We start from the raw sequence: 53,133 nt of genomic DNA, 5'->3' as shown, positions 1-53,133 counted from the left end.
ACAAGGTCGTTATATGCCTCGTCCGCCTTTTTTTAAAATTAACCCAAAATATTGTTTACATATATTAACATTAGTGTATTTATTTTACTTACGTGCAATCGTTATGGGTCAGACCCCCCAGTTACTGTAAATTTGTTTGCGGCTTATGTAAACGGGGTACTTAATAAAGGCACGGTAAAATCCTCACAGGAGGTGTAATGTATGGATATGGATAAGCAAGTTGTGGCTATTATGAAGTCGATTGACCAGAAAGAGGCCGTTTTAAGAGAGCTTGAAATAAAAGGTGTAGAGGAAGAGGATATCCAGATTATTCATCGGGATGATGAGGACGCCAAATTCTTTACAAAGCATTTCAAACAGGGGGATTACCTGGTGATTGTTGAGTCCGAAAAGGATATCGGCCATATTCCTGTAGAGCAGGAAGAGACGCTCAGCCAGCAGCGTACCCCGAAAGGGCACCATCACCTGCCTCACCATCAAATGAAACAGGGCTTTTAAAATAGACAAATCCAGCCTCTGATGACTGCATCTCCGTAACAGTCCCTTGGAAGACTGGCCGGTCCGCAGACTCAGGGCTGGGATTTTTTTGCCGTTTACACCTGGCCGTATCAGCTTTTTCCACGCTCAACCAAGTTTTTCTGAAGAAATCTCCCCAACTACTCCTTTTTCGTACAGACAAAATAGGTTTGCGGATAATCCCCTTCATCAAGGATATTTCTATCGTACAGATGAGCCATATGCCATTCCTTAAAATCAAAATTCAGTTCACTGAACAAACCGGTCCATACCCCATACGGAAATAACCCAACGGTATGAACGTCATGGTGGATCTCAAGCCCTTTTTCATTTCGAATAAGATAGACCATGGCCGCTTCATATGCATTCTCGGACACAATATAATTATTTTCAAAAAGTGTGACATGAACGCCGTCTTTTTCGCCTGAATAAGCAAAATTATGAGGCTGAAACTCTTCTTTCGTATGGACCGTGACGAGTATTTTTCCATGCGGCTTTAAGTGGGCAGCTGCATTCTTCAAAGCCTGCCTAATGTCATCAACTGTGGTCATATACATAAGTGATTCAGGAAAAACGACAGCATCAAAAGACTTTCCGACAGTCACAGATCGCATATCCCCATAAAGGTAGGTCGCTTCCGGATTAATTTTTTTAGCGTTCTGTAACATGCCGTCACTAATATCAACACCGGTGACATTGAAAGCCTGTTTAAAATAATAATCATGGCCGCCCGCACCGCAGCCGAAATGGAGTAAATCCGGTTCAAAAGAGTCTGTTTCCGCCTCAGCATGTATGTTCAAAGACTGAATAATCGCTGACGCTTCTTCTTTGTAATCGTCGAGTGAAGAAATAATAAACTCTGTCCACGCCAAATCTTCATATGCTTTCCAATTACTCATATTACCCCTCCTGTAAAATACCTTATAAGCAGGCTATACCGCCCGCCTTGCTCCTGCAACTTTATTCCTCCTCTGCTGAAAAATTCAAGTTAAAAACTGCGAAATTTACGGGTGTTCATGATATCATAGACGCAGGTCATTCTATCAATTCAGTACTTTAAATTGTTTGAATCTTCCAAAATACTCAAGGGGGTCAATCAAGTGAGAAACAGACAGGAACCATCAGTGGTGACACATCCACTTGTTCATAGATTAATAGAAAACATTGAGAAAGTTGTCGTAGGCAAGAAGCGTGAGATTGAACTAAGTCTGATTGCTTTGTTAAGCGGAGGCCATGTACTGCTGGAAGATGTGCCGGGTGTAGGCAAGACGATGATGGTCCGTGCGTTGGCGAAATCAGTAGGCGCCGATTACAAACGGATCCAGTTCACACCTGACTTGCTGCCGTCCGATGTTACAGGTGTATCCGTGTTCAGCCAGAAAACAATGGAATTTCACTTCAGGCCTGGCCCGGTCATGTCTAATATTGTTTTAGCAGATGAAATTAACCGGACGTCGCCCAAAACACAAGCAGCCCTTCTGGAAGCGCTTGAAGAGGGCAGTGTAACGACTGATGGAGAGACGCGGGAGCTCCAGGACCCCTTTATGGTTATGGCGACACAGAATCCGATTGAATACGGCGGAACCTATCCTCTTCCCGAAGCACAGCTCGACCGGTTTCTTTTTAAATTTAAAATTGGCTACCCGTCTAAATCTGAGGAGCTGGAAGTGCTGAACAGGGTAGAGAAAAGGCATCCGATTGAAGAGGTTACTCCTGTATTAACCCTTGAAGACATCGTTGATATGAAAAAAGACGTGAGAAAGGTTTTTGTCAACGAAAAAGTCAAAGAGTATATTATTAATATTGTCAACGCGACGAGACAGCATCATGCCGTCTATCTTGGAGGAAGCCCCCGTGCTTCCATCGCCCTAATGAAGGCCGGACAAGCCTACGCTTTCATGCAGGACAGGGAATTTGTCGTTCCGGATGACATTAAATATTTGGCGCCTTATGCGTTACAGCACAGGATCCTTTTGAATTCGGATGCCAAACTGTCAGATACAACAAACGAGCGGGTGATTCACGAAGTCGTACAGCAAGTCCACATACCGGCCGGGAAAGAGAGTGTCCGATGAAATTAGGAAGCCTCTTGGCCCGGATACGTTCGAGCCGGGTCTGGTCCTGGATGAAGCTTATTTTCAAAAGCCTGTTCGTCGTCGGCCTGTTTACAGCTATTTTCAGCTACGCCATGTTTCAGGGCGGCTTCGTCAGCTGGTTTTTATTTTACACGATCACCACGCTTGTCGTACTTATGCTCTTATACGCGCTAATTCCTTTAGGTTCTTTTGAAGTGACACGTGATACGGGCGAAGGCGCGCTGGCCTCAGGTTCCGAACTTACCGTGAAAGTTACAGTCAGGCGAAAATGGCCGTTTCCGTTTTTATATTTAGCTTTAGAGGATGAGATGGAGGAGACTTTGAAAAAGGAGCTGCCAGCCCATGCCTCTAAAATAATTTTTTACCCGACTGTTAAAAAAGAATTATCATTTAACTACAGTGTGCCGGAATTAAAACGCGGTAAGTATCATTTTTTTGGGGTGCATTTGTCGACAAGTGATATGTTCGGTCTGTTTAAAAAAAGAAAGTTCATTCCTGTTGAAAATGACCTTCTTGTTTATCCGGACTACCGCGATATTGAGCGGTGGAGCGCATATGAGAAGGATGAGTCTGAATCTGCTCTTTCTTCACAGGATTTTGTTGAAGACCTTACATCTATCGCAGGTGCACGGGAATATGTACCCGGCGACAAACTGACCAGTATTGACTGGAAAGTAACCGCCAGGTCCAATAAGTTAATGACGAAAGAATTTGAAGATTATATAGGGCAAAATTTTCTGTTAGTTTTTAATAACAACATTCCCGATAACAGGTTTGCAACACTGGAAGCTTACGAAAAGGGAATTGAGTTAGTGACTTCTATAATTATGTATGCTTACAATAAACGTCTTCAAGTCGGTTTATGGACATTAGGGAAAAACAGCCGCATGTTTGATTTGGATGCAGGAGGCGACCATCAGAAAAAGATGGTGACCCACCTCTCCCAAATTCAGGCTGAACAGCATTCGAACTTTGCAGCTCATTTAAACCAGGCTGAAAGCCAGATTCCAGGCGGAGCCTCGGTAATTATTGTATCTGCAGAGCTGACGGATGATATATTAAATCGCGTCAAAATTCTTATTTCCAGACGGATCCAGGTGTATTTCGGCCTGATGGCCAAAGAGGGGCAGTCAGATGCCTGGGAACGCAAGCGTTTCGAAGAACTCCGCCGTATTGGAGCAGAAGCGTACCTTCTGTCAGAAGGCAGTCTGGATGAGGAAATGGCAGCGAACGAATGAAGGTGATTAAATGGCTAAAATTAATTCAAAGCCAGCCGGCTCTGTCACACACTTGTTTATATATATATTAACCTTTTTACTGCTGTGGGAATGGTTAAGGCCAATACCGGTTATTACACATACCGCAGATATTCATATATTCGTATGGTTTGCTTTTTTCAGCGCCATACTGATTTATTTAAGAGTCCCGTACTGGCTTATCATTCCTGCTTTATTAGCTGGAAGTATTTACGGCCTGCATATTATTTTCTATGAGGGAAGCTTTTTAAGCAGGGAAGGCGGATGGCAAACTGTCAGGCTGTTTTCCGGAGAGGCCTGGTATAACACGACTCTGATTTTTTCAGGAGAATTTGCCGGGCTCACCGATCCTTTCCGAACCTTTTTATTGTTTTTACTGCTGGCTCTGGTCTGCTATCTTCTGTACTTTTCAGTATTCCAGACAAGGAGAATTTTCTTTTTTCTTCTGTCGACAGTTGTGTACATTACAGTATTGGATACATTTACGCCGGTAGAAGCCTCTGCGGCGATTATCAGGATTGTGATTATTGGATTTTTCATTCTTACCCTTCTTCATATGCTTAAAATCCAGGATGAAGAACGGGCAATAGGAAGGCGTACAGCTTCATTCTTTTCACCTGCATGGATGTATACTTTAATTTTTATGATTTTAGCAGCAACAGGTGTCGGTATTGCTGCGCCAAAGCCGGATCCCCAGTGGAGTGATCCTGTTCCGGCAATGCGCGGAATGGTTTTAGGTGAAGGAAGCGGATCAGGTTCAGGACTGAAGCGGGTCGGTTATGGAGAAAATGATGAGCGGCTCGGAGGCGGATTCATTCAGGATGATAATCCGGTGTTTACAGCCGAAGTGGATGAAGCTTCTTATTGGAGAGGCGAGTCAAAGCATGAGTACACCGGGCACGGCTGGGTGTCTGACCCGAGGTACGAAGAAGTTAGCGGGGACAGCTTAGGTTATGCCAAATACGAAAGCTTGACCGAAACAGAAGAAAGGCAAGTCTCTATTGAAATGAAAGAGGGCGTCGGCTTTTCCCATTTCTTTTATCCCGGACAGGTGCAAAGCATAAGCCTGGATAACTTATCTTTTTATGTGGATGATAATGAAGGGGCCCGCGAGCCGCTTAGCTTTATGACCGATCCGGTCGGCGGGAGGGTGATGGCTGAGACTCCTGAGGGAAATGAAATCACTCTTACTGCTTATGATCTCGTCTATGAGGATCCTGCTTTTCCAATTGGGACGATGAGAACTGTTTCAGAAAATGACCCTCAAGAGGTCCAGGACCTATACCTCCAGCTGCCTGAGGAACTGCCTGAACGTGTGGCAGACCTGGCTGAGGAAATAGTTGAAGACGAAGAGAACCGGTATGATAAAGTGAAGGCGGTTGAACAGTATTTTTCCGAAAGCGGGTTTACGTATCAGACTCAGGACGTCCCGATGCCTGAAGAGGATGAAGACTATGTGGACCAGTTCCTGTTTGAAACCCAGGTCGGCTACTGTGATAACTACTCCACGTCTATGGCTGTGCTGCTTCGCACACTGGATATTCCTGCCCGCTGGGTTAAGGGCTTTACTTCCGGAGAAGAGATTGAAGAACTGGAAGATGGCAGATCTGTCTATGAAGTGGCTAATGGCAACGCCCACTCCTGGGTAGAAGTTTATTTTCCTGAAGTGGGCTGGGTACCGTTTGAACCAACTCAGGGATTTGACAACTATGCGGAGTTTGCAGAAGAGGAAGTCGATATTGACATTGATTTAGACGAAGAAAACGGGGAGGACACTGAGCAGCCCGACCAGGACAGGGATGATATGATTCCTGAATTGGAAGAGGGCGCAGACGATTTTGAAGCTGCCGGCAGTGACGGAAGCACCGGCGGAGGCGGCCCGGGTCTGGCGGAAATGTTTACACCGAGAACGTTGTTTATATCCATTCTGTCTCTCGTTTTTTTAATGGTTCTCTACCAGAAACAAAGCCGTTTGCAAAACTATTATTTTCTGATTCATTACAAGCTTCTTGGCCAGGATAAGCGCTTCTCTACGGCTTACCGGCGGTTATTATGGATTTTGGAAAATGAAGGACTGCCGCGCGGGGAGGGCGAGACATTAAGAGAATATGCTAAACGTGTGGATCTCGTGTTAAGCTCGCAGGCCATGATGAAACTCACTAAATTGTATGAAAAGGTATATTATGGCGGCTATGAACCTGACGGGGAGTGGGAAGCACTGCAGACAGAGTGGGAAGAGCTGGTAAAATCTCTGAACTCTTGACCCGGCTGCAACCAATTGATAAAATAAATCAGTATTTAAACAAAGTGCACCTGTAATGCCAAATCAGGGGCCGGCGACAGAAGTGCCGGTTCCGGTGTGCGGATATATAAAACTATTATATAGCTATTCAGCCTCATATATCCTTGAGAATACGGCTCAAGAGTCTCTACCGGGCTGCCTTAAACGGCCTGACTATGAAGGTGGATTTTCTTGTATGTAAACTGGAAATTCTGCCTTCGTATATTTTTATACGAGGCCGTTTATCCGGTTTTTTTTGTAGTTTGGCTCTTTTAAATTTTACAGCGCGTTAGTTTTAATAAAAGAAGAGGGGTTAAAGAAATGAATGAGATTAAGGAGAAAGTAATCGTACTTGACTTTGGTGGCCAGTATAATCAGTTAATTACCCGCCGTATCAGAGATTTAGGTGTTTTCAGCGAATTAGTATCCCATAAAATTACGGCTGAAGAAGTCAAAGAAATTAATCCAAAAGGAATCATTTTTTCAGGCGGACCGGGCAGTGTGTATGCTGAAGGCGCACCTCGCTGTGATGAAGAGATTTTTGACCTTGGAATTCCGGTTCTCGGTATTTGTTACGGGATGCAGCTGATGACCCATCATTTTGAAGGGTCTGTTGAAGCGGCTAACCACCGGGAGTACGGGAAAGCCAATATTGCCATTCAAAATGACTCAAAACTATTCGGGGATCTTCCTAAAGAGCAATCAGTATGGATGAGCCATGGTGACCTGGTTAAGGCGCCGCCTGCCGGATTTACGGTTGACGCGACGAACATTTCTTGCCCGGTGGCTTCAATGAGCGACGAGAGCCGCGGGTTGTACGGCGTGCAGTTCCATCCGGAAGTGCGTAACTCCGAGTATGGGAATGAGATGCTCAGAAACTTTATATATACGGTGTGCCAGTGTGAAGGCAACTGGTCAATGGAGAATTTCATTGACATGGAAGTAGATAAAGTCCGTCAGGCAGTAGGCGACCGGAAAGTTCTTTGTGCCTTGAGCGGCGGGGTGGACTCCTCAGTCGTAGCTGCACTCATCCATAAAGCGATCGGCGACCAGCTGATCTGCATGTTTATTGACCATGGCCTGCTCAGAAAAAATGAAGCTGACAGCGTAATGGAAACATTCACCGAAGGCTTTGATATGAACGTCGTTAAGATTGACGCTCAGGAAAGATTCCTGACTAAACTGCAGGGAGTCAAAGATCCTGAACAAAAACGTAAAATTATCGGCAACGAATTTATTTACGTGTTTGAAGAAGAGTCCGGCAAGCTGACTGATGTGGATTTTCTTGCTCAGGGAACGCTTTATACCGATATTATTGAAAGTGGAACCGATACAGCTCAGACAATTAAATCTCACCATAATGTAGGCGGACTGCCTGAAAATATGAAACTGGATTTAATTGAGCCTTTAAATACTTTGTTCAAAGACGAAGTCCGTGAAGTAGGTGCCGAACTGGGACTGCCGGACGAGATCGTGTGGCGCCAGCCGTTCCCGGGTCCAGGTCTTGGTATTCGTGTTCTTGGTGAAATTACGGATGAAAAGCTTGAAATTGTTCGTGAATCAGACGCCATTCTTCGCGATGAAATTAAAAAAGCAGGTCTCGACCGTGAAATCTGGCAGTATTTCACTGCTCTTCCTGACATGAGAAGTGTGGGTGTCATGGGAGATGAACGGACGTATGATTACACCGTCGGCATACGTGCTGTAACCTCTATTGACGGGATGACATCTGACTGGGCACGCATCCCTTATGACGTGCTTGAAGTGATTTCGACCCGTATTGTCAATGAAGTTAAACACGTTAACCGCGTAGTGTATGATATTACCTCTAAGCCGCCAAGCACAATCGAGTGGGAGTAAGAACACTCGTATTAGGAGATGGCAGGAGGCGCTTTTTGGAAAAGCCGAATAAAATTTTGTGAGTGAAAATTAATATTCGTGTTTCGCTTGACAATAGATTGATAGGTTGCTAAACTAATTCCTGTGAAAAAGATATGTCGAATGTTCGTATAATTTCGGGGATAGGGCCCGACAGTTTCTACCGAGCTGCCGTAAATAGCTCGACTACGAACGATGAAGACAGGATTAGTTTCAGCCCAGCATGAAAAGTTTCTTTTCTGCGGTTTGTCCTGCACCGTCGTCTCGTAAATGAAACGTTAAGCTCTGATTCCCACTCCGGGAATCAGAGCTTTTTTTGTTTAGGGGGTCAGACCCCCCATTTATTGGAATTCACTTTGAAAGGGAGTTAAAGAGATGGAGCGTTATTTTCGTTTTGATGAGTTAGGGACTAATTATAACCGCGAGATCATGGGGGGGGTCACAACCTTTCTTGCTATGGCGTATATTCTCTTTGTCAATCCGTCGATCCTGGCTGGGGCCGGTATGGATGAAGGGGCTGTTTATGTAGCCACCGCGTTAGCTGCTGCCCTCGGGACAATGATCATGGGAATAGTCGCACGTTACCCGATTGCGCTTGCTCCGGGAATGGGGCTGAATGCCTTTTTTACTTATTCTGTCGTATTAGGAATGGGTATTCCTTGGGAAACGGCGCTTCTTGGTGTATTTATGTCAGGTATTATTTTTATTATTATTACTGTTGTAGGAATTCGTGAGTTTATTATTAATGCTATACCGGCAGAGCTAAAGTACGCGGCAGGAGCCGGGATTGGTTTGTTTATTGCCTTCATCGGCCTGCAGAACGCGGAAATTATTGTGATGTCCGAAGCCACTCTCGTTGAAATTGGTGATTTAGGAGCGCCGGCTACACTGCTCGCTGTCTTCGGGATTATTATTACTGTTGTCTTAATGAGTCTTGGCCTTAAAGGCGGGATTTTTTACGGGATGGTCCTGACTGCTGTTGCAGGTATGCTGTTTAACGTAATTCCTGTTCCTTCCCAGGTGATCGGAGCCGTGCCAAGTCTTGCTCCAACGTTCGGTGCAGCATTTGCGCCATTTGGGGAAATGGGTCTTGGCGAGATTTTTACCCTCCAGTTAATTATTGTTATTTTAACGTTCTTGTTTGTTGATTTCTTTGATACCGCCGGAACTTTATACGCAGTTGCCAACCAGGCAGGGTTCGTAAAAGAGGATAAACTGCCTCGTGCACAGCGTGCCTTGCTTGCTGATTCATCTGCAACGTCAATCGGAGCTGTGCTCGGTACTTCTACCACTACAGCCTATATTGAGTCGACGTCAGGGATTGCAGCGGGCGCACGTACAGGTTTTGCTTCAATCGTCACAGGTGTGCTGTTCCTGATTGCGCTGCTCTTTTCGCCGCTTCTCGTCGTCGTAACAGCAGCGGTAACTGCTCCGGCTCTTGTGGTAGTCGGCGTGTTAATGGCAGGAGCATTAGCCAACATCGACTGGAAAAAATTTGAGATTGCCGTTCCTGCATTTTTCACAGTGATTGCCATGCCTTTAACTTACAGCATTGCAACAGGGATTGCACTCGGTTTCTTAATGTATCCGATCACAATGGTCTGTAAAGGCCGGGCGAAAGAAGTTCACCCGATTATGTACGTCCTGTTTATCGTTTTCATATTATACTTTGTTTATTTAGGAGAATAATTAAAGTGCCGCGTCTTCTTTTCAAAGAAGCGCGGCATTTCGTTTATTTAAAAGGTGATGTTTATTCCCCCGGACTAAAAAGGGAAAGAATAATATATTGAACAGGCAGCGTCGAAGGAGTGTAAAAGATGTCATGGAAAAAGATTAAACCTGAGTTTTTCGATCAGCCAACATTGGAGCTGGCCAGAAATCTGCTCGGAAAAATACTTGTAAAAGAAACAGAAGAAGGAACAGCTGCGGGGAAAATTGTAGAAACAGAAGCTTATAAAGGACCAGGTGACAGGGCGGCGCACAGTTTCGGGAACCGGAGAACAGCAAGAACAGAAGTCATGTTCGGGCCGTCCGGTTTTACTTATACTTACGTGATGCATACGCATTGTCTTGTGAATGTGGTAAGCGGAGGCGACTTAAACCCGGAAGCTGTTTTAATCAGAGCGGTAGAACCAGTAGAAGGACTTGAACTCATGCGCCGGCGGCGGCCAAAAGCCCGGAAAACTGTAGATTTGACTAACGGACCGGGAAAACTGACGAAAGCGTTAGGGATTGTCAAAGCGGATTACGGACGTCCGCTCCATGAGCCGCCTTTGTACATTGCAGAAGGCAGGGCGGCCGAGGAAATTAAAACAGGCCCGCGGATCGGCATAGATAACAGCGGGGAAGCAAGAGAGTACCTCTGGAGGTTCTGGGAAGCAGGGAACCCGTTCGTATCCCGTTTCCGAAAAGGGATCGACTGACTGAAAATCCAATTCCACGAAACTGCAGGCTGAGTTGAATTTAGCTGAAGACAAGCCCCTGGGCAAGCGTCCACCTGGCGGACTGAAATCCATACTTTTAACAAAAAGAACATCCGGACAATTTCAAAGATATTGTTCGGATTTCTTTAAGGCCACTGCTCTTGTAGTGTGAGAGGGGAGCCGGGAAAGGAAGCGTATGGCCGTTCATCAGCCGGCGCCTGTCCCGGAATCCCCCTTAAAGAAATTACTCAGCACCGGCCTCTTCAGGAATAAAGACCACCCTGTTCATATCATTTCTTTCTGCTTTATCATAAATCATCGGGTAATACCCGCCTTCTACCCATGTATCAATCTGATCATCGTAATGGGGCGACCGCCACTGGCCTGACTGGCCGGGAACCATCACATCGAAGAAACCATTTACTGAAGAAAGGTCGCCTATGAACCGCCATCCGGCAGCATGGTTGGTGATGCCGGTTTCCGTGTCATAGCCCATCGCCCCAGGCGTAGCACCGCTTCCGCCTGTCTCCCATGAGCCGAGGTTAAAAAACAATTGAAGCGGCCAGACAGACCCTAAAGGATGATCAAATTCGAGCTGATGCCGCTCCCCCCATGCCCAGCTGCCAGGCTGGTTCCCCTGCAGTTCTTTAGCCATCTCTACAGCTTCGTAAAAAGTTTCCCGCGCAGCTTTAGGAAACGGGACGTGCCAGTCCTCTTCTAAAAAGCCAAATATAAGACTGTCTTCATGCTGTGCTGCTTCCGTAATCACCCGGTGGATTGTCAGGCTGTTAGACAGCTCTATATCCAGATAACGGTGAAAGAGATGTTGGGGCAAGGAAGAGTACCACAATTGCCAGACAAGAGCTTCCGGGCTGTCTGTACTTTCAATGAAATCCCAGTCTTTTAATAGTTCCAGCGTTTCAAGTTCGGTCTCGCTGAGCGGACCCAGTTCTTTCCCTTCCAGATTTTCTGCAGAATGTGAGGAGGGATCCCAGGTTTCTACGGCTTCCACAAGCAATGGAAGAAGGTCACGTGCCTGCGTATTTTTAAAATCCGACTGCATTTTTCCCATATCCTCAAGGGTGAATGGTTTTCCGGAAGCCAGCTGTTCCTCAATTATTTCGGTCAGTCTTACTGCTCTGTAGGGATAGAAGCTCCGCCCAATATCATACTCGTAATCTTCTCCTGCCGGCTTGTTGTTTGCGGTAACTATATAACCGCTGTCGGGGTTCATGATTTCCGGAAGGTCTTCAGCTGGAATAAAGCCGTCCCACTGATAGTCAGGATCCCAGCCCGGGACTGGAAAACGGCCGTCGGACTGTGGCCTGACAGGTATGAGCGCCTGTCCGCGGAAACCGATATTCCCATCCGTGTCTGCAAATACCCAGCTTAAGCCGGGAGTGACAAACCCGTCCAGGCCATCCATAAATTCATTGGCGTCCGTTGACCGGTTCAGCCGGAGAATGCCGTTAAGTTCCCCGCCTGGCTCCATTCCGCTCCATCGCAAAGAAAATGCCTGATACGGGCCATCTTCAGTGACTTTATTCATAATCGGCCCATTCCGGGTAACTTCGACCCTGTGAATATAAGGGCGGTCCTTACCGTCAATATAAATTTCTTCCTCAATCAGTTCAGCTTCCTCCCATTCGCTGTCAAACAAGTACTCATTTGGATTTTCAGGATTGACCTGTTCAAGAAAGATATCCTCATAATCTGCTGCCAGCGAGGTCACACCCCAGCTGACATGGCCGTTATGTCCAAGGACAACTCCCGGGATGCCCGGAACCGTTACGCCAATGGAATGAAAGTCATCTTCCAGTTCCAGGTGTGTCTGATACCAGACACTTGGAATGGCAAGTCCTAAATGAGGGTCATCAGCGATAAGAGGATAACCCGAGTCTGTATACTCTCCGCTGATTGCCCAGTTGTTGCTCCCGTTCCACTCATCAGGAGCAAACGCTGTGATTTTATTAAAGTCTTCAGGCTTAAACACCGGTTCATTAGCCAGAGGAGCATAAGCCGAGAGGGCAGCGTCTATTCGATTTTTCCGGGCTGAACCTCCGCTTTCTCCGTCAATAACAGGGAAATCATCGCTGATATGGTATTCGGGAAAAAGATGTACGGCCTCTTCACCAAACATTTTAACGAGCTGATAGTTCTCAAGTTCCTGGCGGAAATTCCCTGTAAGGGTATATCCCATATATTTAACAGCTATTGCCGTGTCTTCCGCTGTCCAAGGTTCCGGTTTATAGTCCAGTATACGGAACTCGAGCGGCTGTTCATTATTTTCAAATGCCTCATTGATATATGCGTTAACCCCTGAAGCAAAGGCATCCACCATTGACGCCGTTTCACTGTTGAACTCAGCGATCAGGCCATCGGCGGAGCGGTGCATCCCGTATGTTCGGAAGAATTTATCACTGTCGAGAGCCGCTTCCCCGACAACTTCAGCTAACCGGCCGCCGGCCAGACGGCGTGTCATATCCATTTGAAAAAGGCGGTCCTGGGCCATGACATACCCCTGGGTAAAAAATAAATCTTCCATTTTCCCTGCTTTGATTTGTGCCACGCCCCTGTCGTCCCTGATGACTTTCACTTCAGCCGACACGGGTGCCTGCACGACAGCTCCATCGAGGTCCGGATGGCTCTTTGATATAAACCACTGGGCAAACACTAACCCTGTAACGATCAGGACAGCCAGTGCCGCCACAATGACTGTGATCACCTTGCCCTTTTTATTATGGAAAAAACGCGTTTTTCCTTCCCCTGTCATTGGTTCTGTTCTCACTTGTTATCCCCCCTGTTCATCTTTCTGTATAGCTCTGTTAATTTTATAAATTAAGACAAGCTCTCGGGTAAGCCTTCGCCGAAAGTGAATCTGCAAAATAGCTTTTTTGTCAGTAATATGCGAATGCAACCCAAATCAACGGTTCTTCCTGCTACTAAAAATACGATGCCTAGTAAGTAAAATATTACCATAAATAAGCTTTTATGAAGGCAGTAAAATTTTGAAGTTTCAGATATCTTCCTTTAGTGAAAATAAAAAGCATGATAACATAGCGAATGTGACATCCTAAAGGAAACATATACCACGAGATAATTAAGGAGGGCTTCCTTTGCCAGCAATTGTTTCAGTAAGTACTGAGATTCCTCCGTACCGTATGAGCCAGCAGGAAACTAAAGAACTCGTTTATAATCTTTTTTCATCTTCTTATCCGCAAATTGACCGGCTGATCAAAGTATTCGACCATAGTGAAATAAGAGAACGCCAATTTATGGGGCCAAAAGAGTGGTATTTGGAACCGCATACCTTTTCCGAGAAGAACAGTTTATATGTGGAAGCAGCTGTTGAACTGGGAACTAAGGCGGTTCAAAAAAGTGTACAGGAAGCATCGACGTATATTGACTGCAGCCTGGAAGACATTGATGCTTTTATTTTTGTCTCCAGTTCAGGCATTTCCACGCCAACCATTGATGCAAAAATAATGAACAAGCTGTCGTTTTCTCCCCACATTAAACGTCTTCCTTTATGGGGGCTTGGCTGTGCTGGCGGAGCGGCAGGGCTGAGCCGGGCGTACGACTATTGTGCTGCTTTTCCGGAAGCAAAAGTGCTTGTTCTCTGCATTGAGTTTTGCAGTCTGACTTTTGCTAGAGATGACCGTTCAAAAAGTAACCTTGTAGGGACATCCTTGTTCGGTGACGGCGTGGCCTGTGCTCTTGTGGCAGGTGATCAGGCTGTAAGTAAAAGCCGATTCAGTTTTCCTTTCATTTCAGGTACCCAGTCCACACATATGCCTGATTCGGAAGATATTATGGGCTGGGATCTGCAGGATGACGGGCTGCACGTTATTTTTTCCCGGGATATCCCGCATGTCATAGAAAACTGGCTGAAGCCGAACGTCACAACCTTTTTGTCAAAAATGTCAGTTGATTTGGAAGAAATAACTGCCTTTGTTGCCCATCCGGGCGGTAAAAAAGTTCTTCAGGCTTATGAACAGGCGTTAAACTTCAAAGAATCCATGACTGACATACCTCGAAAAATTCTGAAAGACCATGGCAATATGTCATCGCCTACTGTTTTGTATGTGCTTAAGGAATTTTTAAAAGACAAAAGGAGCGAAGGGGAAAAGGGCCTGGTAGCTGCACTAGGACCAGGATTCTGCTCTGAAATACTGCTGCTGGAATGGAGGGAAGCCGGATGACGCTTTTCTGGGTTGTTTGGATCGCAGTCATCGTGCAGAGACTCGTCGAACTCATCTACGCCAAAAGAAATGAGCGGTGGATGAGAGCGAGGGGGGCGGTTGAGCATGGGCGGAGCCATTATAAATGGATCGTCCTTGTCCACGGAGGCTTCTTCGCCGCTCTGCTTCTGGAATGGCTGACAGGAGCAGGAGCACTGCATCCTTTCTGGCCTGTATTTCTTGCGCTGTTTATTGTCGTTCAAGGAATGAGAATCTGGGTTCTCCAGTCTCTCGGGAGGTTCTGGAATACTAAAATTCTCGTAATCCCCGGAGAAAAACGGGTTGAAAAAGGGGCGTACGGAAAAATACGTCACCCGAACTATATTATCGTTACACTGGAACTGATCATCATGCCGCTAATCTTTCAGGCATACATTACTTTACTCGTGTTCACCCTCTTAAACGCCTTTATCCTTCTATACATCCGCATCCCCGCGGAAGAAAAAGCCCTGGGAATTACTGGGGGGTCTGACCCCGTCAACACAGATTAATAAAAGGTCAAAAAAGGTCAAGGAAATCCTTGACCTTTTTTGACGTTCCGTCTATACTGGAAATAACTAATAGTCAAATATAGTCAAAGTCAAAAATAATTAAAAGGAGGCGTTTATAAAATGAAATGTCAGCAATGTCAGGAGAGAGAGGCGACAATCTTTTGGCGCGTCAATGTAAACGGACAGGAACAGTCCGCTCAGCTTTGCTCAGTCTGTTATGAAGCATTAAGCAGGCAGGCAAACAAAACATCTCAAAACAATCCTTCGTTTCAGTCTTTTTCACAGGGGCAGAACGAGGGGCAGGCAGGCTCATGCTCCATTCAGCAGCCGCAGAAAGATCAAAAGGAAAGCATCCTGGAGACTTACGGCAGGGATTTGACCGCCCAGGCTAAAAAAGGGTTAATCGACCCGGTTATTGGCCGGGAAAAGGAAATTAACCAAGTAGCAGAAATTCTTAACCGGAGAAACAAAAATAACCCTGTTTTAACCGGTGAACCGGGAGTAGGAAAAACAGCGATCGCGGAAGGGCTGGCTATTAAAATTAATGAAGGAGAGGTGCCGGCAAAGCTGCAAGGCAAAAAGCTCATTTCCCTTGATGTGGCTTCTCTATTGTCAGGCACGAGCTACCGCGGCCAGTTTGAGGAAAAAATGAAACAGCTCGTAAGCGAGCTTGAGGAAGACCCGGATATTATTTTGTTTATCGATGAAATCCACCAACTGGTGGGAGCCGGGAAAACAGAAGGCTCAACGGATGCAGGAAATATTCTAAAACCGGCGCTTGCCGGAGGCCAGATTCAGGTCATCGGTGCCACAACGTATAAGGAATACCGCATTATCGAAAAAGATTCAGCGCTGGAGCGCCGTTTTGAACCGGTAGATGTGAAAGAACCTAAAGTAGAAGACATGGTGGCAATTTTAAAAGGGCTCGCGCCCAAATACGAAGCTTATCACGGGGTCACTTACCCTGAAGAAGTGCTTGAGGCGTGTGCCCGGCTGTCCCACAGGTATATCCAGGACCGCAGGCTGCCGGATAAAGCGATTGATTTAATGGATATCGCCGGAGCCAAAATCAATTTACGGGAAGGCACAGGAAATAAAGACGAACTTGAAGCCCGGCTTAAGACAATTGAAAAGGAAAAGCAGGAGGCTGCTGAAAAAGAAAATTACGAGAAGGCAGCCAAACTCCGCCAGGAAGAACTGCAGCTTCAGGAAAAACTTGAAAAAGCAGCTGATACTGATCTTGTCGTTCACGTATCGGACATCCAGGAAATCATTGAACAGAAAACCGGTATTCCTGTTCAAAAGCTTGAGCAGGCTGAACAGGAAAAGCTTCAGAATCTCCAGCAAAACCTCGAAGAACGCGTGGTTGGACAAAAAGAAGCAGTCTCCGCGGTCGCTAAAGCAGTCCGCCGCGGAAGGGCAGGTTTCCGAAGAGAAGGGCGCCCGATGGCCTCTTTTATGTTCCACGGCCAGACAGGTGTCGGAAAAACAGAGTTGACCCGGGCACTTGCAGAAGAGTTATTCGGAGACAGAGAGGCAATGGTTCGGCTCGATATGAGTGAATTTATGGAAAAGCACAGTGTGTCCAAACTTATCGGGTCTCCACCGGGGTATGTGGGGCACGAAGAAGCAGGGCAATTAACAGAACAGGTTCGCCGGCGCCCGTACTCCATTCTTCTGCTTGATGAAATGGAAAAAGCCCATCCGGATGTCCAGCACATGTTCCTGCAGGTACTGGAAGATGGGAGACTCACCGACAGCCAGGGGCGTACAGTGAGCTTTAAAGAGACGATTCTGGTAATGACTACAAATGCTAAGCCGCTGGAAGCTTACTTTAAACCGGAATTCATGAACCGGATTGACCGGGTCGTCGAGTTCGATGCACTCGGCAAAGAAGACCTGATTGCGATCACCAGGCTAATGCTTAAAGAAGTCACTGAGCACAGCAAGGAGCAGGGAATTGAATTAACAGTGACAGAGGCAGCGGTTGAAAAATTAGCAGAACTGGGCCATGATCCGAAATACGGAGCCCGGCCGCTCCGCCGGACAATTCAGGAACAAGTGGAAGACAAGATTGTTGACCTGATCATGGACAGCGAAGATATCAGCAGCTGTAAAGTGGATATAAAGGACAGCGCCATTCATGTTACTGCTGTAAATTAAATAGGAAAAGACTTTCCAGATCCCTCATAAAGCTCGCAATTGAGCCTTATGAGGGCTTTTTTTTGCTTTTCTCAGCACTGGCTGCAGCATGTCATGCAATAACTAGGAGTTGGAAGTTGTCATTTTTTAGCATTATTTTTGGAAAAAATTTGATATCTATTTTTACAAAAAGAAATTAAAATAGCAGGAAACGGACGTTAAATGAAGATAACGATCTGTTTATTATATATAAACTTATTAAAAGGTGTTATACAGCTTTTTATGCCTTATAATGCTTTTTTCAGGAGGATGGGCGGATGCTTCAGACGATCTTAAATCAGGTCCTTGGAATGATTGGTATTATTCTTATTATCAATATTGTTTATGTCACACTTTTTACCGTAAGAATGATTTTGACACTGAAAGGTCAGCGGTATGCGGCGGCCCTGACGAGCATAGTTGAAATAATCATTTACATCATCGGCCTTGGCATCGTCCTGGACAATCTTGACAGGGTGGAAAATATTATTGCATACGCTGTCGGTTACGCCATAGGAGTACTGGTAGGTATGAAGATTGAAGAAAAACTGGCATTAGGGTATATTACAGTTAATGTGATAACGAAAGAATATGAACCAGATATTCCGAACCGTCTTCGTGACGAAGGGTATGGCGTCACTAACTGGGTCGCATACGGACGGGAAGGCGAACGGCTGATGATGGAAATACTGACATCCCGCCGTTCGGAAGGGAAGCTTTATCAAAAGGTAAAGGCACTCGATCCGAACGCTTTTATTATCTCCCATGATACGAAAGCATTTTTTGGAGGCTTCTGGCTAAAAGGAGTGAAACGTTAGTTTTATGGCAGCAAAAAAGAAGAAACAACGCTTTTATGTAGAAGAAAATGAAACAATCGATGACTGCCTGTCGCGAATGGTAAAAGAAGGCTACATGCCGGTTCGACGGATGGAAGAACCGGTATTAAAGGAAGTAAAGCGCAATGGAAAAATGGACGTGGAAGTCGCCCGGCAGCGCATCGTCTTTGAAGGAAAACCTGTGGAATAGGGAAAGGCAGCCCTTCGGGGAGCTGATGCGGTTGTTTTTAAGGAAAATCTCCTTATTTATGTGTGGAATTAGTGGTTATGATAGTGTTTATGTGAAACCCCGGCCATGGAGGCGCGGGGTTTTATTAAATGAGGGGGAATAGTTGAGCCCTATCAGCGGAAAACTGGGTTCAATCAGCGAAAAATCGATTCTATCAGCGAAAATCCGATTTAATCAGCGAAACCATCCCCCAATCGGCCAACCACTCCATTTCTTCCTTCAAATAAGGAATGTCCCTCCTCAAAAAACACATACCCGCTCCAAATTCCGAACGATCATCAGTTAAAAATAGTAATTGTTCGAAATTAGGTTGACTCACTAGCCGGCTGTTGGTATGATTAAACCACCAACAAAATGACATTGCCTCATATAATATCAGGGATACGGCCTGAAAGTTTCTACCTGCTGACCGTAAATCGGCGGACTATGAGGGAGATGGACACAAATGTACGTGATAAGAGGACAGATGCCCGCAGAATGCAAACGAACTGGCTGGCACTGGACTCCTGCTGTGATGCGCACTTTTTATTGTGCGGTCATCTGACATTGTACAATCATCCCAGACGTGTCTTATTGTCCCTCACTCTCATGAATGGACAATAAGATGCGTTTTTTTCATATATAAATAGATTCGGAGGTACTTATATGACTGTAAAAGTAGGCGTTATCATGGGATCCACATCTGATTGGGAGACAATGAAACATACGGTAGAAACGTTAAAGGAGCTTGGTGTACCGCTGGAGACCAAAGTAGTTTCGGCCCACCGTACACCTGATCTTATGTTTGAGTACGCGGAAACAGCGAGAGAGCGGGGACTCGAAGTCATCATCGCAGGAGCGGGCGGGGCAGCTCACCTGCCGGGAATGGTAGCAGCAAAAACAACGATTCCTGTGATCGGTGTGCCGGTTCAGTCTAAAGCCCTCTCAGGAATGGATTCCCTTCTGTCGATTGTCCAGATGCCGGCAGGCGTTCCGGTGGCCACGGTAGCTATAGGGAAAGCAGGCGCCATTAATGCGGCTCTTCTCGCTACCCAGCAGCTGGCCGTCCATGACGCGAAACTGCAGGAGAACCTTGAATTAAGGCGGGAAAAAAAGCGCCATGAAGTCACACAGCAAGGAGAGTTAATATGAGAAGCGACTGGATTGAACCAGGAAAAACGATCGGAATTCTCGGCGGCGGCCAGCTTGGCCGTATGATGGCTCTGTCTGCCAGAGAAATGGGCTACCGTATTGCTGTCCTTGAGCCGGCACCTGATTCACCATGCGGCCAGGTCGCTGACGAACAGGTAGAAGCAGCCTATGACGACTTAAAAGGCGCTGAAAAGCTGGCACAGATTTGTGACGTGCTTACTTATGAATTTGAAAATATTGATTCTGAAACAGCCACATGGCTGGAACAGCAAATGTATTTGCCCCAGGGGAGCGACCTTCTCGCCATTGCCCAGGACCGGTCCCATGAGAAAAAGGCGATCCGTTCCTTTAATGTGCCGGTGGTGCCTTACAGGGAAGTTGAAACAGTCAGTGAACTAAAAGAAGCAGCTGGTTCATTAGGTTTTCCTGTCGTTTTGAAAACGACGCGGGGCGGTTACGACGGTAAAGGCCAGAAAGTCATCCGCACGGAAGAAGGTTTGTCTGAGGCGTGGGACGAGCTGGATGGCAAAGGGCCGTTTGTCCTGGAAGCGTGGATTCCGTTTGAAAAAGAAATCTCTGTCATCGTAACCCGCAGCACTAAAGGAGAAATGACAACATTTCCAGTCGCAGAAAACATTCATGTCAATAACATTCTTCACAAGTCCATTGTGCCAGCCCGGATTTCTGCTGAAGTGGAGGAAGAAGCGACGCAAATCGCTACCCGTCTGGCCGAATCGTTTAATCTCATCGGCACTTTGGCCGTTGAAATGTTTGTCGCTGAAAATGGGAAAATTTATGTCAATGAACTGGCGCCAAGGCCACATAATTCGGGCCACTATACGATTAACGCGTGTGAAACATCCCAGTTTCAGCAGCATATCCGTGCTGTCTGCGGCTGGCCGCTTGGAAAAACTGATTTACTGAAACCGGTCATCATGGTTAATATATTAGGGGAACACGTCCCGGATGTTGTGAACGGTCTGACTGGCCTTCCGGACGGGCACCTGCATCTCTACGGAAAAAAAGAAGCGCGTCCCGGCCGTAAAATGGGTCACATTAACTTTTTAACAAATAATCTTGAAGAAACACTTAAAAAGATCGACCAGTCACACATCTGGAAAAAGGATTAATACTTAGGAGGCATTTGGATGATTGAACGTTATACGCGCCCTGAAATGGGTGCCATCTGGACTGAAAACAACCGCTTCCAAGCATGGCTTGAAGTGGAAATTCTCGCCTGTGAAGCATGGGCGGAACTGGGAGACATCCCTAAAGCGGACGTGGAGAAAATCCGTGAAAACGCGGCATTCGATGTGGAGAGAATACATGAAATTGAAGCTGAGACCCGGCACGATGTTGTGGCATTTACACGCGCTGTATCTGAGTCGCTCGGGGAAGAGCGGAAATGGGTGCACTACGGGCTTACGTCCACTGACGTTGTGGATACCGCGCTCTCTTACTTATTGAAGCAGGCGAATGAGATTCTGGAAAAAGACATTCTTAACTTTATCGATATCTTAAAAGACAAAGCGGTTGAGCATAAATCGACTGTCATGATGGGGCGGACACACGGCGTTCATGCTGAGCCGACCACATTCGGGTTAAAGCTGGCCCTCTGGTATGAAGAAATGAACCGTAACCTGGAGCGTTTCCGTCAGGCTGCTGAAACAGTACGGGTAGGAAAGCTATCTGGGGCCGTGGGTACGTATGCGAATATTGATCCATCAGTTGAAAAGCATGTCTGTGAAGGACTTGGCCTTGAAGCGTCACCGATTTCCACCCAGACCCTTCAGCGTGACCGGCACGCTCATTATGTTGCGACGCTTTCGTTAATTGCCTCGTCCATTGAGAAAATGGCTGTTGAAATCCGCGGTCTCCAAAAGAGCGAGACACGCGAAGTGGAAGAATTTTTTGCAAAGGGGCAGAAAGGATCTTCTGCGATGCCTCATAAACGAAATCCGATCGGATCGGAGAATATGACAGGGCTTGCCAGAGTACTTCGCGGCCACGTCATGACAGCCTATGAAAATGTGGCTCTCTGGCATGAACGGGATATCTCCCATTCATCAGCGGAACGGATTATTCTTCCTGATGCGACGATTGCCCTGAATTATATGCTGAACAGATTCGGCAATATCGTGAAAAATTTAACGGTGTTCCCTGATAATATGAAACGCAACATGTCCAGAACTTACGGACTTATTTACTCCCAGCGGGTGTTATTGTCATTGATTGACAAAGGTATGGCCCGTGAAGAGGCATACGATCTTGTGCAGCCGAAAGCAATGGAAGCCTGGGAAAGAGCGGTTCAGTTCAGAAGCCTGGTTGAAGAAGACGAGCGCATTACAGCTCATCTATCGTCAGAAGAACTGGACGACTGCTTTGATTATCAGCACCATTTAAAACATGTCGATACGATTTTCGAACGGTTAGGGTTAAATTAAATAAACAGCGGTGCCTGCCATCCGGCAGGTACTGCTGAAAAATGGTGCGATCTGCACCTTCAGAATAAAGAAAATTGCCAATTTTCAAATACACAGGAGGCGTTTCACCGTGGAAAAGAAAGCATGTTTATATGAAGGAAAAGCGAAACGCATTTATGAAACGGACAAACCCGGCGTGCTTTGGGTGGCGTACAAAGATGATGCGACAGCATTTAACGGAGAAAAGAAAGATGTCTTAAAAGGAAAAGGGCGCCTGAACAACGAGATCAGTTCTCTGATTTTTTCTTCGCTGGCTAAAAAAGGAATTAAAAGCCATTTTATCGAGCGTCTGTCGGAGACTGAACAGCTGATCCGCAAAGTGACGATCATTCCTGTAGAAGTGGTAGTCAGAAACGTGGCTGCGGGCAGTCTTGTCAAGCGTCTCGGATTCCAAAGAGGGCAGGCTTTTGACAAGCCGATTGTGGAGTTTTACTACAAAGACGATGAGCTGGGCGACCCTCTTATGAATGAGGAACACATTCAGGCGTTAAAGCTCGCCTCAGAAGACGAAGTGCAGTCGATGAAAGAGAAAGCATTGGCTGTCAATGAACAGCTGATTGATATTTTTAATAGCATCGACGTTCAGCTGATCGACTTTAAACTTGAATTCGGACGCGATGCGTCAGGCAATGTGCTGCTGGCCGACGAGATTTCTCCGGATACGTGCCGGCTTTGGGACAAAAAAACAGGTGAATCATTTGATAAAGATTTATTCCGTTTCCAGCAAGGCAATTTGCAGGAGGGCTATGAAACTATTTTTTCGAGACTAGGGGGACAAACACAATGATGTATGAAGTTAAAGTTTATGTAACGTTAAAAGAAGGGGTTCTGGATCCTCAAGGTTCAGCCGTAAAAAATTCACTCCATCACCTTGGCTATGAAGGGGTGGAAGAGGTCAGAATAGGGAAAGTCATGACTCTCCGCATTGAGGCGGAAGAAGACACGATCGATGCGCAAGTAAAAGAGATGTGCGATAAACTTCTTGCTAATCCAGTCATTGAAGATTACACCTATGAAACAGAGGAGGTTGTCTCTTCATGAAGTTTGCAGTCATCGTATTTCCGGGCTCCAACTGTGATTTAGATATGTACCATGCGGTTAAAGATGAACTCGGTGAAGAAGCGGCATACGTCTGGCACGACGAAACGAGTCTGGAAGGATTTGACGCGGTACTGCTTCCTGGAGGGTTCTCTTATGGTGATTATCTCCGCTCAGGAGCGATTGCCCGTTTTTCTCCAATCATGAAAGCTGTTGAAAAAGCGGCAGCGGAAGGAAAGCCGGTTCTCGGTGTGTGCAACGGTTTCCAGGTGCTGCTTGAAGCAGGCCTCCTGCCGGGAGCAATGCGCCGGAACGCCAAACTGACATTTATCTGTAAACAGACGGAGCTGGAAATTAAAAATAAATCCACCATGTTTACAACAGGCTATGCAGATGAGGAAACGATCACTATACCGGTAGCTCACGGGGATGGCAATTATTATTGTGATGAAGCCACCCTTAAGACGCTTAAGGACAACAACCAGATTGTGTTTACTTATAAAGATGATATAAACGGGTCAGTCGCCAATATTGCCGGCATTACGAATGAAAACGGAAATGTACTGGGCATGATGCCGCATCCCGAGCGGGCGGTGGATGATTTACTCGGATCCGCAGACGGCTTAAAACTATTTCAATCGATCGTTAAGTATTGGAGGGAACAGCATGCAATTACTTCATGAACCGTCGCCCCAGATGATTAAAGATGAGAAAGTGTACCGGGAGATGGGTGTCAGCGATAAAGAATTTCAAATGATAGAAGACATTCTCGGCAGGCTGCCGAACTATACCGAGCTGGGGCTGTTCTCTGTTATGTGGTCAGAACATTGCAGCTATAAAAATTCCAAAGTGCTTCTGAAAAAGTTCCCTGTCACAGGAGACAAAGTCCTGCAGGGGCCTGGTGAAGGAGCCGGAATCATAGATATCGGCGATGAGCAGGCAGTCGTTTTTAAGATTGAAAGCCATAACCATCCGTCGGCAATAGAACCTTATGAAGGAGCGGCGACCGGGGTAGGCGGCATTATCCGTGATGTCTTCTCCATGGGCGCGAGGCCTGTTGCTTTACTGAATTCCCTCCGCTTCGGCGAACTTAAAAATCCGCGCGTGAAATATATTTTTGAAGGCGTCGTATCAGGCATTGCAGGTTACGGAAACTGTATCGGTATTCCGACTGTCGGAGGCGAAGTGCAGTTTGACCCTTGCTATGAAGGGAATCCCCTCGTAAACGCAATGTGTGTCGGCCTTATTGACCATAAAGATATTCAGAAAGGCCAGGCGAAAGGCGTCGGTAACCCGGTTATATACGTTGGAGCAAGTACAGGCAGGGACGGGATCCACGGAGCGACATTCGCGTCCGAGGAACTGAGCGAAGAGTCCGAATCAAAGCGGCCGGCCGTTCAGGTCGGAGATCCGTTTATGGAAAAACTTCTTGTAGAAGCATGCCTTGAAGCAACGAAACATCCGAAACTTGTAGGCATTCAGGATATGGGAGCAGCCGGTCTGACATCTTCTTCGGCAGAAATGGCGAGTAAAGCAGGCTCAGGAATTGAAATGAACCTTGATGCCGTTCCCCAGCGTGAGAAAGCGATGACGCCTTATGAAATGATGCTTTCTGAATCACAGGAGCGCATGCTTCTTGTAGTTGAGAAAGGGAGCGAGCAGGAATTCATCAGCCTGTTTGAAAAGTGGGGCCTTATGGCAAAGGTTGTTGGACAAGTAACAGATGACCACCGACTAAAACTGATCCACCAAGGAGACACAGTGGCCGATGTCCCTGTTGACGCGTTGGCTGAAGAAGCACCGGTCTACCATCAGCCGTCAAAAGAGCCGGCTTATTTCCAGGAATTCCAGAGCCAGGCGGACTACCGTCCGGAAGTGGCAGACTATGCCGGCACATTGAAAGACCTTCTCCGCCAGCCGACGATTGCCAGTAAAGAATGGGTTTATGAACAATACGATTATATGGTGAGAACGAACACGGTCGTCGCTCCTGGATCGGATGCGGCTGTGCTCAGAATCCGTGATACGAAGAAAGCTCTGGCTATGACGACAGACTGTAATTCCCGCTATATCTATCTCGACCCGTATGAGGGCGGAAAACTTGCCGTGGCAGAAGCAGCGAGAAACCTTGTTTGTTCCGGAGCAGAACCGTTAGGCGTCACCGACTGCCTCAATTACGGAAGCCCTGAAAAACCGGAAATCTTCTGGCAGCTTGAAAAATCAACCGATGGACTCAGCGAAGCGTGTGAAGCGCTCGCCACACCAGTCATCGGGGGAAATGTATCCTTATATAACGAAACAGCAAAAGGAGCGGTTTACCCGACTCCTGTTATCGGCATGGTCGGTCTCATCCATGAGCTGGACCATATTACGAAACAGTCTTTCCGCCAGGCGGGGGACATCATTTATCTGCTCGGTGAAGCGAAGCCGGAGTTTTCCGGAAGTGAGCTTCAGAAAATGACTGAAGGCAGGATTTTCGGTCCGTCCCCGGTTATTGATCTTGAAACGGAGAAGCAGCGCCAGCAGGACGTACTGAAAGCGATCCAGTCCGGCAGCGTACAGTCGGCCCACGATTTGTCAGAAGGCGGATTCCTTGTTGCGCTGGCTGAAAAGGCGTTTGGAACGCCGTTCGGTGCTGAGGTAACCATCCCGGACGCCGATGTGCTGTCTGCTTTCTTCAGTGAATCACCGTCACGCTATATTTTAACAGTGAAAAAAGAGAACAAGGCAGCGTTTGAGGCGCTTATTCCTGAAGCGCAAGCGATTGGTACGGTGACAGATGCTGCGGAGATTCGTGTGACAGATAAACAGGGTGCGGCCCTGATTAATGAACGCGTCCAGCCGTTGGAGGACGCTTGGAGAGGTGCCATTTCATGTTACCTGAAATCAAAGGATTAAATGAGGAGTGCGGCGTTTTCGGTGTGTGGGGGCATGAGGAGGCGTCCCATATTACGTATTACGGCCTTCACAGTTTGCAGCACCGCGGCCAGGAAGGTGCGGGGATCGTTGTTACCGACCGGGAAAAACTGAAAATCCATAAGGGGATGGGCCTGGTCAATGAGGTATTTAACCCGGACATTCTGGACGGGCTGACGGGGTCGGGAGCGATTGGCCACGTCCGTTACACGACAGCAGGGGGAAGCGACTTTATTAACTGCCAGCCGCTCCAGTTCAATTCGCAGACGGGCAGTCTTGCTCTTGCCCATAATGGAAATCTGGTTAATGCGTCAGCGCTGAAACGCCAGCTTGAATACCAGGGGAGCATTTTCCAAACCACGTCAGATACAGAGGTCATTGCCCATCTTATTAAGCGGAGTGGGTATCCGAGTATCAGAGATTCTGTGAAAAATGCGCTGACAATGGTGAAAGGGGCCTACGCCCTGGCTGTTCTTGTAGAAGATTTTATGATGGTGGCGCTTGATCCGAACGGGCTCCGTCCACTGTCAATCGGAAAGCTGGGCGACGCTTATGTCGTGTCCTCGGAAACGTGCGCCTTTGATATCGTCGGCGCCGAGTTTGTTAGAGAGGTACAGCCGGGTGAACTGATTACGATCGATGATGAGGGGCTCCATATTGAAGCTTTTTCCCCGTCAACGAAACGGACGATCTGCTCGATGGAGTATGTCTATTTTGCCCGTCCTGACAGCAACCTGGAAGAAATTAACGTTCATGCTGCCCGGAAAAATCTCGGCAAACAGCTGGCCATCGAGTCGCCGGTTGAGGCGGACGTGGTGACAGGAGTGCCGGATTCGAGTATTTCTGCCGCCATCGGTTTTGCAGAAGAGTCAGGGATTCCGTATGAGCTTGGACTCATAAAAAACAGGTATGTCGGAAGGACGTTCATCCAGCCCTCACAGGCGCTCCGTGAACAGGGAGTGAAAATGAAACTGTCTGCCGTCAGAGGGGTTGTGGAAGGTAAACGGGTCGTTATGATCGATGATTCGATTGTACGCGGGACGACAGCCCGCCGGATCGTCAAGCTGCTTCGTGAAGCAGGGGCAAAAGAAGTCCATGTGCGTATCAGTTCACCGCCGATCGTCAATCCGTGTTTTTACGGGATTGATACTTCGACGAAAGGCGAGTTGATCGCTTCGTCCAAGACTGAGCAGGAGATATGCGACGAAATGGGAGCTGACTCACTGTCTTATTTAAGTGTGGACGGTCTGATGACCGGGATTGGAAGACCGGCAGTCATGGAAAACTGCGGGCAGTGCCTTGCCTGTTTTACAGGCCAGTATCCGACTGAAATTTTTCCGGAAACAGATCATCCTTACGATAAAGTGTTAGGGGGCAAATAACGTGTCGAAAGCATATGAATCGGCTGGTGTAAATATCGAAGCAGGCTACGAAGGGGTCCGCCGTATGAAAAAGCATGTGGCATCCACAATGCGTCCGGAAGTCATAGGCGGACTGGGGGGCTTTGGAGGCTTGTTCGATTTATCCTTGCTGAACTTAAAAGAACCGGTGCTCGTTTCAGGAACGGACGGCGTCGGTACGAAGCTGATGATTGCCCAGGAGATAAATAAGCATGACACCATCGGGGTAGATGCAGTGGCTATGTGTGTCAATGACATCATTGTCCAGGGCGCGGCACCGTTATTTTTCCTCGATTATCTGGCACTCGGAAAAAATGATCCGGTTCAGGTGGAGCAGATTGTTTCAGGTGTGGCAGACGGCTGCAGGCAGTCAGGGTGTGCGCTTGTAGGCGGGGAAACGGCGGAAATGCCGGGGCTGTATGACGCCAATGAATATGATGTAGCCGGATTTGTCGTAGGCGCTGCAGAAAAGTCTGAATTATGGGGGCCGGAGCGGACAGCAGAAGGAGATGTGCTGATTGGCCTTCCTGCGAGCGGTGTCCACAGTAACGGCTTTTCATTAGTCAGGAAAATTGTCAATGACGCGGGTCTGTCATGGGCCGATAAAGATGAGCGGGGCCAGTCATTAGGGGAACTGTTCCTTACTCCTACGAGGATTTATGTCAAAGCATTAAAGCCTTTCGTAGGCGGAGAAGCAGTTCGGGCAGCCGCCCACATTACCGGCGGAGGCCTTGTGGAAAATGTGCCGCGTATGCTCGGAGACGGGCTCGGGGCTGATATCAGCCTGGACAGCTGGGATGTCCCTGGTGTTTTCAAATGGCTGAAAGAAAAAGGAAATCTCACTGATGAAGATATGCTCGCGACGTTTAATATGGGGATCGGCCTCGTCATGGCAGTAAAGAAATCAGACGTATCCGGGGTTATGGAAAGACTGAAAGCAGAAGGAGAGAAGCCGGTGACGATCGGGACTGTCGTTCAAGGTGAAGGTGTGCAGTTTAAAGGAGCGTTGAACATATGAAGATAGCAGTCTTTGCGTCAGGGAGCGGAAGTAATTTTCAGGCGATCCTTGACGCATGTACGAAAGGAAGCCTCGATGCCTCTGTGTCACTTCTCGTGTGCGATAAACCTGGGGCATTTGCTGAACAGCGGGCAGCCGCAGCAGGTATTCCGGTCTTCTCATTTTCGCCGAAAAACTTTGATGGGAAAGCGGCGTTTGAAGAAGCGATTTTAAAAGAACTCCGGGCCCGCGGCATTGAGCTTCTGGTACTGGCAGGTTATATGAGGCTGGTGGGAAGGACGCTGCTGAAAGAATATGAAGGGCGTATTATCAACATTCATCCCTCACTTCTTCCGGCATTTCCAGGACTTGATGCCATTGGCCAGGCGTTTGACGCCCGTGTTAAAATTTCCGGGGTCACGATCCATTTTGTGGATGAAGGAATGGATACAGGTCCTATTATTGCCCAGGAACCTGTTAGAATAGAAGAGACGGATACGAAAGAAGATGTGCAGCGGAAGATTCAGAAAGTAGAGCACGCTTTGTATCCAAAAACGATCCAGACTGTGATCGAAGAACGGCAGAGGAGTGTGAGATAAATTGAAGAAACGAGCATTAGTAAGTGTATCAGATAAGCAGGGCATCGTCCCGTTCATTGAAGAACTGGATGCCATGGGGGTTGAAGTGATTTCCACCGGGGGCACAAAACGGGCTCTTGAAGAAGCAGGCATCAGCGTGATCGGCATTGAAGAAGTCACCGGTTTTCCTGAAATGATGGATGGAAGGGTTAAAACTTTGCACCCGGCTATTCATGGAGGCCTTCTTGGCGTGAGGGAGAATGAGGAACATATGTCAGCCCTTAACGAGCAGGGCATCGGCCTGATCGATTTTGTGATCGTTAACTTATACCCGTTCCAGGCAACGGTTGAAAATCCGGATGCCACATTTGATGATGCTATCGAAAATATTGATATCGGCGGACCGTCAATGATCCGTTCAGCCGCTAAAAATCATCAGGACGTTGCTGTCATTGTAGATGCGGAAGATTACCCGGCCGTTCTGCAGGAGCTGAAAGATTTCGATGGTGAACTGACTGTTGAACGGAAACGTAAGCTGGCAGCTAAAGCGTTTCGTCACACAGCTGCTTACGACGCCTTGATAGGAGAGTATCTAACGAAGCATACAGGGGAAGATGCTCCGGAAAAGCTGACTGTTACATACAACCGGAAGCAGATGCTCCGTTACGGAGAAAACCCGCACCAGCTCGCTGCGTTTTACGAACGTCCATTAGGAAATCCGGTCTCTATTTCCCGGGCTGAACAGCTTCACGGGAAAGAGCTTTCCTACAACAATATTAACGATGCGGATGCGGCTCTCGCGGTTATCCGTGATTTTAACGGACCGGCAGTAGCGGCAATTAAACATATGAATCCGTGCGGGGTAGGCATCGGGGAAACGATTTATGATGCGTTTATAAAAGCGTACGAAGCGGATTCCACCTCCATTTTTGGCGGTATTATCGCTTGTAACCGCGAGGTAGACAAAGAGACAGCTTTAAAAATGAAGGAGATTTTCCTTGAAATCATTATCGCGCCGAGTTTTTCTAAAGAGGCTCTGGCTGTCCTTACTGAAAAGAAAAACCTGCGTCTGTTAACCGTGAACCTGTCGTCGAACCAGCCTTCTGAGCAGCGTATTACCACTGTTTCAGGCGGGGCGCTTATGCAGGAAACGGACACGCTCAGCTATGAAGATGTGGAAGTGACTATTCCGACAGACCGCAAGCCTTCCGACCTAGAGCTTGAGCAGATCAAGATGGCCTGGAAAGTAGTCAAACATGTGAAATCGAATGCCATTGTGCTGGCCAAAGATGATATGACAATCGGTGTCGGTGCAGGACAGATGAACCGTGTCGGCGCAGCTAAAATCGCTATTGAACAAGCTGGTGAAAAAGCTGAAGGATCAGTTATGGCTTCAGATGCATTCTTTCCTATGAGCGATACAGTAGAAGCGGCAGGGAAAGCCGGCATTCGCTGTATTATCCAGCCTGGCGGTTCGAAGCGGGATCAGGAATCCATTGATATGGCCAATGAGTACGGTATTGCCATGGTATTCACCGGCGTCCGTCACTTTAAGCATTAAGAGGGGGAAAGCGGTATGGGAATGAAAGTGTTAGTCATAGGCAGCGGCGGCCGGGAACATGCTCTTGCCTGGAAATTTGCCCAGTCTGACAAAGTGTCCGAAGTGCTGGTGGCACCAGGCAGTGATGCGATTGACGATGAACCAGGCTGCCGGTCAGTGGCGGTTCCGGAGAACGACCACAGCGCGCTCATTTCTTTGGCCCAAAAAGAAGGGGTCGGACTGACAATGGTCGGGCCGGAAGCCCCTCTTGTGGCAGGACTGGTGGATGATTTTCAAAAAGCAGGGCTTAAAGTCTTCGGTCCTTCAAAGGCGGCGGCCACTATCGAAGGCAGCAAGCAGTTTGCAAAAGACATTATGAAAAAATACAACATTCCCACCGCGGAATTTGAGACGTTTACAGATCTGGAAGAAGCAAAAGCCTATGTCAGGCGTGTGGGGGCTCCAATCGTAGTCAAAGCAGACGGTCTGGCAGCAGGTAAAGGTGTAGTGGTTGCTGAAACTGCCGATGAGGCGCTAAACGCGCTGGATGAGATGATGGGCGACCGGAAATTCGGTGATGCCGGAGAATCTGTTGTCATTGAAGAATGTCTGCGCGGCGAAGAACTGTCTTATATGGCGTTCGTTCACGGCCGGAAAGTTGTCCCGATGGTGACAGCGCAGGATCATAAGCGGGCATTCGAAGGAGACACCGGACCTAACACCGGAGGGATGGGTGCCTATTCGCCTGTCCCTCACCTGGACGGGGAGTGGCTCAAGAAAGCGGAAGAGACCGTACTGCGCCCAATGGCAGAGGCTATGGCAGATGAGGGTGTGCCATTTACAGGCATCCTTTACGGCGGGCTGATGATTACTGAGAACGGCGCGAAAGTGATTGAATTTAATGCCCGTTTCGGAGATCCGGAAACGCAGGTCATTCTGCCAAGGCTGAAGTCGGATCTGGCCGAGGTTATTGATCGTGTCCTGTCAGGGGAAGAGCCTGAACTGGAGTGGACAGACGAAGCCTGTGTCGGAGTCGTTCTTGCTTCGGAAGGATATCCGGGAAGCTACGAAAAAGGCATACCGTTTGATTTGCCTGATGTTGCTGATCCAGACAAGCAGCGGTGGTTCCATGCCGGCAGTAAAAAGGCTGAGACAGAAAAGCTGACTGGCGGAGGAGTAAGCTCGCAGCAGTGGCAGACAAACGGGGGACGTGTGCTGCTGCTGTCAACCTTGGCCCCTGATTTAACCGGAGCGCTGGAAAGCACGTACGCCTCCTTAAATCGTGGAACGTGGAACGGCCTTTTTTACCGGAAAGACATCGCTCATCAGTTAAAATAGAGAAACCGCAGCCCCACCTTTTTGCAAGGTGGGGTTTTTTGGTGTGGGGAGGTGGCGGCCTGGCTGGTGTTTGAAGTTAATGGGAGTTTTCGGGTAAAGAAAACACAGTGAACTTCCACACGGATGTGGTGACTTCGGCGTTTTCACAGGACGTGAAGGGGTTAGCCGAAGATCCCTTGCGACGATGTTGCACTTATGACTGTGGTGTAAGGCTTTACTGGAGTGAACCGGCCGATAAGCAAAGATTTAAAAGGGGCAAGGCTGGCCGTTTGTAGCGAGATAAGGGAAAAGTCAGCGGAAAAAGTATAACCTGGGAGCTCTTGCACAAGCTATGACCAAATTGTAAGTAAAGGAGAAGATAAGCATGCGAACATTTTGGTTAGCTGCAATGGCTGCAGTATTTCTGGTGGCAGGAACTGCCGCTTTTATACCCGCAGAGGCCGGCGCTGAAGGCTTTAACAGGGACGTGACATTAACAGAGGAGCAGCAGAAGGAAATGGGGGCCCTTCATAGGGAAGCATTTAATAAACAGAAGGACATCGTGAACAAATATGTGGAATTTAACGTTCTTACTAAAGAAAAAGGAGAGCAGATTATTGCTCACTTTGAACGGGCTTATAAAGAACTGGAACAGAACGGTTTCATACCTAACTGGGAGCGCCCGCACCACAGCGAAAAACAGGATAATTAACGTTAAGAGGCTGCAAGTAATTATTAAGGGGGCCGAACAAATCGTTTGTGATATGATTTGTTCGGTTTTTTTGCTTTTGCAGTTAAAGAAGATTGATTTTGGCAAAGATAAAGGCAGTCATTTCAAGGCGGGTGCTTTTCAATCGGTTGAAAATTAAATTAAATGGGTGTAATTGTGCCTCTATCAGCGAAAATGCGGTTCCTATCGGCGAAAATGTGGGTTCAATCAGCGAAAATCCTATTCTATCAGCGGAAAAATGATTCTATCAGCGAAAAACAGAATCAATCGCCGAATTTCCCCCTTCTATCAGTTACTTTGAATAATTCTTATCTGACTCTCTAGTAAAAAACTTCCCCGCATTTTTATCAAAAATCACCTGACTGATTTGCCTATAATACTATATCCCGGCGAAAAAGACTTATCTTCCAAAAATACCTTGTGAAATGTTTAACAAATTAATTGGCAGGGAATAGGAAATTGATGGCCTTATTTTTTGACGAAAGGGGGGGAGTGGCGGGTTGGATTTGGGTCATTGGGAGGCAGTAGTCATTCTGTGGGGCAAGTGATTAAAATACAGGGAGATGATCTTATGTCCGGCTTCTTGGTGTTCATCCTTTTCCTGGCAGTAGTGGCGGTTGTGATGATGTATATCATAAATTCAAGAAAAAAAGATTTGGCAATCGAAGGTCACAGCGAATTTTCCAAAAGAAAATGTGACAAGTGCGAGCATGAAATTCCAGATGGATATATGAAATCCTTATGTCCTCAGTGTAAAACTTTTTTAACAAGATAAAAAAAACTGATAGAACAAAGAGTGAAATGACGTATTGAATTGATGGTTGGACAATTCAATATGTCATTTTTTTTAGCTGGAAAAAGCGGCAAACTCGGAGGGCTTAATGAATTCAAGAGACGGTCGAGGAGATGAGAGAGGAGGAGTAGAAACAGCTGATTTTAACCGTATTACAACACCTTGAAGTAACAGACAGGTTGAGGCGAAGTAAAAAATATACTGACTAACGACCCGATTTCCTTATAAATACAATTATACCAATTGTGTGACATAAGTCTTATTTTGCTAGTTCTATGTTTTATATATATCACAAGTGGAAAGAGGAGGATGGATGAAGATATCCTAATTATCTGACAATTTAACGATTGGAGGATGATAGATTTTGGACAGTGGAAAAGTTGTGAGGTTTATCAGCAAGTTGTAAAACGTGAAGGATTTTTAAAAATTTTTAGTTTATTTTACAGGAGGAATGTTTGGTATGGCACGACGAGATTTATACCCTTCAAGAGTAAGTGAGAAAGCATCAATTTTTGAAAGAAAAGACCCGGTCATCCATAACGAAGAGGCATATGAGCAAGGTCCTTTATCAAAAAGTGAACTGGACTTTTATGAAGACAACGGTTATATTATGCTGGAAAAATTCTTCGATGATACCCAGCTCAATATGATGAAACAAGAGCTTCAATATACAATGGACACCAACCGTGACCGTGACTCTGATGAGGTCATAAAAGAACCAAGCAGTAATGAAATCAGATCGATCTTTGAAGTACACAAAGATGGTGGTTTCTTTGAAAAGCTGTCCCAGAATGAGCGTCTGGTTAACATTTGTGAGCAGATTCTTGGCACTCAGGTTTATATTAACCAGTCCCGTATTAACTTTAAACCAGGTTTTAAAGGAAAAGAGTTCTATTGGCACTCTGATTTTGAAACATGGCACGTGGAAGACGGCATGCCTCGAATGAGAGCATTGAGCTGTTCTATTATCCTGACAGATAACTACGAATATAATGGTCCGCTTATGCTCATACCGGGCTCCCATAAATGGTATGTATCCACTGCAGGTGAAACGCCTGATGAGAACTACAAGTCATCCCTGCAGCAGCAGGAAATAGGCGTGCCGGACAACCAGAGTATGGAATGGCTTGTCAAACAGGCTGGCGGCCGCATTGACCGTGCGACTGGACCTGCGGGATCAGTGCTTCTGTTTGAATCCAACACGATGCACGGGTCAGCAGGAAATATTTCGCCATATCCGCGAAGCAACGTCTTTTTCGTTTATAATTCTATTAAAAACAAATTGGAACAGCCGTTCAGCGGAAAAGAGCCTCGTCCTGAGTTCGTCGCTAACCGCGAGAACGTCAAACCTATTGAACCAGTCAGAAATTTAAGTTACTCAAGCAAATATTAATAGAAGGACTGGACACGCCTGCCTGAGAGCAGGCGTGTTTTTTTAGGGATCGTTCACGGCTTAAGCACTTTTTGGCAGAGAAATCTTAATAATGTAATGCTGCAAACCAGGCAGCTTACATCCGTCTGCAAACATTTCAACGAACTTCATTTCATTTAAAAACCCTCAAAACATATCCGCCGCAGCCGCATTGGTCGATGTACTTTGCTTCAATGGCATCGCCGTATTTATCTTTAATTACAGATAAAAGATAGTCAGCGGGATTGCCAAACACATCAGGGGTAACAAGATTTACATAAAAGCCTTCCGCTGTTTCGTCAATCGCTTCAATCGCGTGTCTGATTACAAGAGCGCGGTCTTTAGCATATTCACCGTGTTCCAGGCTTGCTGACCAGTTTTTAAATTCCATGTCTAACGCCTCCCAGTCTCATTTTCTATAGTCTAAAGGGAGAATAAAAAGCTGTCAGTGATGTAAGTCATAATTTGCTGCTCTATGAAATAGAGGAGAGACTGTTTATGTTTTTACTAAGGCTGAAGTGTTTACAAAAACGGCCATCTGCCGTTACAATAGATGTAACAATATGATAACCGTGTTCGCACTAGGGGTGCTATAACGCTGAGAGACAGGTGAAATTCCTGTTAACCCTTTGAACCCGAACTGGATAATACCAGCGTGGGGAAGTGCAGGTAAGCTGCATGCAGCAGATTTAATTTTTGTATTTTCTTTACTGCGTGGAACTTTACTGCATCTTCCTGATGGAAGATGCTTTTTTTATTTTTCAGTAAATGGGGGGGCTGCCCCCCCATTTACTGGAACCCCTTCTTAGCGAGTCACTGGTAACCATATTGCTATATCACACATTCATAGAGGAGGATTCAGTATGCAAGGTTTAAGTTGTGGAATGAGCAGAATCGTGGGGTGCCGTTTTTCGGTGTATCCTATGACCGATAATTTCGTTGACGTCATTAAAGGAGCGCTGGAAGAGGTGGACACCTCAAAAGTGTGGAGTTATACCGACGATGTGAGTACGTGTATCCGCGGACGAAGTGAGCATGTGTTTGATGTGGCTAAAGCGATTTTTATCCATGCCGCCAAGACGGGCGTCCATGTCGTATTTAACGGAACGTTCTCCATTGGCTGCCCTGGCGATTCAGAAGGAGACACGTACATGTCCGAGGATGATGTCCGCTTAAATGAAGACGGTTCACAAAATGAACAGGTGGAGGCAGCTTCCCAGTTTGCGCTTTACCCGATGAATAATCCTGATTACATGCAGGTAATTGCCGACCAGGTGAGCGTGGCACAGGAACACGGCACGTTCACTAAAGGCGTCCATTACGCCTCCCGTTTGGATGGCGACGCAAACGAAGTATTTAAAACTCTGGAAGAGGCGTTTGTTAATGCTTCAAAAACAGACGAGCGCAGCCACGTGACGATGACAGCGGCTGTTTCTGCTAACAGCCCTTCAACTAAGGATAAATAGGAGGCGGACCTGACATGATGAAACAATGGAAGCTTAAAGAAATTGTTTTAATGTCCATTTTTGGTGTCGTGTTTGCCGTCATCTACCTGCTGTTTTATTTTTTCGGGCAGGGTCTGAGGAACTTCTTAACGCCGTTTGGCCTCGCGCCATTCGGCTATGAAGTAATTTTTGGAATCTGGTTTATTGTTTCAATTATTGCTGCCTACGTAATCCGTAAGCCTGGAGCCGCTTTCTGGTCGGAACTGATCGCAGGGACTGTCCAGGTGCTGATTGGAAGTCCGGCTGGGCCGCGCCTCATTATTTCGGCGGCGATTCAAGGCCTTGGCGCAGAAGTTGTTTTTGCGGCGACACGATATCGTAATTTCTCTCTTTACGTGCTCGTTCTCGCAGGGATGTCTGCTGCCGTCTTCAGTTACGCCTGGGGCTGGTTCCAGTCAGGTCTTGCAGCACTGACACCAGGTCTTATCGCAGCTACATTTGCTGTGCGTGTCCTCAGTGGGGCTCTGCTGGCAGGACTGCTCGGTAAATATATCAGTGATCAGCTTGCCCAGACAGGTGTCCTGCGCGGATATGCGTTAGGAAAGGAGTTGCAGGAGAAACGTGAAAAAGAGGCTTCCTAATCAGATTCCACCCGTTCAAAAACAGCCAGCCCTTATACGGACAGAAAACCTCTCGTTTGATTATGAGAAAAAGCAATCTGAACCGCTCATAAATGATGTCAGTTTTTCGCTGGAAGAAGGCGAAGTGACACTTTTAACAGGCGCGAGCGGGTCAGGCAAAAGCACCATTTCCCTTTGTTTAAACGGCCTTTACCCCGAAGCCGTGGAAGGGTATGCAGAAGGGACGGTTTATTTCCGGGGAGAAGATATCAGCCGTTTCGAAAAAGGTGTGCTGAATCAGAAAATCGGCATTGTGTTTCAGGATCCGGAAAGCCAGTTTTGTATGGTCACCGTCGAAAATGAACTGGCTTTTACGATGGAGAATTTAAAAGTGCCTAGAAAAGACATGGCAGAGCGGATGGATGCTGTTTTGGAAGTTACAGGGCTCACTGAGGTAAAGTACCGGGCAATTCACGAACTTTCAGGCGGCCAAAAGCAAAAGGTCGCTCTTGCCTCAGTACTTTTAATGGAGCCGGAACTGCTTATTCTTGATGAACCTACAGCGAATCTTGACCCCGTTTCGAGCCTTGAATTTATTCAGCTCGTGGCAAAGCTTCAGCAGGAAAGGAAAATGGCTGTATTAGTCATTGAACACCAGCTTGACGACTGGATGGCGTACATCCATCGCGTGCTTGCTCTGAATAAACACGGCAAATTGATTGCAGATGGCCCCCGTGACAAAGTCTTTGCCGAATATAAAGAGACCCTGACGGCGGAAGGCATCCACCTGCCAAAGGTCATGGAGGAGAACACCCAGAAACTGGGGGGTCAGACCCCCCAGTTTCTGGAACCTTCCCTTTCTATTTCAAATTTGTCGTTTAAGCGTAAGGAGAGGACGATTCTTCAAGATCTATCGATGACGCTTCATAAAGGTGAGTTTGTGGCTGTAGCCGGGGAAAACGGGGCAGGAAAGTCGACGCTCCTGCAGCTAATGGCTGGGATTCTCAGCCCCCATAAAGGGACGGTTACGTTTCAGGACGCTCCATTGAAAAAGTGGCGTGAAGAAGAACTGCGTAAGCATATGGGCTTTGTTTTCCAAAACCCGGAGCACCAGTTTATTACCGACACAGTTTATGATGAACTCTCTTTCGGGATGAAACTGAACGGCACACCGGAAGAAGAAATGAAAGAAAAAGTTACTGAACTGCTTGGACACTTTCAGCTTGAAGGGCACCGCTTGAATAATCCATTTTCTCTAAGCGGAGGGCAGAAGCGCCGGCTCAGTGTCGCTACAATGCTGGACGAGACACCGGACGTGCTTTTGTTTGATGAACCCACTTTCGGGCAGGACGCCAAAACAACAGACGAATTAATGTCGATTGTTCTTGATTTGAAAGCGAAAGGGACAACGATTGTGTTTGTCACACATGATATGGATCTCATTGACCAGTATTGTGAAACAGTTTTTGTGCTGGACAAAGGAAATCTCGCTTTCTCCGGTACCCCCGAACAGCTGTGGGATAAGGAAAGCTTGCTGAAACAAGCAAGACTTCGGCTTCCTTACCGCGTACGGCAGCAGAAAGAAGAAGGTGACGTGTATGATCTCGTCCGTTAATCCGGCTGTGAAAATGGTGGCTATCATCATTCCCGGGGTCCTTTTAAGTTTCAGCTTCGATATTTTCACTCCGCTGACGTATTTAATATTTATTGTCGCATTCACTTTTTTGTTCAGTTCCATTCCGGTAAAAAAGTGGCTTCTTGTTTTTACGCCTTTCGTATTTTTAGCGTTGGGCTTTGCATGGATGACCACTCTTTATACAAGCGACAGTTTTTCAGGCGGCCGGGTGCTGTTTGAATTCTGGTGGTTTGAAATAACGACCGGAGGTGTCATGGTAGGAATCAGCCTGGCATTGAGGTCACTTTGTTTCGTTGCCTTATCGCTGATGTTTATTTTAACAACGGACTCGACAAAGTTTATGCTTAGTTTGATGCAGCAGTTCAAGCTGCCGCCAAAACTCACTTACGGCATCCTGGCAGGCTACCGGTTTCTGCCGACGTTTAAGCACGAATTTGAAGTGCTGCGCCAGGCTCACCGGATAAGAGGAGTAGGACGTGCGAAAGGAGTGAAAGGGCGCCTTCGCCAGTTCCGCCGCTATGCAATCCCCCTGATGGCCAATGCGATCCGGAAGGCGGAGCGGGTGGCTATTGCGATGGAATCGAAAGGGTTCACAGGTTCTCATGACAGAACCCATTATCACCACATGTCTGTCGGAAAAAAAGACTGGGTATTTTTCGCAAGCATTGTCGGGACGTTCTTCCTCGTCGTCTTCACCTCCTACCAGCTCGGTTATTTAAATATTTTCGGCCGGCAGTTTTAAAGAGACGCATGGATTGGGACTGCCCCCGAAAGTTAGAGTATTAATCTAAGTTTCGGGGGTAACCACCTTCCATGCGTTTTTTATTAAAAAGGTGTTACCGCCTTCCGTCTCATATAAATAACAACTCTTAAATCCCTATCACAGTCCTGAATTGCCCGATTGCTTTAAAAGCAAAGTACAGGCCGCATCCAACCAGAAACAGGCTGGCTGCCAGACAGATCCCTTTCAAAATGCTTTTTTTTAGTAATCTTTTTCCAAAAAAGACAGAGAGGGAGAGATTAAGGTTCCACAAACCAATACCGATAAATACAGCGCTGTTAATATAAAAAGCATGCAGCGGGTTGTCGTTTTGAAAAGTGGAGCTTAGGACTGATCCGTAAATACCCAACCAGAACAGCAGGTTTAAAGGGTTGAAAGCAGCAATCGATGCGCCCGTAAGATAAGACCCGAGAAGGCTGCTCTTTTCATTTTGCTCTCTCATTTCTTTAAAGGAGGGGTCTGAAAGCTGAGGCTGTGATTGGAGACCCTGGATACCGGTATACGATAAAACACCCGCTCCGAAAACCAGTAATGCAAGCTGCACCTCCTCAAGTGTTAGAAACCCCGATAAACCGTGGTACATAAGAAACATGATGATAAGATCGGCACTCATTCCACCGGCGCCTACAAGGAGAGAAGGCCAAAACCCCTGATTGATCCCTCTGCGGATAATTTCTATATTGATTGGTCCAATGGGTGCTGCAATAGACAGACCAAGTACAATTTGTCTGATTAATAGTAAGATCATCTTTTTACCCCCATAAAGCTTGTCTGTATAGTAGATGATCGTTTTATAAAAATTAGAATAATAGGGGAAAACTTTTCTGCGGTCTAACGCTCCAGATTAACTAATAAAGTATAATGAAGCTAACAGTAAAAAAAAGGAAGGCGTGACAGGAGTGAGTGAGGACTTCAGAAAGAAACTGGAAGCTTATGAAAGAGGAGAACTCTCTGAAAATGAAATGGAAGAAATGAAGAAAGAACTTGAAAAGTTTAAGAGTTACCGGGATCATCTGGATAAAATGGAGAACAAGAAAAAAGAAACGAAAGCTGGCGGCAGCAGAAATAAGAAATGGAAGAAGCACCTGCGAACCGCCTTTATCGCGTTAGCTCTGTTTCTTGTGTTTTCGATTGTGTCCAGCGTCCTGACAGCTGTCTACTACTCCTGGGGAGACCCTTCCAGAGCAGATAACTACCGTAACGTCATCGACCATACGCTGACAGTAACTGATCCATACGGGTATCTCGGTGCCACGAGTACGAATGCCACTCCGTTTTTCGGTTTGAAAACGACAAGGGAGTTAAGCAAACAAGTTGGCCATGACACTATTAAAGCGGGCGATATGGAAGTGAATTTCCGGTTTTCGTTAATGTCTTTCCCTGAACGACATGAGACTGGACATGTATCCCATAATACCCCGGCTCTTGTGCTTCCTGAAGCTGAAGGCTGGGAACTGGCCGAATGGGACAAACTTGAGCAGCTTGCAGATGGGACAGTAGTCTCTGCTTTTGTTTCATTTGCGGAATTCCAGGAGACAGAAGAAGTCTTCCAGCTGTTTGAAGATAAAGAAATTGATATAACCTGGCTGGCTGTTAATACGGGAGTAGAAGCTGAAGACGAGTGGGATGAGGGCATTGTCTTTGACCCGGTCGGTTTTCCCAGTTTTCCAATCTGGCATGAGGGTGACATGATTTTAAATTCCAGAGAAGAAGAAAAGGGGCTGTTTGGCAGCCGGATTGTGTCTGAGAGTTTCTCCTCTCCTGATTACAACGCTGGAGAAGGGGAAGTGCTTCATAAGCAGTTTTTAAAAACATTATATTTTTTACAGGAGCATGAACGAAAAGCAAATAATCTATATTTCGGGGATTTAAAGTTATCAGAGAGGATAAACTTTCTGGAAAACTATGGAGTTTTCCATTATGGAGCTGTCATCACGGGACCGACCAAAGAAATTCTTCAACTTCAGGATGAACCGCTAATTACCCGAATGGAAGTTGATGAGATCAGTTTCTGGAACTGGATGGAGTAGATATGAAGTCTTATTTTTGGAGAAATCTGCCTGAGAGATCGGAAATTAACAAAATAGGAAGTTTATAAAAGATTCATAGTGGTACAGTACCTATGAATCATTTATAACTTCAAAGGAGATGATGGACACCATGGCAGATCGTTACAAAACAGGTGAAAAAGCACCGGAAAACGGTACGTACGAATTTGATGGATTAACAGACGGACGCAAGAAGAGTGATCCATCCGAAGAAGAACAGCAAATCAGCATGGAAAGCGGAGACACTTTCCCGCCACTTCGTTCAAGCAAGGAAGCGGCTTACTGGAAAAAAGTTAATTAAACATGAAAAAAGGTATTGGCTCTTATGCCAATACCTTTTTATGTTTATTCGTATAAGATAGGTGAGCCAGGACCGAGGTCGATACCGAACCACATCCAGACGATAAGCATGATCGTCCAGGCAATTGTAAAGACAATCGTATACGGGAACATAACAGAAATAAGTGTCCCGATCCCCATCTTTTTATCGTACTTCTGAGCGAAGGCGATAATAATAGCGAAATAAGTCATTAACGGTGTAATGATGTTCGTTGTTGAGTCAGCAATACGGTACGCCATCTGAGTCATTTCAGGTGAGTAGCCGAGCTGCATCATAATCGGAACGAATACAGGTGCCATCATAGCCCATTTGGCTGAGGCGCTTCCGATGAACAAGTTAATGAAACCTGCCACAAGAATGAAACCGAGAATCAGAGGAATCCCTGTGAGATTAGCTGCTTCAAGGGCTTCAGCACCGTAAACTCCAATTACGAGACCCATGTTGGTTTCTGAGAAATAAGCTACAAACTGACCGGCTGTAAACGCAAGGACGATAAACATCCCCATCGCAGCCATAGTGTCTGACAGCTGGTTTGCGACATCTTTATCATTGCGGATGTTTTTAGTCGCAAGCCCGTAGAAAAGACCTGGAATAAAGAACAGAATCGCAATAATTGGAACGAGAGAATCCATAAACGGTGACTGGATAATCCCGCCGTCATCTGCCCGCAACGGTCCGTTTTCAGGAATAATTGTTAAAGCGAACAGGATCACCCCGGCCAGTAAAGATACTCCAGCCCAGATCAGACCTTTTTTCTCAATCGGATCCAGACCTTTTAAGTCTTCACGGTAATCTCCTGTATATTCACCAAGGCGAGGTTCAACAATTTTTTCAGTTACCCAGGCACCTACGATGGTTAATATAAACACCGAAACAATAATAAAGTAATAGTTCATGGCGATGTTCATACCCTCTGCATAGGCAGGGTCAATAATCGCCGCAGCTGAGATCGTCAGCTCACCGAGCAGCGGATCAGTTGCAGACAAGAATAAGTTTGCACTGAACCCTGCGGAAACACCAGCAAAGGCAGCGGCCAGCCCGGCTAATGGGTGCCTTCCTAATGCAGCGAAAATAACAGCACCTAACGGCGGCAGAACAACATAACCGGCATCTGACGCCACACTTGACATGATCCCTGCAAAAACAAGTCCCCCAGTAATTAAAACTTTTGGTACGGATAGCACAAATCCTCTCAGGCATGCGCTGATTAATCCAGTTCGTTCAGCCAGCCCGATCCCCAGCATTGTAGCAAGTACAACGCCCAGCGGTGCGAACCCTATGAAGTTATCAACCATACTGGAAAACATGTACTGTATGCCTTCAGCGTTCAGCAGGCTCGTAACTTCAACCATTTCCCCTTCTTCACCAGGATGTTCAACACTAACTCCGGCACCCGCAACGATTCCGGATAAAATAATGACAATCAGCGTCAAAATAGCAAACAGCGTGACCGGGTGCGGCAGTTTGTTTCCGACAAATTCCACCATATCGAGAAAGCGTTGAAAGATCCCTTTACGTTTTGAAGCCAAAAAGAAAAACCCCTTTCAGTCCGATGTAACAAAAAAACTAAAATTCTGACATCTTACATGTTATTTTTCTATTACACCTATCTTTTATTCGACACTAGTATATAAGTTTATAAGTAAAATTTGAACACGTTTTCAAAAAGTGGGAAAAATGCAATATTTCAGTTAAGTGATTATTTTGAGATAATTCCGGATGATCCAGTCAATGACACATTAAGTCTTTTCTAGTAATATCAGGGGATTACAGGAATTTGTCTGGCAAAGGCAGAGCCTAAGACAGGGAAATAGGAGACATGGGGGAGGAAGTATGTAAAATTATGAAAAGAGGCAAAAGAGTGTCATTAGACCGATATGAAACGGCTGGAGCCAGTCTGTCCGGCTCCAGCCGCAGCGTAAGATGCGAAGCATGTAAATGGATAGGGTATTATCTTCAAAAAAAGAAGCACCTCCAAAGCACATTTTGAAGGTGCGTGGCCTGGCTTATTTAATGAAAGAAAACTTCTTGTACCGTTTCATTTTTTCTTTAGAATGGTGTGCGACGCTCTCGCTTCTACTGCTTTCTGCTTCCTGTGCAGCCTCATCCAAAAGACAGCTCCGAAGACAAGGCTCCCGAAGAAGAAGAAAAACAGAAAGAGGGAATCAGTCGCCAGTTCCCACAAGTTCATAGGGCCTCAGTCCTTTCCGTGTTTTCAGGATGGATTAATATTCGAATAGTCATCTTCTTCATGCTCCTGAACTCTTTCCTCGTAAAGAAACACGACAGGGCAGAACCTTGTAATACCTTCAGCCACTTTCATAGCGCCTGCCATAACAGAGATGAGAGGGAAGTTTCTGTAAGGGCGTTTAACGAGCTGGGCCGTCCCCCAGCTCAACAGTATCAGCCCGCCGGTAATTCTGATTAGGGCATTTAATGTTCCAATGTTAGGTTTAAACATGGTAAATCCTCCTTTTAAATTGGCCATTCATTCCTTCAATACATGTGTGAAAGACTAACAGAACTTTTTTAACAAAAATTTAATCTAATCTTTAGCCCTGTAAAGGGGAAATATGTTACCATTATGAAAACGGTTTCTTTATTGGTGTTATTGACATTCGTTACCGAAGGTATTTTTTAATAAACACGCTTGTGAATGAGTCAACATAAAGAAACAATTATCCTGAAGTCTGAATAGGTGATAAAAATGGTAAAAGGATTTTCCCATTACTGGACAAAAAAGCAAATAAGAGAGCAGCAGGCAGTCGTTCAAGGAAAAACTGCACCTACACTGGTCATAAAAAACGCCACCTACCTGAACAGCTTTCGTAAAAGCTGGATGGAAGGGAACATTTGGATCCACGATGACCGTATTGTGTATGCAGGGACCGACATGCCCAAAATGCTGGATAGCACAGAGATTTATGATGCTGAAGGGCAGTATGTGGTACCCGGTTATATTGAGCACCATGCTCATCCGTTTCAGTTATATAATCCCCTCTCACTGGCCAAGTATGCATCTGAAAGAGGGACGACTACTCTTATAAATGACAACATGCCGTTCTTTTTTCATTTGGACAAAAAGAAAGCGCTTACTTTACTTGACGAGATGCAAAAGACACCTGCCACGATGCTGTGGTGGGCACGGTATGACGGTCAGACAGAGCTTCGAAACAGCAATGATGTGTTTGCCTGTTCCAATATGAGAGCATGGCTTGACCATCCTTACGTCGTGCAAGGCGGAGAACTGACCGACTGGCCAGGGGCGCTTAATGGAGACGACCAGATGCTCCATTGGATGCTCGAAACGAAAGATGTCCGTAAACCGATCGAAGGGCATCTGCCGGGAGCCGGGGAGAAAACGATCGCTCAGATGGCCATGATGGGGGTGGATGGAGACCATGAATCGATGTCTGGAGATGATGTCCTTAAAAGGCTGGATGCCGGCATGGTTACCTCTCTCAGATATTCATCGATCCGGCCGGATTTACCTGTTATTCTGCAGGAGCTTCACGAAAAGAATTTCAGGCAGTATGACCGGCTGCTAATGACCACCGACGGCTCCCCGCCCCATTTCATGAAAAATGGGATGATGGACCACCTTATCAGCCTCGCTGTCGAAGAAGGTGTGCCGCTCATTGAAGCGGTCAACATGGTGACCGTGAATGTGGCCACTCATTATCATATGGATGATGTGATCGGCATGATCGCCCCGGGCCGTTTAGCTAACCTGAATTTCCTGGGAAGCAAAGAAAACCCGCTTCCTGAGGACGTACTTGCCAAAGGGGAATGGGTGCGTAAGAATAATCAGCCGTGCTTCCCTGATGTTTCTTTTGAGTGGGAAAATTACGGTTTTTCCGAATTGAATCTTGACTGGGATTTAACAAGACAGGATTTTCATTTTTCCATGCCGCTCGGCCTTGAAATGGTTAATGAAGTGATAATAAAGCCTTACCAGATTTCTCTTGATCTTACCCGGGAAGAGCTTCCGCCTGACACCGATGAGAACTTTATGATGCTCATAGACAGGAAAGGGGAATGGCTTGTTTCAACACTTGTCAAAGGGTTTGCCAAAAATATATACGGGTTTGCAAGTTCTTTTTCAAACACAGGTGATTTAATTCTTATCGGAAAAAGCAAGCAAGGTCTTCTCGATGCGTTTCAGGAATTAAAACGGCGGAAAGGAGGAATTGTGCTCCTTGACCGGGAAGGAGTAACAGCATCAGTCCATCTGCCAATTGGCGGATTATTATCATCGTTGGAAATGGAAGGCGGGCTTGTTGAGGAAGAAGAAAGTCTAAGAACCGCACTGGCTGAAAAAGGGTATACGTTTGGGGACCCGATTTACAGTCTGCTGTTCTTCTCGGCTACACACCTGCCTTTTGTAAGAATTACACAAAAAGGAATTTTTGACGTTAAAAAGAAAAGGGTACTCTTTCCTTCGATTATGCGTTAAACTATAAAAGTGAACAGGTTTTGAGAGGTTGATCCAATAAATGAACTTGCCTAAGGTGATTTTACCAGTTATAGCAATAGCTCTTCTTGCAGTCTTTATATTCTTTATGGGTAATGAAGAAGAAATAATAGACGAACCAAACACAGCTGAAGGATCTGACGAGCAAAACGAAGCAGACGCAGACCCGGAAGAAAACGAAATGATAGAATATTCCGGATCCTTCCCTCTCACCGGTATAAAAACAGATGAGAAGGCAGACCACCGGGCTTTTGGAGTCATGATTGAAAACTCGGCGTCTGCTCGCCCGCAATCAGGGTTATACCAGGCCGATGTCGTTTATGAAGTGCTTTCAGAAGGAAGAATTACACGTCTTCTGGCATTTTTCCATAGTCAAAAGCCTGACCGCATCGGGCCTGTCAGAAGTGCCAGAGACTACTACATTTATTTGAATAACGGATACGACGCCATCTACGCCTCAGCCGGAGGCAGCCCTGGAGCGTTTGACTTATTTGAACAAGGCGCTGTGGACGTTATCAGCGCCCTGGACTATGATGGCACGTTTTTCAAAAGGGCGAGCGGGCGTTCAGCGCCCCATAATGTTTACACTTCCTATGATGATTTAATGGAGGCATCTGATCATATCGGCCTGCATTTTAAAGAGCGCCGGCCGCCTGAGCTTCCTTTTTCCGGTGAACCGGAAGAACCTGATCAGGAAGCAGCAGTCATCGGAGTCAGCTACAACAGCAGCGTAAATGATGTGCAATTTACCTACGATGAAGGGGCCGGGGGATATATCCGCTCGGTCGGTGCTGAACGGACAGACGACCTGGAGACGAATGAGCCTGTAGCGCCCAGGAATGTATTTATTGTAGAAGCTTCACACCGCGTGGTCGATGACCAGGGAAGACGGGACATTGATATCGAATCAGGCGGCAGCGCCTACCTGATTCATGACGGAGGTGCAGTGGAAGCAGAGTGGAAAAATGTTGGCGGAGTTATTTTCCCCTTTAAAGACGGCGAACCACTGAATTTTTTACCGGGACAAACGTGGATTAATTTGGTCGAAGATATAGACGACGTATCGTTCGGCGACGCATCTTGAGTTTAATTACCAGCATCACGATTAAAGAAAGGATGAATACATGACATGCAAATTGACAAATTACGGGGAAAAGAACTAGATCAGCTGTTTAAAGCGATTTTAAGTCTGAAAGATGTTGAAGAATGCTACACGTTCTTTGATGATCTCTGCACCATGAACGAAATTCAGTCACTCGCCCAGCGTCTTGAAGTGGCACGCATGCTCATGGACGGTGATACGTATCAGCGGATCGAAAAAGACACAGGAGCCAGCACCGCAACCATTTCCCGTGTGAAACGCTGCATCAACTACGGTAACGACGGCTACAAATTCACGTTGGACCGGGTATATGAAAAATCAGAAGACAAATAAAAAGCGCTTTTTATGGAGACCTGGCTTTTCAGCCGGGTTTTTTTGTTGTTTTGAGAGGGGGGGAGGGGGTGTTTTTCGCACAGGACGAGGAGGCAATCGATGGAAAAGGGTGTCTATCGGCGAAAATCGAGATCAATCAGCGAAAACCGAGGGTCAATCGGCGAAAATCGAGATCAATCAGCGAAAAATCGATTCTATCAGCGAAAACCACCATTCAATCAGCGAAAAACCCCCTCCTATCAGCTAATTTGAATCATTACAATCACCCCGCGACCCGAGTTGACAATTTTCACACCGCGATTATCGAGACTGCCCTGATTTTTTGATATACTATTTCTCAGACGATAAATGCAATGATGATTGGAGATAGAATGATGAAAGCGTACCATGAATGGAGACATGTATTTAAATTAGACCCGGCTAAGCCACTCGACGATGAGTCGCTCGAAAAACTGGCAGAGTCGGGGACTGACGCGATAATTATCGGGGGAAGCGACAATGTGACAGAGGAAAACACGCTGGATCTACTCATGCGGGTGCGGCGCTACAGTGTGGCGTGTGTACTTGAAGTGAGCACGATCAGCGCCGTTGTACCGGGATTTGATTATTATCTGATCCCGTCTGTCCTGAATACCCGCCACATCACTTGGCTGAACGGTCTGCACCACCGGGCACTTAAGGAATTCGGCCATATGATCGATTTTGATGAAGTGCTCTCTGAAGGCTATTGTGTCCTTAATCCGGATTCAAAAGTGGCTCAGTTAACTGATGCGGTGACCGGGCTGGACAAAGAGGACATTGTGGCATACGCCAGAATGACAGACCAGTTATTCCATATGCCGATTTTCTACATTGAGTACAGCGGCATGTACGGCTCGCCGGAAATTGTGAAAGAAGTAAGCGGGATGCTCGAGAAATCCCAGCTTTTTTACGGTGGAGGCATTGAAACACTGGCCCAGGCGGAAGAAATGGCGGAGCATGCAGATACCATTGTGGTTGGCAATGTGATTTACAGCGATTTAAAGGCAGCGCTCAAAACAGTCAACGCGGTAAAAAATTAATTGTATAAGCTCACGGGAAAGAGTAAAATAGAACAAAACAGAACGTACGTTTGGATGGTGGTATGATGAGAAACGAATTATTGGAAGGATTAAACCCTGAACAGCAGGAAGCGGTCAGGCACGGAGACGGTCCGCTGCTGATTATGGCAGGTGCGGGTAGTGGAAAGACGCGCGTACTGACGCACAGAATTGCTTATTTAATCGGTGAAAAAGGGGTGCCGCACTGGTCTATTCTGGCTATTACATTTACGAACAAGGCAGCCCGCGAAATGAAAGACCGTGTGAAGAGCATTATCGGCGGCGAAGCTGAAGATATGTGGATTTCGACGTTCCACTCGATGTGTGTGCGGATTCTCCGCAGGGATATCGACCGTATCGGTTTCAACCGGAATTTTACAATCCTGGATTCAACTGACCAGAAAACGGTCATTAAGCGGCTTGTCAAAGAAATGAATCTGGATCCGAAGAAGTTTGATCCCCGTTCCATTCTCGGGTCAATCAGCTCGGCGAAAAATGAGTTGAAGACACCGGCTGATTATGCAAAAACAGCTAACGGGTATTATGAAGACACCGTTCATAAAGTGTATGAAGCGTATCAGAAGGAGCTGAAGAAAAATCAGGCGCTTGATTTTGACGACTTGATTATGACGACAATCAGGCTTTTTAAACAAGTGCCGGAAGTGCTGGAGTATTACCAGCGCCGATTCCGCTATATTATGGTAGACGAGTATCAGGATACGAACAGGGCACAATATGTGTTAGTTAATATGATGGCCGACCGCCATAAAAATATCTGTGTCGTTGGTGACTCTGACCAGTCTATTTACCGGTGGCGGGGAGCGGACATCCAGAACATTATGTCGTTCGAGAAAGATTATTCGAATGCTACAGTGGTAATGCTTGAGCAGAATTACCGTTCCACGAAACGGATTCTTGACGCTGCCAATAAAGTTATCGACCATAATACAGGACGTAAGCCTAAAAACCTTTGGACACAGAATATCGACGGGGATAAACTCAATTATTATGAGGCTGACAATGAGCATGATGAAGCTCAGCATGTGGTCGGTAAAATTAAGGAACATATAGACAGCGGAAAGTATACAGCTGCTGACATTGCAGTGCTTTACAGGACTAATGCCCAGTCCCGTGTTATTGAGGAACTTTTCGTAAAATCCAACTTGCCGTATACCATTGTGGGCGGCACGAAGTTCTATGACAGAAAAGAGATTAAAGACCTGCTTGCGTATTTGCGGCTTGTGGCGAATCCGGACGATGATATCAGTTTGCGGCGGATTATTAATGTTCCAAAGCGGGGCATCGGCAATACGACACTTGATAAACTTCAGGCGTACGCGAACCATCATGATTTGTCACTCTTCCAGACGATTCAGGAAATTGATCAGGTCGGCCTGAGCGCCAGATTTACAAAGACGCTCAGCGAGTTCGGCGACCAGTTGAGAGGCTGGGTGCAGATGCAGGAATATCTGCCGGTCATGGAACTTGTAGAAGAGCTTCTCGAGAAAACAGGCTACAGGGACATGCTGAAAAATGATAAAAGTTTAGAGGCAGAAGGCCGCCTGGAAAACATAAATGAATTTTTAACCGTAGCAAAAGAGTTTGAAGAAGTGAATGAAGATAAAACACTCGTTGCTTTCCTGACTGATCTGGCGCTTATCGCAGATATCGATCAGGTGGATGACGATGAGGAAGCGGAAGAAAAGCTGCTTCTTATGACCCTTCACTCAGCAAAGGGGCTTGAGTTCCCGGTTGTTTTCCTGATCGGGCTTGAAGAAGGCGTCTTCCCGCACAGCCGGGCTTTAATGGAAGAAGTGGAGATGGAAGAGGAGCGCCGTCTTGCTTACGTCGGTATAACACGTGCTGAGCGCCATCTTTATATGAGCCGGGCCCGTATGCGGACACTTTACGGCCGGACGAATATGAACCCGCCTTCCAGGTTTTTAAGTGAAATTCCTGATGAATTGGTGGAAGAAGCGCAAGGCGGAAGGGCACAGGCAGCGACACCGCCTTGGATGAAGACGTCCCGATCGGGTGGCGGTGGCAGGCCGGCACAAAGCTCTGCCAGGCCTCAGCCGCAGCCTCGAAAGCCATCACCGCGCCCTCAGACAACGACCACCCAGGGAGCCTCGTTTGCCTGGGCAGTGGGTGACAAAGCCCTTCACAAAAAATGGGGCACAGGAACCGTCGTCAGCTTAAAAGGCAGCGGAGAGAACGTGGAACTCGATATCGCTTTCCCTGAAGTTGGCGTGAAGCGGCTGGCCGCTAAATTTGCCCCGATTACGAAAGGTTAAGGTGAGAAGAACATGGCAAATGACGATGTGAAAAAGCAAATAGACCACCTGACAGATCAACTCAATGATTACGCTTATCACTATTATGTTCTGGATAATCCGAAAGTTTCGGATGCAGAGTACGACCACCTTCTTAAAGAGCTTATGAGACTTGAAGAGGACCATCCTGATTTAAAGCGGGATGACTCTCCAAGTGAACGTGTGGGCGGTGAGCCGCTCGACTATTTTAAAAAAGTCCAGCACGATGAACCGATGCTGAGTTTATCTAATGCATTTGATGACCAGGAACTCCGTGATTTTGACCGCCGGGTTCAGCAGGGGCTTGGCTATGAACCTTCTTATATTTGTGAATTGAAAATTGACGGGCTTGCAGTCAATCTTAAATATGAGGCGGGCAGGTTTATTCAGGGGGCTACACGAGGCGACGGAACGACCGGTGAAGACATTACGAGCAACTTACGAACCATTCCGTCCATTCCGCTGAAACTGAAACAGGCAGCAGATATTGAAGTGCGCGGTGAAGCTTTTATGCCGAAAAAGTCCTTTAACCGTCTGAATGAAGAGAAAGAGAAGAACGAAGAATCCTTATTTGCCAACCCGAGAAATGCGGCGGCAGGCTCGCTTAGACAGCTTGACCCTAAAATCGCTGCCAGAAGGAATCTCGATATCTTTATTTATTCTGTTGGGAAACTCGAAGATAAAGAGCTGGACTCCCATCATGAGTCCCTTAAATACGTTAAAGAGCTCGGTTTTAAAACAAATGAAGAGACAAAGCACTGCACAAATATAGAAGAAGTTATCGACTACTGCGAGAGCTGGATGGACAAGCGGGGGGACCTTCCTTACGAAATTGACGGAATCGTTATTAAAGTGGACAGTATCCAGGCCCAGAAAAAGCTGGGTTTCACAGCCAAGAACCCGAGGTGGGCAACAGCGTTTAAATTCCCGGCTGAAGAAGTGGTGACGACTCTGGAAGATATTGAATTAAATGTGGGTCGTACGGGAGTGGTAACACCCACTGCGATTTTGTCTCCAGTCTCTGTAGCGGGTACAACGGTAAGACGCGCTACCCTCCACAATGAGGATATGATTCGGGAACAGGATGTGAAGATCGGCGACAAGCTGACGATTAAAAAAGCAGGGGATGTCATTCCTAAAGTGGTGAATGTTCTGACAGAACAGCGTACAGGTGAGGAAAAAGAGTTCCATATGCCTGAGGAGTGCCCTGAATGTGCCAGCGAGCTGATCCGCATAGAAGGGGAAGTGGCGCTGAGATGCGTGAACCCTAAATGCCCGGCGCAAATACGTGAAGGGCTGATCCACTTTGTGTCCCGCAACGCAATGAATATTGATGGTCTCGGGGAGCGGGTGATTACACAGCTTTTTGAACATAACCTTATAAAAGATGTCGCTGACCTTTACCGGCTCGACAGGGATGAACTGCTGAAACTCGAACGCATGGGAGAAAAATCGACAGATAATTTACTGAACGCCATAGAAGCCAGTAAAGACAATTCATTGGAGAAGCTGTTATTCGGGCTCGGGATCCGTTATGTGGGATCTAAGGCAGCCAAAACGCTTGCTATGACATTCGAGACGATGGAAACTCTTAAAAACGCCACAGTGGAAGAACTGGAAGCTGTCGATGAGATTGGGACTAAAATGGCAGACGCTATAGCTACTTATTTTGAACAGAAAGAAGTTCAGGAATTGCTTAATGAACTGAAAGAGCTGGGAATTAATATGGTTTATAAAGGCCCTAAACTTCAGAGTGAGGATGGAGCTGACTCCTTTTTTACCGGGAAAACGGTCGTTCTTACCGGCAGCATGGAACAGATGACCCGTGACGAAGCCAAAGCTGAAGTGGAAGCACGGGGCGGAAAAGTAACGGGAAGTGTGACAAGTAAGACAGACTTGCTGGTAGCGGGTGAAAAAGCAGGATCGAAGCTGAAGAAAGCAGAAGATCTGAACATTGAAATTTGGAATGAAGAGAGATTTGTGGAAGAATTAGGATAATTTTCACAGATGAAAATAAATCAAAAGGTTGGCTGGATTACAAAGGGACAGTATGAGAAAATAACTGAGAGATTGTTAATCGGCCGACTGCTTGTATATCGACAGATGAACACGCCATGGGCCGGTGGCGAGGAGTGTGGGATGAATGAAGAAAAAGTTAGTTTTTTTGAGTCTTGTATGTGCTGTGATGTTATCCGGTTGTA

At 46.6% G+C, this 53,133-nt stretch carries 46 protein-coding genes and 4 riboswitches (1 of these 50 cut by a window edge); of the genes, 39 read left to right on the top strand and 7 right to left on the bottom strand.

Annotation, left to right across the window (positions count from 1 at the left end; genetic code table 11):
• Window positions 1–201 precede the first annotated feature (201 nt).
• Entirely contained in the window at window positions 202–498 is a 297-nt protein-coding gene (locus K8O68_RS09225; RefSeq protein ID WP_230896601.1) for a hypothetical protein, read from the top strand.
• A gap of 158 nt (window positions 499–656) precedes the next feature.
• On the opposite strand, the gene K8O68_RS09220 is transcribed toward K8O68_RS09225, so the two are convergent.
• Window positions 657–1,415: a class I SAM-dependent methyltransferase gene (locus K8O68_RS09220; protein WP_230896600.1), complete on the bottom strand. Its 759-nt coding sequence runs from the start codon at window positions 1,413–1,415 to the stop codon at window positions 657–659.
• 201 nt (window positions 1,416–1,616) lie between these two features.
• Between K8O68_RS09220 and K8O68_RS09215 the strand changes: the two genes are divergently transcribed.
• From K8O68_RS09215 to K8O68_RS09190, 6 genes are all read left to right on the top strand, one after another.
• Window positions 1,617–2,591, top strand: coding sequence for an AAA family ATPase (locus tag K8O68_RS09215; RefSeq protein WP_230896599.1), 975 nt, complete (start codon window positions 1,617–1,619; stop codon window positions 2,589–2,591).
• On the top strand, window positions 2,588–3,850 hold the full coding sequence (locus tag K8O68_RS09210) for a DUF58 domain-containing protein (protein ID WP_230896598.1): 1,263 nt from the start codon (window positions 2,588–2,590) through the stop codon (window positions 3,848–3,850). The genes K8O68_RS09215 and K8O68_RS09210 overlap by 4 nt, the downstream gene beginning before the upstream one ends.
• A gap of 10 nt (window positions 3,851–3,860) precedes the next feature.
• Window positions 3,861–6,131, top strand: coding sequence for a DUF4129 domain-containing transglutaminase family protein (locus K8O68_RS09205; protein ID WP_230896597.1), 2,271 nt, complete (start codon window positions 3,861–3,863; stop codon window positions 6,129–6,131).
• Between the two features lie 113 nt (window positions 6,132–6,244).
• Window positions 6,245–6,346, top strand: a riboswitch (purine riboswitch).
• Window positions 6,347–6,470: 124 nt separating this feature from the next.
• Window positions 6,471–8,009: a glutamine-hydrolyzing GMP synthase gene (gene guaA, locus K8O68_RS09200; RefSeq protein WP_093050651.1), complete on the top strand. Its 1,539-nt coding sequence runs from the start codon at window positions 6,471–6,473 to the stop codon at window positions 8,007–8,009.
• Window positions 8,010–8,134: 125 nt separating this feature from the next.
• Window positions 8,135–8,236: riboswitch (purine riboswitch) on the top strand.
• A 166-nt stretch (window positions 8,237–8,402) separates the two neighbouring features.
• Window positions 8,403–9,716, top strand: a complete 1,314-nt coding sequence (locus K8O68_RS09195) for an NCS2 family permease (RefSeq protein WP_230896596.1) — start codon at window positions 8,403–8,405, stop codon at window positions 9,714–9,716.
• 128 nt (window positions 9,717–9,844) lie between these two features.
• Window positions 9,845–10,450 (top strand): DNA-3-methyladenine glycosylase, encoded by a 606-nt coding sequence (locus tag K8O68_RS09190; protein WP_230896595.1) that lies wholly within the window; start codon window positions 9,845–9,847, stop codon window positions 10,448–10,450.
• A 244-nt stretch (window positions 10,451–10,694) separates the two neighbouring features.
• Here K8O68_RS09190 and K8O68_RS09185 read toward each other — a convergent pair whose 3' ends face one another.
• Entirely contained in the window at window positions 10,695–13,238 is a 2,544-nt protein-coding gene (locus K8O68_RS09185) for a penicillin acylase family protein (protein WP_230896594.1), read from the bottom strand.
• Window positions 13,239–13,566: 328 nt separating this feature from the next.
• Here K8O68_RS09185 and K8O68_RS09180 point away from each other — a divergent pair, with 328 nt between their 5' ends.
• The 19 genes from K8O68_RS09180 to thpD all read left to right on the top strand — a co-directional run bounded on the left by K8O68_RS09180 (window position 13,567) and on the right by thpD (window position 34,744).
• The gene (locus K8O68_RS09180) at window positions 13,567–14,652 is read left to right on the top strand and encodes a type III polyketide synthase (RefSeq protein WP_230896593.1); all 1,086 of its coding nucleotides are present in this window, start codon (window positions 13,567–13,569) and stop codon (window positions 14,650–14,652) included.
• Complete coding sequence (locus K8O68_RS09175; RefSeq protein ID WP_230896592.1) at window positions 14,649–15,182, top strand: isoprenylcysteine carboxyl methyltransferase family protein; 534 nt, start codon at window positions 14,649–14,651, stop codon at window positions 15,180–15,182. The genes K8O68_RS09180 and K8O68_RS09175 overlap by 4 nt, the downstream gene beginning before the upstream one ends.
• Window positions 15,183–15,302: 120 nt before the next feature.
• A complete protein-coding gene (locus tag K8O68_RS09170; RefSeq protein ID WP_230896591.1) occupies window positions 15,303–17,345 on the top strand; it encodes an ATP-dependent Clp protease ATP-binding subunit in 2,043 nt (680 codons plus the stop codon).
• Window positions 17,346–17,641: 296 nt separating this feature from the next.
• Complete coding sequence (locus tag K8O68_RS09165; RefSeq protein WP_230896590.1) at window positions 17,642–18,181, top strand: DUF2179 domain-containing protein; 540 nt, start codon at window positions 17,642–17,644, stop codon at window positions 18,179–18,181.
• Between the two features lie 4 nt (window positions 18,182–18,185).
• Window positions 18,186–18,389: an NETI motif-containing protein gene (locus tag K8O68_RS09160; RefSeq protein ID WP_230896589.1), complete on the top strand. Its 204-nt coding sequence runs from the start codon at window positions 18,186–18,188 to the stop codon at window positions 18,387–18,389.
• A gap of 384 nt (window positions 18,390–18,773) precedes the next feature.
• A riboswitch (purine riboswitch) is annotated at window positions 18,774–18,875 on the top strand.
• A gap of 198 nt (window positions 18,876–19,073) precedes the next feature.
• Window positions 19,074–19,559, top strand: a complete 486-nt coding sequence (purE, locus tag K8O68_RS09155; protein WP_230896588.1) for a 5-(carboxyamino)imidazole ribonucleotide mutase — start codon at window positions 19,074–19,076, stop codon at window positions 19,557–19,559.
• Window positions 19,556–20,689, top strand: coding sequence for a 5-(carboxyamino)imidazole ribonucleotide synthase (gene purK, locus K8O68_RS09150; RefSeq protein ID WP_230896587.1), 1,134 nt, complete (start codon window positions 19,556–19,558; stop codon window positions 20,687–20,689). The genes purE and purK overlap by 4 nt, the downstream gene beginning before the upstream one ends.
• 18 nt (window positions 20,690–20,707) lie before the next feature.
• The gene (gene purB, locus K8O68_RS09145; protein WP_230896586.1) at window positions 20,708–22,003 is read left to right on the top strand and encodes an adenylosuccinate lyase; all 1,296 of its coding nucleotides are present in this window, start codon (window positions 20,708–20,710) and stop codon (window positions 22,001–22,003) included.
• A 109-nt stretch (window positions 22,004–22,112) separates the two neighbouring features.
• Complete coding sequence (gene purC, locus K8O68_RS09140; RefSeq protein WP_230896585.1) at window positions 22,113–22,829, top strand: phosphoribosylaminoimidazolesuccinocarboxamide synthase; 717 nt, start codon at window positions 22,113–22,115, stop codon at window positions 22,827–22,829.
• Window positions 22,829–23,083 carry a phosphoribosylformylglycinamidine synthase subunit PurS gene (gene purS, locus K8O68_RS09135; RefSeq protein WP_230896608.1) on the top strand — a complete coding sequence of 85 codons (255 nt, stop codon included), beginning with the start codon at window positions 22,829–22,831 and terminating at the stop codon, window positions 23,081–23,083. Before purC ends, purS begins: the two co-directional genes overlap by 1 nt.
• A complete protein-coding gene (purQ, locus tag K8O68_RS09130; RefSeq protein WP_230896584.1) occupies window positions 23,080–23,763 on the top strand; it encodes a phosphoribosylformylglycinamidine synthase subunit PurQ in 684 nt (227 codons plus the stop codon). Before purS ends, purQ begins: the two co-directional genes overlap by 4 nt.
• Window positions 23,747–25,978, top strand: a complete 2,232-nt coding sequence (purL, locus tag K8O68_RS09125; protein ID WP_230896583.1) for a phosphoribosylformylglycinamidine synthase subunit PurL — start codon at window positions 23,747–23,749, stop codon at window positions 25,976–25,978. The genes purQ and purL overlap by 17 nt, the downstream gene beginning before the upstream one ends.
• A complete protein-coding gene (purF, locus tag K8O68_RS09120) occupies window positions 25,954–27,378 on the top strand; it encodes an amidophosphoribosyltransferase (protein WP_230896582.1) in 1,425 nt (474 codons plus the stop codon). Before purL ends, purF begins: the two co-directional genes overlap by 25 nt.
• Window position 27,379: 1 nt before the next feature.
• The gene (gene purM / locus K8O68_RS09115; protein ID WP_230896581.1) at window positions 27,380–28,414 is read left to right on the top strand and encodes a phosphoribosylformylglycinamidine cyclo-ligase; all 1,035 of its coding nucleotides are present in this window, start codon (window positions 27,380–27,382) and stop codon (window positions 28,412–28,414) included.
• Window positions 28,411–28,992, top strand: coding sequence for a phosphoribosylglycinamide formyltransferase (gene purN, locus K8O68_RS09110; RefSeq protein WP_230896580.1), 582 nt, complete (start codon window positions 28,411–28,413; stop codon window positions 28,990–28,992). Before purM ends, purN begins: the two co-directional genes overlap by 4 nt.
• 1 nt (window position 28,993) lies before the next feature.
• Window positions 28,994–30,532: a bifunctional phosphoribosylaminoimidazolecarboxamide formyltransferase/IMP cyclohydrolase gene (gene purH, locus K8O68_RS09105; protein WP_230896579.1), complete on the top strand. Its 1,539-nt coding sequence runs from the start codon at window positions 28,994–28,996 to the stop codon at window positions 30,530–30,532.
• Between the two features lie 21 nt (window positions 30,533–30,553).
• Complete coding sequence (gene purD, locus K8O68_RS09100; protein WP_230896607.1) at window positions 30,554–31,849, top strand: phosphoribosylamine--glycine ligase; 1,296 nt, start codon at window positions 30,554–30,556, stop codon at window positions 31,847–31,849.
• 364 nt (window positions 31,850–32,213) lie between these two features.
• A complete protein-coding gene (locus tag K8O68_RS09095; protein ID WP_230896578.1) occupies window positions 32,214–32,540 on the top strand; it encodes a YckD family protein in 327 nt (108 codons plus the stop codon).
• 1,271 nt (window positions 32,541–33,811) lie between these two features.
• On the top strand, window positions 33,812–34,744 hold the full coding sequence (gene thpD, locus K8O68_RS09090; protein ID WP_230896577.1) for an ectoine hydroxylase: 933 nt from the start codon (window positions 33,812–33,814) through the stop codon (window positions 34,742–34,744).
• A 151-nt stretch (window positions 34,745–34,895) separates the two neighbouring features.
• Here the strand turns inward: thpD and K8O68_RS09085 are convergent, their stop codons facing one another.
• Entirely contained in the window at window positions 34,896–35,153 is a 258-nt protein-coding gene (locus K8O68_RS09085; RefSeq protein WP_230896576.1) for a CGCGG family putative rSAM-modified RiPP protein, read from the bottom strand.
• 182 nt (window positions 35,154–35,335) lie between these two features.
• Window positions 35,336–35,441, top strand: a riboswitch (TPP riboswitch).
• A 184-nt stretch (window positions 35,442–35,625) separates the two neighbouring features.
• Here K8O68_RS09085 and K8O68_RS09080 point away from each other — a divergent pair.
• The 4 genes from K8O68_RS09080 to K8O68_RS09065 are packed head-to-tail and all read left to right on the top strand — an operon-like array spanning window position 35,626 to window position 39,205.
• Entirely contained in the window at window positions 35,626–36,228 is a 603-nt protein-coding gene (locus tag K8O68_RS09080; protein WP_230896575.1) for a Ykof family thiamine-binding protein, read from the top strand.
• Window positions 36,229–36,242: 14 nt separating this feature from the next.
• Window positions 36,243–36,848 (top strand): ECF transporter S component, encoded by a 606-nt coding sequence (locus K8O68_RS09075; protein ID WP_093050578.1) that lies wholly within the window; start codon window positions 36,243–36,245, stop codon window positions 36,846–36,848.
• Window positions 36,829–38,442 carry an ABC transporter ATP-binding protein gene (locus K8O68_RS21610; RefSeq protein WP_230896574.1) on the top strand — a complete coding sequence of 538 codons (1,614 nt, stop codon included), beginning with the start codon at window positions 36,829–36,831 and terminating at the stop codon, window positions 38,440–38,442. The genes K8O68_RS09075 and K8O68_RS21610 overlap by 20 nt, the downstream gene beginning before the upstream one ends.
• Window positions 38,426–39,205, top strand: coding sequence for an energy-coupling factor transporter transmembrane component T family protein (locus K8O68_RS09065; RefSeq protein WP_093050575.1), 780 nt, complete (start codon window positions 38,426–38,428; stop codon window positions 39,203–39,205). The genes K8O68_RS21610 and K8O68_RS09065 overlap by 17 nt, the downstream gene beginning before the upstream one ends.
• A 127-nt stretch (window positions 39,206–39,332) precedes the next feature.
• On the opposite strand, the gene K8O68_RS09060 is transcribed toward K8O68_RS09065, so the two are convergent.
• Entirely contained in the window at window positions 39,333–39,992 is a 660-nt protein-coding gene (locus tag K8O68_RS09060) for a LysE family translocator (protein ID WP_230896573.1), read from the bottom strand.
• Between the two features lie 151 nt (window positions 39,993–40,143).
• Here K8O68_RS09060 and K8O68_RS09055 point away from each other — a divergent pair, with 151 nt between their 5' ends.
• Both K8O68_RS09055 and K8O68_RS09050 read left to right on the top strand, forming a co-directional pair.
• Entirely contained in the window at window positions 40,144–41,274 is a 1,131-nt protein-coding gene (locus K8O68_RS09055) for an anti-sigma factor (protein ID WP_230896572.1), read from the top strand.
• A gap of 130 nt (window positions 41,275–41,404) precedes the next feature.
• Window positions 41,405–41,593, top strand: coding sequence for a YjzC family protein (locus K8O68_RS09050; RefSeq protein ID WP_093050563.1), 189 nt, complete (start codon window positions 41,405–41,407; stop codon window positions 41,591–41,593).
• A gap of 44 nt (window positions 41,594–41,637) precedes the next feature.
• On the opposite strand, the gene K8O68_RS09045 is transcribed toward K8O68_RS09050, so the two are convergent.
• The 3 genes from K8O68_RS09045 to K8O68_RS09035 all read right to left on the bottom strand — a co-directional run bounded on the left by K8O68_RS09045 (window position 41,638) and on the right by K8O68_RS09035 (window position 44,093).
• A complete protein-coding gene (locus K8O68_RS09045; RefSeq protein ID WP_304619093.1) occupies window positions 41,638–43,161 on the bottom strand; it encodes an AbgT family transporter in 1,524 nt (507 codons plus the stop codon).
• Between the two features lie 509 nt (window positions 43,162–43,670).
• Window positions 43,671–43,823, bottom strand: a complete 153-nt coding sequence (locus tag K8O68_RS09040) for a hypothetical protein (RefSeq protein ID WP_177174254.1) — start codon at window positions 43,821–43,823, stop codon at window positions 43,671–43,673.
• Window positions 43,824–43,847: 24 nt separating this feature from the next.
• Window positions 43,848–44,093, bottom strand: coding sequence for a YgaP family membrane protein (locus tag K8O68_RS09035; protein WP_230896571.1), 246 nt, complete (start codon window positions 44,091–44,093; stop codon window positions 43,848–43,850).
• A gap of 246 nt (window positions 44,094–44,339) precedes the next feature.
• Between K8O68_RS09035 and K8O68_RS09030 the strand changes: the two genes are divergently transcribed.
• The 7 genes from K8O68_RS09030 to K8O68_RS09000 all read left to right on the top strand — a co-directional run.
• Complete coding sequence (locus K8O68_RS09030; protein WP_230896570.1) at window positions 44,340–46,088, top strand: adenine deaminase C-terminal domain-containing protein; 1,749 nt, start codon at window positions 44,340–44,342, stop codon at window positions 46,086–46,088.
• Between the two features lie 40 nt (window positions 46,089–46,128).
• A complete protein-coding gene (locus K8O68_RS09025) occupies window positions 46,129–47,190 on the top strand; it encodes a DUF3048 domain-containing protein (protein ID WP_230896569.1) in 1,062 nt (353 codons plus the stop codon).
• Window positions 47,191–47,235: 45 nt separating this feature from the next.
• Window positions 47,236–47,541 carry a YerC/YecD family TrpR-related protein gene (locus K8O68_RS09020; protein WP_093050547.1) on the top strand — a complete coding sequence of 102 codons (306 nt, stop codon included), beginning with the start codon at window positions 47,236–47,238 and terminating at the stop codon, window positions 47,539–47,541.
• A gap of 374 nt (window positions 47,542–47,915) precedes the next feature.
• On the top strand, window positions 47,916–48,602 hold the full coding sequence (gene pcrB / locus K8O68_RS09015; protein WP_230896605.1) for a heptaprenylglyceryl phosphate synthase: 687 nt from the start codon (window positions 47,916–47,918) through the stop codon (window positions 48,600–48,602).
• Between the two features lie 62 nt (window positions 48,603–48,664).
• Window positions 48,665–50,914 (top strand): DNA helicase PcrA, encoded by a 2,250-nt coding sequence (gene pcrA / locus K8O68_RS09010; protein WP_230896568.1) that lies wholly within the window; start codon window positions 48,665–48,667, stop codon window positions 50,912–50,914.
• A 12-nt stretch (window positions 50,915–50,926) separates the two neighbouring features.
• Window positions 50,927–52,930 (top strand): NAD-dependent DNA ligase LigA, encoded by a 2,004-nt coding sequence (gene ligA, locus K8O68_RS09005; protein ID WP_230896567.1) that lies wholly within the window; start codon window positions 50,927–50,929, stop codon window positions 52,928–52,930.
• A gap of 145 nt (window positions 52,931–53,075) precedes the next feature.
• Window positions 53,076–53,133, top strand: the beginning of a protein-coding gene (locus K8O68_RS09000) for a CamS family sex pheromone protein (protein WP_230896566.1). The gene runs 1,121 nt beyond the window's last position; the window shows 58 of its 1,179 coding nt (coding positions 1–58); its start codon is at window positions 53,076–53,078; the stop codon falls past the right edge of the window.

It is taken from the genome of Salipaludibacillus sp. CUR1, assembly GCF_021028955.1.
In the GTDB taxonomy this organism is placed as follows: Bacteria; Bacillota; Bacilli; order Bacillales; family Salisediminibacteriaceae; genus Salipaludibacillus.
Note: the sequence above shows the minus strand (reverse complement) of the source record. Positions and strands in the feature narration are given on the sequence as shown.

Excerpts from the sequence above, each read along its gene's own strand:
- K8O68_RS09080 (WP_230896575.1), top strand. The coding sequence starts at position 35,626 with ATGCAAGGTTTAAGTTGTGGAATGAGCAGAATCGTGGGGTGCCGTTTT.
- K8O68_RS09030 (WP_230896570.1), top strand. The coding sequence starts at position 44,340 with ATGGTAAAAGGATTTTCCCATTACTGGACAAAAAAGCAAATAAGAGAG.
- K8O68_RS09225 (WP_230896601.1), top strand. The coding sequence starts at position 202 with ATGGATATGGATAAGCAAGTTGTGGCTATTATGAAGTCGATTGACCAG.
- K8O68_RS09040 (WP_177174254.1), bottom strand. The coding sequence starts at position 43,823 with ATGAACTTGTGGGAACTGGCGACTGATTCCCTCTTTCTGTTTTTCTTC.
- K8O68_RS09035 (WP_230896571.1), bottom strand. The coding sequence starts at position 44,093 with ATGTTTAAACCTAACATTGGAACATTAAATGCCCTAATCAGAATTACC.
- K8O68_RS09190 (WP_230896595.1), top strand. The coding sequence starts at position 9,845 with ATGTCATGGAAAAAGATTAAACCTGAGTTTTTCGATCAGCCAACATTG.
- purK (WP_230896587.1), top strand. The coding sequence starts at position 19,556 with ATGAGAAGCGACTGGATTGAACCAGGAAAAACGATCGGAATTCTCGGC.
- purE (WP_230896588.1), top strand. The coding sequence starts at position 19,074 with ATGACTGTAAAAGTAGGCGTTATCATGGGATCCACATCTGATTGGGAG.
- purN (WP_230896580.1), top strand. The coding sequence starts at position 28,411 with ATGAAGATAGCAGTCTTTGCGTCAGGGAGCGGAAGTAATTTTCAGGCG.
- K8O68_RS09210 (WP_230896598.1), top strand. The coding sequence starts at position 2,588 with ATGAAATTAGGAAGCCTCTTGGCCCGGATACGTTCGAGCCGGGTCTGG.
- K8O68_RS09025 (WP_230896569.1), top strand. The coding sequence starts at position 46,129 with ATGAACTTGCCTAAGGTGATTTTACCAGTTATAGCAATAGCTCTTCTT.
- K8O68_RS09065 (WP_093050575.1), top strand. The coding sequence starts at position 38,426 with ATGATCTCGTCCGTTAATCCGGCTGTGAAAATGGTGGCTATCATCATT.
- thpD (WP_230896577.1), top strand. The coding sequence starts at position 33,812 with ATGGCACGACGAGATTTATACCCTTCAAGAGTAAGTGAGAAAGCATCA.
- K8O68_RS09160 (WP_230896589.1), top strand. The coding sequence starts at position 18,186 with ATGGCAGCAAAAAAGAAGAAACAACGCTTTTATGTAGAAGAAAATGAA.
- K8O68_RS09075 (WP_093050578.1), top strand. The coding sequence starts at position 36,243 with ATGATGAAACAATGGAAGCTTAAAGAAATTGTTTTAATGTCCATTTTT.
- pcrA (WP_230896568.1), top strand. The coding sequence starts at position 48,665 with ATGATGAGAAACGAATTATTGGAAGGATTAAACCCTGAACAGCAGGAA.
- K8O68_RS09175 (WP_230896592.1), top strand. The coding sequence starts at position 14,649 with ATGACGCTTTTCTGGGTTGTTTGGATCGCAGTCATCGTGCAGAGACTC.
- guaA (WP_093050651.1), top strand. The coding sequence starts at position 6,471 with ATGAATGAGATTAAGGAGAAAGTAATCGTACTTGACTTTGGTGGCCAG.
- purQ (WP_230896584.1), top strand. The coding sequence starts at position 23,080 with ATGAAGTTTGCAGTCATCGTATTTCCGGGCTCCAACTGTGATTTAGAT.
- purL (WP_230896583.1), top strand. The coding sequence starts at position 23,747 with ATGCAATTACTTCATGAACCGTCGCCCCAGATGATTAAAGATGAGAAA.
- purF (WP_230896582.1), top strand. The coding sequence starts at position 25,954 with ATGTTACCTGAAATCAAAGGATTAAATGAGGAGTGCGGCGTTTTCGGT.
- pcrB (WP_230896605.1), top strand. The coding sequence starts at position 47,916 with ATGAAAGCGTACCATGAATGGAGACATGTATTTAAATTAGACCCGGCT.
- K8O68_RS09195 (WP_230896596.1), top strand. The coding sequence starts at position 8,403 with ATGGAGCGTTATTTTCGTTTTGATGAGTTAGGGACTAATTATAACCGC.
- K8O68_RS09205 (WP_230896597.1), top strand. The coding sequence starts at position 3,861 with ATGGCTAAAATTAATTCAAAGCCAGCCGGCTCTGTCACACACTTGTTT.
- purS (WP_230896608.1), top strand. The coding sequence starts at position 22,829 with ATGTATGAAGTTAAAGTTTATGTAACGTTAAAAGAAGGGGTTCTGGAT.
- K8O68_RS09165 (WP_230896590.1), top strand. The coding sequence starts at position 17,642 with ATGCTTCAGACGATCTTAAATCAGGTCCTTGGAATGATTGGTATTATT.
- K8O68_RS09085 (WP_230896576.1), bottom strand. The coding sequence starts at position 35,153 with ATGGAATTTAAAAACTGGTCAGCAAGCCTGGAACACGGTGAATATGCT.
- K8O68_RS09020 (WP_093050547.1), top strand. The coding sequence starts at position 47,236 with ATGCAAATTGACAAATTACGGGGAAAAGAACTAGATCAGCTGTTTAAA.
- K8O68_RS09095 (WP_230896578.1), top strand. The coding sequence starts at position 32,214 with ATGCGAACATTTTGGTTAGCTGCAATGGCTGCAGTATTTCTGGTGGCA.
- purB (WP_230896586.1), top strand. The coding sequence starts at position 20,708 with ATGATTGAACGTTATACGCGCCCTGAAATGGGTGCCATCTGGACTGAA.
- K8O68_RS09050 (WP_093050563.1), top strand. The coding sequence starts at position 41,405 with ATGGCAGATCGTTACAAAACAGGTGAAAAAGCACCGGAAAACGGTACG.
- K8O68_RS09170 (WP_230896591.1), top strand. The coding sequence starts at position 15,303 with ATGAAATGTCAGCAATGTCAGGAGAGAGAGGCGACAATCTTTTGGCGC.
- ligA (WP_230896567.1), top strand. The coding sequence starts at position 50,927 with ATGGCAAATGACGATGTGAAAAAGCAAATAGACCACCTGACAGATCAA.
- K8O68_RS09060 (WP_230896573.1), bottom strand. The coding sequence starts at position 39,992 with ATGATCTTACTATTAATCAGACAAATTGTACTTGGTCTGTCTATTGCA.
- purD (WP_230896607.1), top strand. The coding sequence starts at position 30,554 with ATGAAAGTGTTAGTCATAGGCAGCGGCGGCCGGGAACATGCTCTTGCC.
- K8O68_RS09220 (WP_230896600.1), bottom strand. The coding sequence starts at position 1,415 with ATGAGTAATTGGAAAGCATATGAAGATTTGGCGTGGACAGAGTTTATT.